General features: G+C 68.3%; 41 protein-coding genes (1 of these 41 running past the window's edge). 14 read left to right on the top strand and 27 right to left on the bottom strand.

Annotation, left to right across the window (positions count from 1 at the left end):
* Positions 1-491 precede the first annotated feature (491 nt).
* The 8 genes from CFP71_RS27440 to CFP71_RS27405 form a co-directional block, all read right to left on the bottom strand.
* Entirely contained in the window at positions 492-1,409 is a 918-nt protein-coding gene (locus CFP71_RS27440) for a helix-turn-helix domain-containing protein (RefSeq protein ID WP_093936827.1), read from the bottom strand.
* Between the two features lie 218 nt (positions 1,410-1,627).
* On the bottom strand, positions 1,628-3,397 hold the full coding sequence (locus tag CFP71_RS27435; protein ID WP_093936826.1) for an alpha/beta hydrolase: 1,770 nt from the start codon (positions 3,395-3,397) through the stop codon (positions 1,628-1,630).
* 159 nt (positions 3,398-3,556) lie between these two features.
* Positions 3,557-4,321, bottom strand: a complete 765-nt coding sequence (locus CFP71_RS27430; RefSeq protein WP_279629240.1) for a siderophore-interacting protein — start codon at positions 4,319-4,321, stop codon at positions 3,557-3,559.
* A 150-nt stretch (positions 4,322-4,471) separates the two neighbouring features.
* Entirely contained in the window at positions 4,472-5,494 is a 1,023-nt protein-coding gene (gene ppk2, locus CFP71_RS27425) for a polyphosphate kinase 2 (RefSeq protein WP_093936824.1), read from the bottom strand.
* Positions 5,495-5,536: 42 nt separating this feature from the next.
* On the bottom strand, positions 5,537-6,148 hold the full coding sequence (locus CFP71_RS27420) for a LysE family translocator (RefSeq protein WP_093936823.1): 612 nt from the start codon (positions 6,146-6,148) through the stop codon (positions 5,537-5,539).
* Positions 6,149-6,177: 29 nt separating this feature from the next.
* Positions 6,178-6,633: a flavodoxin family protein gene (locus CFP71_RS27415; RefSeq protein ID WP_093936822.1), complete on the bottom strand. Its 456-nt coding sequence runs from the start codon at positions 6,631-6,633 to the stop codon at positions 6,178-6,180.
* Positions 6,634-6,714: 81 nt separating this feature from the next.
* The gene (locus CFP71_RS27410) at positions 6,715-7,614 is read right to left on the bottom strand and encodes a serine hydrolase (RefSeq protein ID WP_093936821.1); all 900 of its coding nucleotides are present in this window, start codon (positions 7,612-7,614) and stop codon (positions 6,715-6,717) included.
* Entirely contained in the window at positions 7,611-8,492 is an 882-nt protein-coding gene (locus CFP71_RS27405; RefSeq protein ID WP_093936820.1) for a LysR family transcriptional regulator, read from the bottom strand. Before CFP71_RS27405 ends, CFP71_RS27410 begins: the two co-directional genes overlap by 4 nt.
* Before the next feature lie 101 nt (positions 8,493-8,593).
* Here CFP71_RS27405 and bla point away from each other — a divergent pair, with 101 nt between their 5' ends.
* Positions 8,594-9,496 carry a class A beta-lactamase gene (gene bla / locus CFP71_RS27400; protein ID WP_093936819.1) on the top strand — a complete coding sequence of 301 codons (903 nt, stop codon included), beginning with the start codon at positions 8,594-8,596 and terminating at the stop codon, positions 9,494-9,496.
* A 48-nt stretch (positions 9,497-9,544) separates the two neighbouring features.
* Here the strand turns inward: bla and CFP71_RS27395 are convergent, their stop codons facing one another.
* Together CFP71_RS27395 and CFP71_RS27390 are read right to left on the bottom strand one after the other, a co-directional pair.
* Positions 9,545-11,419: a Calx-beta domain-containing protein gene (locus CFP71_RS27395; protein WP_167406295.1), complete on the bottom strand. Its 1,875-nt coding sequence runs from the start codon at positions 11,417-11,419 to the stop codon at positions 9,545-9,547.
* 946 nt (positions 11,420-12,365) lie between these two features.
* Positions 12,366-12,851 (bottom strand): MarR family winged helix-turn-helix transcriptional regulator, encoded by a 486-nt coding sequence (locus CFP71_RS27390; RefSeq protein WP_093936818.1) that lies wholly within the window; start codon positions 12,849-12,851, stop codon positions 12,366-12,368.
* A 64-nt stretch (positions 12,852-12,915) separates the two neighbouring features.
* On the opposite strand from CFP71_RS27390, the gene CFP71_RS27385 reads away from it, so the two are divergent.
* Both CFP71_RS27385 and CFP71_RS27380 read left to right on the top strand, forming a co-directional pair.
* On the top strand, positions 12,916-13,377 hold the full coding sequence (locus CFP71_RS27385) for a Rid family hydrolase (protein ID WP_093936837.1): 462 nt from the start codon (positions 12,916-12,918) through the stop codon (positions 13,375-13,377).
* 76 nt (positions 13,378-13,453) lie between these two features.
* Positions 13,454-13,849: an ATP-binding protein gene (locus CFP71_RS27380; protein ID WP_093936817.1), complete on the top strand. Its 396-nt coding sequence runs from the start codon at positions 13,454-13,456 to the stop codon at positions 13,847-13,849.
* A 142-nt stretch (positions 13,850-13,991) separates the two neighbouring features.
* On the opposite strand, the gene CFP71_RS27375 is transcribed toward CFP71_RS27380, so the two are convergent.
* The 3 genes from CFP71_RS27375 to CFP71_RS27365 form a co-directional block, all read right to left on the bottom strand.
* The gene (locus tag CFP71_RS27375; protein WP_093936816.1) at positions 13,992-14,918 is read right to left on the bottom strand and encodes an alpha/beta hydrolase family protein; all 927 of its coding nucleotides are present in this window, start codon (positions 14,916-14,918) and stop codon (positions 13,992-13,994) included.
* 80 nt (positions 14,919-14,998) lie between these two features.
* Positions 14,999-15,748: an aminoglycoside adenylyltransferase domain-containing protein gene (locus CFP71_RS27370; protein WP_093936815.1), complete on the bottom strand. Its 750-nt coding sequence runs from the start codon at positions 15,746-15,748 to the stop codon at positions 14,999-15,001.
* A 17-nt stretch (positions 15,749-15,765) separates the two neighbouring features.
* Complete coding sequence (locus CFP71_RS27365) at positions 15,766-16,668, bottom strand: NmrA family NAD(P)-binding protein (RefSeq protein ID WP_093936814.1); 903 nt, start codon at positions 16,666-16,668, stop codon at positions 15,766-15,768.
* Between the two features lie 97 nt (positions 16,669-16,765).
* On the opposite strand from CFP71_RS27365, the gene CFP71_RS27360 reads away from it, so the two are divergent.
* Complete coding sequence (locus CFP71_RS27360) at positions 16,766-17,335, top strand: TetR/AcrR family transcriptional regulator (RefSeq protein WP_093936813.1); 570 nt, start codon at positions 16,766-16,768, stop codon at positions 17,333-17,335.
* Positions 17,336-17,387: 52 nt separating this feature from the next.
* On the opposite strand, the gene CFP71_RS27355 is transcribed toward CFP71_RS27360, so the two are convergent.
* Positions 17,388-20,831, bottom strand: coding sequence for a CARDB domain-containing protein (locus tag CFP71_RS27355; protein ID WP_244199848.1), 3,444 nt, complete (start codon positions 20,829-20,831; stop codon positions 17,388-17,390).
* Positions 20,832-21,028: 197 nt separating this feature from the next.
* Between CFP71_RS27355 and CFP71_RS27350 the strand changes: the two genes are divergently transcribed.
* The 4 genes from CFP71_RS27350 to CFP71_RS45405 all read left to right on the top strand — a co-directional run bounded on the left by CFP71_RS27350 (position 21,029) and on the right by CFP71_RS45405 (position 23,607).
* Positions 21,029-21,388 carry a hypothetical protein gene (locus CFP71_RS27350; RefSeq protein ID WP_093936811.1) on the top strand — a complete coding sequence of 120 codons (360 nt, stop codon included), beginning with the start codon at positions 21,029-21,031 and terminating at the stop codon, positions 21,386-21,388.
* A gap of 258 nt (positions 21,389-21,646) precedes the next feature.
* The gene (locus CFP71_RS27345) at positions 21,647-22,300 is read left to right on the top strand and encodes a S1 family peptidase (RefSeq protein WP_093936810.1); all 654 of its coding nucleotides are present in this window, start codon (positions 21,647-21,649) and stop codon (positions 22,298-22,300) included.
* Between the two features lie 12 nt (positions 22,301-22,312).
* Positions 22,313-23,302 (top strand): helix-turn-helix transcriptional regulator, encoded by a 990-nt coding sequence (locus CFP71_RS27340; protein ID WP_093936836.1) that lies wholly within the window; start codon positions 22,313-22,315, stop codon positions 23,300-23,302.
* A 173-nt stretch (positions 23,303-23,475) separates the two neighbouring features.
* Positions 23,476-23,607 (top strand): hypothetical protein, encoded by a 132-nt coding sequence (locus tag CFP71_RS45405; protein ID WP_279629239.1) that lies wholly within the window; start codon positions 23,476-23,478, stop codon positions 23,605-23,607.
* On the opposite strand, the gene CFP71_RS44295 is transcribed toward CFP71_RS45405, so the two are convergent.
* The 3 genes from CFP71_RS44295 to CFP71_RS27330 form a co-directional block, all read right to left on the bottom strand.
* Entirely contained in the window at positions 23,597-23,827 is a 231-nt protein-coding gene (locus CFP71_RS44295) for a hypothetical protein (protein WP_167406294.1), read from the bottom strand. The genes CFP71_RS45405 and CFP71_RS44295 overlap by 11 nt on opposite strands.
* 56 nt (positions 23,828-23,883) lie before the next feature.
* Positions 23,884-24,636: a S1 family peptidase gene (locus CFP71_RS27335; RefSeq protein WP_093936809.1), complete on the bottom strand. Its 753-nt coding sequence runs from the start codon at positions 24,634-24,636 to the stop codon at positions 23,884-23,886.
* Between the two features lie 73 nt (positions 24,637-24,709).
* A complete protein-coding gene (locus CFP71_RS27330; protein ID WP_093936835.1) occupies positions 24,710-25,678 on the bottom strand; it encodes a LysR family transcriptional regulator in 969 nt (322 codons plus the stop codon).
* 102 nt (positions 25,679-25,780) lie between these two features.
* Between CFP71_RS27330 and CFP71_RS27325 the strand changes: the two genes are divergently transcribed.
* Positions 25,781-26,743 (top strand): M64 family metallopeptidase, encoded by a 963-nt coding sequence (locus CFP71_RS27325; protein ID WP_093936808.1) that lies wholly within the window; start codon positions 25,781-25,783, stop codon positions 26,741-26,743.
* A gap of 7 nt (positions 26,744-26,750) precedes the next feature.
* Here CFP71_RS27325 and CFP71_RS27320 read toward each other — a convergent pair whose 3' ends face one another.
* From CFP71_RS27320 to CFP71_RS27305, 4 genes are read right to left on the bottom strand one after another with little or no spacing between them, the layout of a single operon-like run.
* A complete protein-coding gene (locus CFP71_RS27320) occupies positions 26,751-27,215 on the bottom strand; it encodes an SRPBCC family protein (protein WP_093936807.1) in 465 nt (154 codons plus the stop codon).
* Between the two features lie 58 nt (positions 27,216-27,273).
* A complete protein-coding gene (locus tag CFP71_RS27315; RefSeq protein ID WP_093936806.1) occupies positions 27,274-28,164 on the bottom strand; it encodes an AraC family transcriptional regulator in 891 nt (296 codons plus the stop codon).
* A gap of 9 nt (positions 28,165-28,173) precedes the next feature.
* A complete protein-coding gene (locus tag CFP71_RS27310; protein ID WP_093936805.1) occupies positions 28,174-29,232 on the bottom strand; it encodes an LLM class flavin-dependent oxidoreductase in 1,059 nt (352 codons plus the stop codon).
* A gap of 60 nt (positions 29,233-29,292) precedes the next feature.
* Positions 29,293-29,883 carry a SecDF P1 head subdomain-containing protein gene (locus CFP71_RS27305; RefSeq protein ID WP_244199847.1) on the bottom strand — a complete coding sequence of 197 codons (591 nt, stop codon included), beginning with the start codon at positions 29,881-29,883 and terminating at the stop codon, positions 29,293-29,295.
* 225 nt (positions 29,884-30,108) lie between these two features.
* Here CFP71_RS27305 and CFP71_RS27300 point away from each other — a divergent pair, with 225 nt between their 5' ends.
* On the top strand, positions 30,109-32,790 hold the full coding sequence (locus CFP71_RS27300; RefSeq protein ID WP_244199846.1) for a glycoside hydrolase family 84 protein: 2,682 nt from the start codon (positions 30,109-30,111) through the stop codon (positions 32,788-32,790).
* Here CFP71_RS27300 and CFP71_RS27295 read toward each other — a convergent pair.
* Together CFP71_RS27295 and CFP71_RS27290 are read right to left on the bottom strand one after the other, a co-directional pair.
* Entirely contained in the window at positions 32,771-33,652 is an 882-nt protein-coding gene (locus CFP71_RS27295) for a hypothetical protein (protein ID WP_093936802.1), read from the bottom strand. The genes CFP71_RS27300 and CFP71_RS27295 overlap by 20 nt on opposite strands.
* 12 nt (positions 33,653-33,664) lie before the next feature.
* The gene (locus CFP71_RS27290) at positions 33,665-34,960 is read right to left on the bottom strand and encodes a choice-of-anchor B family protein (RefSeq protein ID WP_093936801.1); all 1,296 of its coding nucleotides are present in this window, start codon (positions 34,958-34,960) and stop codon (positions 33,665-33,667) included.
* A gap of 369 nt (positions 34,961-35,329) precedes the next feature.
* On the opposite strand from CFP71_RS27290, the gene CFP71_RS27285 reads away from it, so the two are divergent.
* Positions 35,330-35,845: a pyridoxal-phosphate dependent enzyme gene (locus CFP71_RS27285; RefSeq protein ID WP_208636049.1), complete on the top strand. Its 516-nt coding sequence runs from the start codon at positions 35,330-35,332 to the stop codon at positions 35,843-35,845.
* On the opposite strand, the gene CFP71_RS43740 is transcribed toward CFP71_RS27285, so the two are convergent.
* Positions 35,808-36,362 (bottom strand): hypothetical protein, encoded by a 555-nt coding sequence (locus CFP71_RS43740; RefSeq protein ID WP_143267172.1) that lies wholly within the window; start codon positions 36,360-36,362, stop codon positions 35,808-35,810. The two genes, CFP71_RS27285 and CFP71_RS43740, sit on opposite strands and share 38 nt — an antisense overlap.
* Before the next feature lie 163 nt (positions 36,363-36,525).
* Positions 36,526-37,779: a DUF222 domain-containing protein gene (locus CFP71_RS27280; protein ID WP_093936834.1), complete on the bottom strand. Its 1,254-nt coding sequence runs from the start codon at positions 37,777-37,779 to the stop codon at positions 36,526-36,528.
* A gap of 310 nt (positions 37,780-38,089) precedes the next feature.
* Between CFP71_RS27280 and CFP71_RS27275 the strand changes: the two genes are divergently transcribed.
* The gene (locus tag CFP71_RS27275; RefSeq protein WP_093936800.1) at positions 38,090-38,695 is read left to right on the top strand and encodes a hypothetical protein; all 606 of its coding nucleotides are present in this window, start codon (positions 38,090-38,092) and stop codon (positions 38,693-38,695) included.
* 15 nt (positions 38,696-38,710) lie between these two features.
* Here the strand turns inward: CFP71_RS27275 and CFP71_RS27270 are convergent, their stop codons facing one another.
* Together CFP71_RS27270 and CFP71_RS27265 are read right to left on the bottom strand one after the other, a co-directional pair.
* Positions 38,711-39,457, bottom strand: a complete 747-nt coding sequence (locus tag CFP71_RS27270) for a hypothetical protein (RefSeq protein ID WP_143267171.1) — start codon at positions 39,455-39,457, stop codon at positions 38,711-38,713.
* A gap of 161 nt (positions 39,458-39,618) precedes the next feature.
* The gene (locus CFP71_RS27265; protein WP_093936833.1) at positions 39,619-40,242 is read right to left on the bottom strand and encodes a TetR/AcrR family transcriptional regulator; all 624 of its coding nucleotides are present in this window, start codon (positions 40,240-40,242) and stop codon (positions 39,619-39,621) included.
* A gap of 164 nt (positions 40,243-40,406) precedes the next feature.
* Here CFP71_RS27265 and CFP71_RS27260 point away from each other — a divergent pair, with 164 nt between their 5' ends.
* Positions 40,407-41,210 (top strand): SDR family NAD(P)-dependent oxidoreductase, encoded by an 804-nt coding sequence (locus tag CFP71_RS27260; protein ID WP_093936798.1) that lies wholly within the window; start codon positions 40,407-40,409, stop codon positions 41,208-41,210.
* A gap of 26 nt (positions 41,211-41,236) precedes the next feature.
* Positions 41,237-41,503, top strand: the beginning of a protein-coding gene (locus CFP71_RS27255) for a DUF5938 domain-containing protein (RefSeq protein ID WP_093936832.1). Its footprint extends 861 nt past the window's final position; 267 of the gene's 1,128 nt are visible here — the first part of the coding sequence; it begins with the start codon at positions 41,237-41,239; the stop codon falls past the right edge of the window.

The raw sequence follows: 41,503 nt of genomic DNA, 5'->3' as shown, positions 1-41,503 counted from the left end.
GTGGCAAAGAGGGTTCTAACCCTCTTTGCCACTCACGACCCCCTCGCGGAAAGCCTCATATGGCCATAAATCGGACGCTTGGTTGTCACCAACCGTCTCATGTGGACACTCGGGGCGCGCCTGGTCGCCGCCCAGTCCGGAACCATGTCCTCGGGCAGCGAAGAGGGCCTGCGCGGCAGGACCGACCATGCCATATTCGACTTATCGCCCAATAGAACCCGAATCGCCACCCACGAGACCTGGAGTGAGGCCTCGCCGCGGCGTGATCAGGTGGACGACACACGTGATCAGATGGACGACACGCGTGACTGGACAGACGACACTCTCGTGACCGGGTTATCGCCGCGAGTCGTCCGCCTGGACACACGTGTCGTCCATCCAGTCACGTGTGTCGTCCTTCCAAGCACACGAAACCGCCCGCCGGTAGGTACTCAAGACACCCTTGCCCCTGAACCGAATCGCCACTCACGACCACCCAGTAGTCTCACCGATCAGAGCCAGCCCTGACGCGACGCCTGCGCGCCCAGCTGGAACCGGGTCTGCGCGCCCAGCAGTTGCTGCAACCGGCTGATCCGCCGGAGCACCGTGCGTTCGCTGATGCCCAGCTCGCGCGCGATCGCCTCGTCGGTCAGGCCTCCGCTCAACAGCGCGAGCAGACGGCGCGTGGCGACTGTCGGTTCCTGGGCCGCTTCCGCGTCGTCCGGACCGCCCGCCCGCACCGGCACCGCCATCCGCCAGAAGGATTCGAACAGCTCGATCAGCGCGCTCAGCAGCATCGACGGATGGATCAGCAGCGCCAGCACGTCACCGGCGTCGGAGTTCGGGACGGCGATCAGCGCGCGCTTGCTGTCGGCGATCACCAGTTTCAACGGGAGCCTGGGGAACACCCTGGCCTGCTCGCCGAGCGCGATACTCGACTGCACCTGGACGAATCCGTCGTCGTCCTGCAGCACGGACGAGTCGTAGACGACGCGGTAGGCGATGCCACGCGCCATCGACCCCGGCTGCATCGTGCTCACCTCGGCCTTCGGGCTCATGTACGACCCGGGGTCCAGCGCGACGATGTCCACCCCCGCCTGTGTCTGCATGGCCTCGAAAGTCGCGATCACCTCGTCGCGGCTGCGCAGGACCTCGACGAAGTCCGCGTCCCGGCCGGTCCGCAGGGAGTAGGCGGCGCCGAGTACTTCGGCCGCTTCCCGCGCTCGGACAGCCGCGGCCTCGTGCTGCGCGGCGAACGCCGACAGCGCCGCGCGCGGCGGGCAGACCTCGGGTCCGGACGCGCCGGGCCGGACCAGACCGAACCGCTCAAGCTCGGCCAGCTCCGCACCGGGCGTGGTCGGGCGCCCGTCCAGTAAGGCCCGGTACAGCTGCTCGGCCTCCACCGACAGGCCTCGCGACTCGGCGAGCATGACGTTTCTCCTCCCCCGCCCCAGGACTCCGCGACCTGACATCGATGTCAGGCGCCGCGGTATCGCTGCTTTCACTCACTGGTCTTGAGGGCGAAAGCGGCGGGCTCGTGCGCCTGAACCGATAACGAAAGCGTCACAGATCCCGGCGGAGGCACGCCGAAGAGGCTCCCGCGAACCGGATGGGCTCGCGGGAGCCTCCGTTCCCACGCTGTCAGGGACTACGCGTTGGCGGGCATGCCCTTCTCGTCGGCCTGCGGCGTAGCGGTGCCTTCGAGCAGCTCACGGACGATCTCGTTCGCCTTGCGGACCTGGGGCGTGATCATCTTGATCTTGATCTTCCCGTCGTGCCCGAGGTTCCCGCCGACCTCGACCGTCTTGTCCTCACCGGGCAGGGGCAGGCCCTGGCAGCCGGTGAACTTCTTCTTCGGCGTGAGACCGGTCTGGAAGTAGGCGACGATCGGGTCGTCGACGCAGTCGGTGTTGTACGGGAAGATCCCGTGGCTGCCTTCGTTGTCGACGCTGATCATCTTGGCGCCCGGCAGTCCGTTCGCGGTGGCGAGCGCGCCCTCGTACGGCGTGGCCGCGTCGAGCTCGGTCTGCGCGATCAGCAGCTTCGGGAACGTCTTCCCGTCCGGCGCCGGCTTGGCGTTGGTGGTCGGCCAGAACGCGCACAGCGGCGCGCCCGACTGGGCCATGATCGGCGCGATGAACGGCGCGTTCACGGTCAGGTCGGCCTGCCAGTAGGTCCAGTAGTGCAGGTTCTGGTTCCACTGGCCGTCCTGGCAGCGGATCGCCTCGAACGCCGCGTCCCAGGTCTCGACCTCGGCGCCGCCCTGGTAGGAGGCTTTGCGCTCGACCGAGTCCTTCTTGGCGATGGCCTCCAGCGCGTTGCCCTTGGCCTTGGTCAGGAACGCCTTGTTCGCGTCGGTCAGGCCGGGGGTGGTCAGCGCCTTGGCGACGACCTGTTCGAGCTTCTCCGCGTCGGTCCCGGTGGGTGCCGGGCCCTTCGCCAGCGCGGCCACCATCGAAGCCGCCGACGGGTACTGCGTGGTGTCGTACATCGCCGGGATGATGAACCAGGCGGCGTAGAGCATGCCCGCGAACTCGCGGGTGCCGCCGGCCTTCTCCCAGTTTCGGCGGATCTCGAGCGGGTCGGTGCCCGCCTTGTACTTGGCGTCGTTGCGCGCGACGTAGGGCAGCAAGGCGTCCTGGAACTGGCGGTCACGGCTGCGCGGCTGGAGGTCCCAGGTCTTCTCCAGTGTCGAGCGGCTCGCGTCGGTCGACGAGTCGAGCAGGAACCGGTGCGCCTTGCCCGGGAAAGTGGTGGCGTACCAGGTGCCGAGCCACGTGCCGTACGAGTAGCCGATGTAGCTGGTCTTCTTTTCGCCGAGCAGCACCCGGATGAAGTCCATGTCGTAGGCGGTCTGCTCGGTGGTGATGAACTTCGTCAGCGGGTTCTTCAGGCAGCCCTCGACCTTCGCCCGGCTGATCACGTTCTGATCAGTGCTGTCCGGGACGGTGTAGCTACAGGTCAGCGGCGTGCTCTGACCGACGCCGCGGGGATCGAACCCGACGAAGTCGTACTGCGAGGCCAGCACGGGGCTGCGCATCGCCATCGCGGCGCCCCACGGCAGGCCTTCGCCGCCGGGTCCGCCCGGGTTGACCAGTGCGATGCCCTGCCTGCCGGTGCCGGGATAGGCGGTCGCGGTCTTGGAGACGCGGACGCCGATGGTGTTGCCGTCCTGCGGGTTGTGCCAGTCACGCGGCACCTGGACGGTGGCGCAGGCGAGGCCCTTGACCTTCTTCAGTTCGGCTTCCGTCGCCGGGGCGACCGAAGGGAACGAGCACTCGCCCCAGGCGACGGCCTGCTTGGTCAGCGCGCCCGCGAGCGCGGCGGTGTCCGGGTCGGCCTTGACCGCGGGAGCCGCACCCGCGGCGGGAGCCAGCACCAGGCCCGAGGCCAGGAAGGCACCGGCGACCACGGCCACCGTGCCTCTCCGCGTCTTTCTCGTACTACTGATCACCATGTTCCCTTTCGACAGGAGCCCCCGACGTCCGTACGAAAAGTAAAGACAGGTGATCAGCTTTCCTACACGGCCCGGGGCTGGCGGATACCCGACATGGCAGGATCTCGACACCTCATGGGGTCAGCCGGGACTGGACCAGCCGTGTCGCCAGTATCCGGCGAAAGAGATGTCCGCCTTCGCCGCGCCCCGTTCGGACACCAGATGCCGTCGCACCGTCGTCGCCAGCCGGGATTCCCCGGCGACCCAGGTGTAGAACCGGCCCGGCGGCAGCTCCGCCTGCCGGACGGCATCGAGGGCGGCAGTTCCGGGACGCCGTCCAGGATCGTCCCGGCTCAGCCAGTGAACGTGGACGCCTTCGGTGGTCTCGTAACGGCGGATGTCGGCGACCGTCGGCACTTCCAGGAAGACTTCCGCGACCAGCGATTCCGGGGCGTCGTCGAGAATCGCCAACGCCGCGGGCAAAGCGCTCTCGTCGGCGACGATGAGCTGACCGCCGACGTCGTCCGGTGGCCGGTAGGTCGTGCCCATGTCGAAGATCCCGACGGAATCTCCCGGTTCCGTCCGCCGCACCCAGTTGCTCATGGGTGAATTCCCGTGGAGGGCGAACTCGATGTCGACCTCGTCGTCGGCGGGCCTGGCCCGGCGGATGGTGAGGGTGCGCACCCACGGGCGGACCGATTTGGGCAGCACCATCAGTTCGGCCATCCACGTCTCGTTCGAGAAGGTGGGCATCCGCAGCCGCTGCTGTCCTTCGCGGGGGAAGAACAGCCGCACCGTCTGGTCGGCACCGGTGACGACCAGATCCCGCAAGGCCGTACCGCCGAGAGTGACCGACGCGAAGCTCGGGCTCAGCATGACGCGCTCCCGCACTTCCGCCGTGATCATCTTGCGCGAGGTCGGGGTACGAAGGCGCGGGATCACCTTCCGCGTCCAATGTTTTCGCAGCTCATGGCACTATTATGAGCATTTCCTCAGTTCTTGGGTACTCGCTTTCACCGGCGCATGAGAGGCTCCCGGACCTGGGCGAAGTTCAACTCAGGGGCCCGACTGCTCACGTTTGGCCACCCGGCGGTCGTCCGGGTCCGGATGCAGCCCGGGCCCGTGCTCGGGGTCGTCCGGCCGGGCGATCGGGGTCGGGCTGAGCGACGCCTCGTCTTCGCCTTCCTCCAGCAGGGTCGCCGCGGCACCGACCACTTTCAGATCCGGCTCACCGACGGTGGCCGCGTCCTTGTCCGCGTAATCCACGCGGGCGAGCACGCTGCGCATGGCTTCGACGCGCGCTCGCTTCTTGTCGTTGCTCTTGACCACCGTCCACGGCGCGATCTCCGTGTCGGTGGAACGGAACATCGCGACCTTCGCCTCGGTGTAGGCGTCCCAGCGATCGAGCGACTCGACGTCGTTGAGGCTCAGTTTCCACTGGCGCACCGGATCGACCTGCCGGATGAGGAACCGGGTGCGCTGTTCGGATTTCGACACCGAGAACCACAGCTTGACGAGGATGATCCCGTCGTCGACGAGCATCCGCTCGAAAGTCGGGGCCTGGCGCATGAACCGCTCGTACTGTTCGTCCGTGCAGTACCCCATCACCCGTTCGACACCGGCGCGGTTGTACCAGGACCGGTCGAACAGCACGATCTCGCCCTCGGTGGGCAGATGGTTCACATAGCGCTGGAAATACCACTCGCCCTGCTCACGCTCGGTGGGCTTGCCCAGCGCCACCACCCTCGCACCACGAGGATTCAGGTGTTCGGTGAACCGTTTGATGGTGCCGCCCTTGCCCGCCGCGTCCCGTCCTTCGAACAGGATCACCATGCGGCCGCCGGTGTCCTTGATCCAGTACTGCAGTTTCAGCAGTTCGATCTGCAGTGACCTCTTCACCACGCCGTACTCGTCGCGCGTCATGCGATCCGGGTACGGGTAGTTCTCCCGCCAGGTGTCGATCGGCGAGCCGTCGGGACGGAGCAGGACAGGGTCGTCGGCGTCGTCGTAGTCGACGACGAGGCGCTGGTCCCGAAGTTCCGGGAAATGTTCGGCGAGCGCAGGCGTTTGGTCGAGCACACGTCGCGGATACCCGAGGTGGTCTACGGGCAAACACGACAATCAGGACGTTGCCACCAGAGCGCCGCCCAGCCCGACGAGCGCGGTCCCGGTGACGCGGTCGAGCACCTTGCGCGGTCCGCTTTCGCGCATGAGGCCCGACAGCCGGGCGGTGAGCAGCACGAACAGGCCCCACCACAGGACACCGAGGCCGATGTCCAGCAGGCCCAGCGTCAGCACCTGCGGAGCCGCCGCGTCCGCGGGATCGACGAACTGCGGCAGGACGCTCACGAAGAACAGGGCCGCCTTCGGATTGAGCACATTGGACAGAAACGCCTGGCGGAACATCCGCTTCGGCAACGGTTTCTCCGGCATCCGGGAATCACCGCCGTGCCAAGACCTCCACAGTGCGTGCGCGCCCAGGTAGACCAGGTAGGCCGCACCGACGATCTTGAGCATGGTGAAGGCGACAGAACTGTGCAGCAGCACGGTCGAGACGCCGAACGCGGCAGCGGCCAGGTGCACGACGAGGCCGCATTGCACACCGGCGGCCGCGACCAATCCCGCCCGGCGGCTCCGCGCCGAGTGACGGAGGATCACCACCCAGTCCGGGCCGGGGATCACGTAGGCGACCATGACGACACCGGCGAACAACGCCAGGGTTCCCGCACTCATTCTCCCCGGGTGCCCCGTGCCCGAGTCGATCAATCACCGAGGGCTTCGGCGAACCGTCTCGCGGCCTCGAAATCCGCCGTCCTCGGACGATCCTTGCGAATCCCGCCGACGAGTTTGAAGGGCGCCCAGGTGTCGAAGCCCCGGCACGCGAACGTACCCACGACGTCGAACCCCTTCCGGCCGAGCAACCACGCCAGACGACGGGAGTAGCGCCGGAACGGCGGCTCGGGCAGGCCGCTCGTGGTGAACACGAACGCCTTCCGCCGTTGCTTCTCCGGCAACTCCTCGACGAACCGGCGCAAGCGCGGATGGAAGTCCAGGTTGAAGATCCCCGAGCCGAAGCCCACGAGATCACAGGTGTCGAGCTCGGCCGGATCGACCTCCTCAGGACTCACGACTCGCGCTTCGAGCACCTCCGCCATGGTTTCGGCGATCCGCGCCGTGTTGCCGTGGGACACCGAGACGCACACGATGACGACCTTCATGCCGATCCTCCCTTTCCGCCGGTCCTTTCCCTGAGAACCGGCCAGGGAGCGAGTTCGTGACAACGGGCGAAGTGGCCCCGGTCACGCCCGCAGGTGATCGCGGAGCGCCCGCGCCACGCGGGCCATCAGCACTTCGGCCTCCGGCTGGATCGCCGCGGGCACCCGCGACGCGGTCAGCGCGGCGATCGCGAAGACCCCGCCGTCGGCGTGTTCGACCACCCCGACCTCGTGCCGCATGTTCAGCACGGTGCCCGTCTTCGACGACCAGGTCGTGGCGTCGGAGACGAAATCGGGGCTCAGCCGCTGACGCAAAAGGTTGAGGCCCATGAGCTCGCGCACCCTCGCGGCCACCTCGTCGTCCACTTTGGACGGCTTCCACAGCGCTTCGAGCAGGTTCACGAACGCGCGGGCCGAACCGGAACTCGCGCGCGTGACGTCGAGCTGGGGAACGGGATGGCCTTGCCCGGCGGTGCCCGCGTTGATCGCGAGCGCGTGCGCGAGGTGGACGTCCGCGGGGCCGAAGCGTTCCGCGGGGGTGTCGCTGAGATCCGCGGCCGGATGCCGTGCGGTGATCCCGGAAACGCCCCACTCGCGCGTCATCCTGGTGACCTGGGCGGGCGGTGTCAGCTCGAAGAGCGTGTCCGCCGCGGTCTCGTCGCTGATGGCCATGGTGAGGTACAGCAGGTCGTCGATGGCCACCGTGGCCGGATGCCGGAACCGGGTCAGCCCGGTCGGCCCCGGCGCGGTGGCCCGGCCCGGCCGGACCTCGATCGGTGCCGAGCCGTCCAGCTCTCCCCGGCGGATCCGTTCCAGTGTCGCCGTGGCGAGCGGGATCTTCACCAGCGACGCGCTCGGGAACTCCAGGTCGGGATCGATGCCGATCTCGTATCCGGTCCGCAGATCCCGCACCAGGAACGAGCCCCGCAGGCCGCCGTCGTCCAGTTCGGCGCGCAAGCGCGGGAGCAGCGTTTCCGTGTTCATGTCGTCTCCTCCGCGCCGAGACACCGGGCGATGTCGGACCACAAGCGTGCCCGGATCCGCTGCGCGTCCTCACCCAGGCCCGCCGTGATTTCGTAACCGCGCGCGAGCCGGATCTCGCCGATGGGCCGCCACGCCAGGCCGAGTTCGGCGGCCTGGGCCGTCGAACACAGCAGTAGATCGTCCGAGCCGAACACGGCCGCCGCGGCGGCGGTGAGCGATTCGGCGACGGAGACCTGCGCGGGCCGCAGTCCCACCGAATCGCGGAGACGGAACAGGCGATCGCGGATATGCGGCACGTCGTCCTCGGGCTGGATCCAGACCCGGCGAGGCGCGCCGCCGGACCGGCCGGCCCGCAACGTTTCCAGATGAAGGGCCCCCGCTCGCGGCCCGCCCCCGCCGGCCAGGCCGAGGGGAACCTTCCACGTGCCCTCTTCGGCGGGGACGACCGTCAGCGCGGCGCGGACCTCTTGGACGCGCACGAGTTCCGCTCGTTCCCGCGGTGCGGCCTGCCGGAATTCCAGGAAGACGTCCAGCGCTCGTGCCGCCGCGTCGAGTTCGGCGAGCTCGCGGGTGGCGCAGATGTCCGGCATCGCGAGCCGCAGCGGACGCAGTTTGGCGCGCCGCGCGTCGTGCTCCATCGCGTCGGCCAAGGCGACCAGCCGTTTCGCCGACGGCAGCATGTCGCGGCCGAACGGCGTGAGCCGGGCACGACGGGTGGAGCGGTCGAACAGCCGCTCGCCGAAATGCCCCTCCAGCGCGGCGATCCGGCGGCTCGCCACCGGCTGGGGGATGCGGGCGATCGCGGCTCCGGCGGTGAAGGTCCCCGCCTCACTCACGCTCACGAACGCCCGGCAGCTGCCGATCAGGTCCACGACCACATACTATGCACGATTCGCATGAAAGAGGTCATTCGTGTCTTGGACAGCATGATCGGCGCTGGCCAGACTGCGGACATCGAACGATCTTGAAAGGAATCACCGTGTCCGTCACTTCTCGCCGGTGGGCGGCCCTGCTGGCGCTCTCGGCCGTGTCACTCGCCGCGTGTTCCACCCCCGCTCCCGCGCGGCCGCCTGCCGCCACTCCCCCCGCAACCGCTGTCGCGGCCTCCGCTCAAGCCGACTTCGAGCAGCTCGAACGCGCCTTCGGTGCCCGGCTCGGGGTGTACGCGGTGGACACCGCCACCGGCCGCGAAGTCGCCTTCCGCGCCGACGAGCGGTTCGCCTACGCCTCGACGCACAAGGTGTTCACCGCCGGCGGCGTCCTGCAGCGGACGCCGGTCGCCGACCTGGACCGGACGGTGACCTACAGCCAGAAGGACCTGGTCTCCAACTCGCCGGTCACCGAGAAGCACGTCGCGACCGGGATGCCGCTGCGCGCCGTCATGGACGCGACCCTCCGGTACAGCGACAACACCGGCGGCAACCTGCTCTTCCGCGAACTCGGCGGCCCCGAGGGCCTCAACGCGGTGCTGCGCGGGATCGGCGACACCACCAGCCACGCCGACCGGATCGAACCCGAACTCAACGACACCTTCCCAGGTGACAAGCGGGACACCAGCACGCCGCGCGCCCTCGCGGTGAGCCTGCGCGCCTTCGCCCTCGGCGACGCCCTGCCCGAGGACAAGCGCAAGATCCTGGTCGACATCATGCGCGCCAACACCACCGGCGACGAGAACATCCGCGCCGGGGTCCCCGGCTGGCCGGTCGCCGACAAGACCGGAACGGCGGGATACGGGACACGCAACGACATCGGGGTCGTGTGGCCGCCCAACCGCGCCCCGATCGTCATCGCGGTGCTGACCGACCGGGCCGACAAGGACGCGAAGATCGACAACAAGCTGCTCGCGCAAGCGACCGCGGCTGCCGTCAAGGTCCTTCCCTGACCCACCGGGCGGACGGGACTCCCCGTCCGCCCGGCGATTCTCACCGGATCAGCGCCGGCAGGGGTTGCCCGCCGGGTGCGCGGCGGTGCCGTGCACGTCGGCCTGGGATTCCGCGAGCACGATCTTCGCGAGCGCGGTGTCCAGCGCGACGGCCTGTTGCTTCACGACGCCGTTCGCCACGGTCTGGCCGTTGAGCTTCAGCGAACCGATGACCAGCGGAATGGTCAGCGGCGCCGAACCCACCGTGATCGACTCGCCGTTGATCTTCAGCGAGGCGATGTTCGAAGCGCCCGCCAGGACCGGGGCGAGCCCGCCCGGAGACGGCTGACAGGTCGCCGTGGCCTGCGACTGGATCACGCCGAGCTCGATCTTCAGCCCGAGCGTGCTGATCACCGTCTTGTCGATCTTGGCCGACGCCAGCGCGCGATCGCCCGCGGCGGGCGCCGCCGACTGGTCGTCCGGCGTGAGATCGGTCGACGCGGTCAGCACCTGGGTCTCCACCTTGATCAGACCCGCGTTGAGCGTCGCGGCGGCGACGGTGCTGGTGTCGTCGACACACGGCAGGTTCGCCGGGTTCGCCTGCGCCGCGGTCACGCCGAGGACGTTCGCCGCGGTACCCGTGCAGGAGAAGACGCCGTCACGGTCGTCGTCGATGATCGTGCCGACCCCGGTCGGATCGACCAGTCCGGCGCCCGACGGGGCCGAGAGGTTCACCGTGAACGTCTCGTTCGGCTCGTCGACGGTGTCCGGGTTGACCAGCACGGTCACCGGTTTGGCCGTCTGGCCCGGGGCGAACGTGACGGTGCCGCCGGCCGTCGCGTAGTCGGCGGGCGCGGTCGCGGTGCCGTTGGCGGTCGAGTACTGGACAGTCACCGGATTCGGGCTGGGACCGCCGAGCAGCGACACCGTGAAGGTCGCCGGTACCTGCGCACCGCCGGAGCCCTCGTCGACCGACACGTCGTTGATGCTCAACCCGAGCACGCGCACGGTCGTGTTCTCGATGTACCCCCGCGAAACTCCGTCGACCTGATAGTCGACGACGCAGTGGTAGGTGCCGGGAGCGGCATCGGCCGACGCCTTGATCGTCTCGGTGAACGTGGCGACGTCGCCGCTGGTCACCTTGACGCTGCCGGGGTCGTTGGTGACCGTGAGCTGAGGATCGCAGCTGGTCACCTTCGGGGTCACCGTGACCTCGATGGACTTGATGCCGTCGAGGATCGCCTGGGAGACCTGCCCGGCGGGGACGTTGTTCAGCAGCACGCCGCCCGTGGCCGAGGTGATCGCGGAGGCCTGCCCGCCGGAATCGAGCGCCCCGACGTTGACGGCGACCACGCGGATCTTCGCCGCCTGCAATGCCGCGATGGTCTGGGCCAGGGTGTGCCCGCCGCTCGGATCGTGCGACGGCGCGTCGCCGAACCACGCGATGATGCGGGTGCCGTCCGCCCGGAAGTCGACGGCCCCGGTGGCCAGCTGATAGAGAGCGTTCAGGTTCGCTTCCGGCGTGTCCCCGCCGCCAGAAGCCAGCCACTGATTGATTCCCGCCTGGACCGCGCCGGTGTCGCCGGTGATCCCCTGGTTCACCTTGAACGGCACCGAATCGGTGAAGTCCTTGTATTCGGCGACGCCGAATCGCGCGGTCGGCTGCGCGGCCAGCACGTCACCGGTGATGGCGTTGGCGTTCGACCGCACGTTGCCGATCGGCCCGCCCATGCTGCCCGTGGTGTCCGCGAGCAGGACGAGATCGGGGTTCGGCGGCACCGCCGAGGTCGTCACGTTCTTGGTCACGGTCGTGCTCTGACCGGCGTTGAGCGTGAGGTCGACCGTGGCCGGGTCCACCCCTGGCGGAGCCGCGGCGGCGACCGCGGTGGACGCGAGCATCGCCGTGACGGCGGTCATGACGACGAGCAGTGGTCTTCGTGACATGGACTTCCCTTTCGAGACGCGGCCCAGGCCGGAATCCTGTGGGCTTCCTGAGAAAGACGGAAGATTCCGTATTTCGTTAGCGCATGGCGCGAACGTCACCCGGAGCGCCCCATGTCAAGCTGCTCAACGGGCTGTTACCGCGAATCCGGTCTACCAGGACCATGTCCGCGTTAGGCCGGTGAGTGGAAAGATCTCGGACGCCGCTCACTCACGAGTGTGAGAAAGAGCGGGGATTACCGCGATTTCCGTGATCGGCTCGCGGTGGGAAATTCGACCTCGAGCGGGTCTTCGCGGGCGAAAACGCACCGAATGTCGCAACGCCGCGGCCTGCCGAGACCGCGGCGAGACCTGGTCGTGAGTGGTGATTCGGGTTGTCGAGAAGCGGATCAGGGGTGGCGTGGTGGTCGCGCTCCACCCGGAGAGAGGGGTGTGTGGAAATAGGGACGTTCAATGTCCCTATTTCCACACAGCCGGCGACTGCCGTGACCACTGGTGCGCCTGGGGCGAACGTGGCGATCACCGGAGTCCGTGAAGGCCTCCTTCACTCCTTCAGGGTCAGGGTCGCGGCAAAGTCGCCTCTGCGCTGGTCAGGGAGGTTGCGAAAGTGGCTTTCGCAACGGTGAAGGTTGCGAAAGTGGCTTTCGCGACACGGCGCGCCGAGTCCCCTGAATGCCCCTGGCCGTCGGACCGGCGCGATCCTGAAACCACCCACGCACAGAGCGGCCCAGGTGGTCGTGAGCGGCATTTCGGGTTAGAGCGGACCGGTATTTACCTACCCATGCACGACAGGGCGCGACGATGAAGGAATTGGGACATTGAACGTCCCAATTCCTTCATCGTCGCCAGGATGCCCGGTCTCGGACCTTGATCAACGGAGGATCCGGGACACCACTCACGACACCCGCTCACGCGACTTTGCCGAGACCCGGACACGACCACCCGACGCTCAGGCGAGGTCAGCCGGCCGTGTCCGCAGTTTCGCGGCGATCCGGGCCAGCGCCTCCTGATCCTCAGCGGTCAAAGGGTCGAGCACGAGTTCCCGCACCGAACGGACGTGCGTGGGCGCCGCCGCGACGACGACCTCGTAGCCGTCGTCCGTGAGCATCGCGAGGGTGTACCGGCCGTCCGCGGGATCGGGTGTCCGCTCCACCCATCCTCGCTGTTCGAAGCGTTTGACCACATTGGACAGACGGGAGAGCGAACCGTTGGCGAGGTAGGCCAGTTCGCTCATCCGCAGCCGTCGTTCCGGGGCCTCCGAGATATGACTGAGAGTCAGGTACTCGAACAGTGTCAGCCCGGCATCGTGCTGCAAGGGCGACTCCAGCCGTCCCGGCAGCAGGAGGACCAGGGAGACGAGCCCGGTCCAGGCTTCCTTTTCGGCAGGGTTCAGCCACAGCGCTTCGTCCGGGTCCGGGGTCGCGGGGGTGACCATGGCGGAACCTTACCGAGAACCGGGCGACTTCACACGTGAAGTCAAATCGTGCTACGTTGACTTCATGCATGAAGTCAACGAGAACATCACCACGCCCCAGCCGCGGTTCTTCGTCACTCCCGGCCACGGCGAACGGCTCCTGCCCGAGATGCGTTACAGCCAAGCGGTGCGCGTCGGCGATCGCGTCGAGATCTCGGGACAGGGAGGCTGGGCCGACGACCTGCCCTTCCCCACCTTTCCCGAGGACCTGGAAGCCGAGATCGTCCAGGCCTTCGAGAACGTCGAACGGGCGCTCGCCGCCGCGGGTGCCACCTGGCGCGACGTCATCGCCGTGGACTCGTACCACGTCCCGGAAACCCCTGGGTTCATCGGCGAAACCCACAACCGCGTCATGGTCGAACAGTTCCGTGAGCATATGGGCGACCGCGCGCCGATCTGGACCGAGATCGGCGTCGCGGCCCTCGGCGCCCCGAAAATGCGGGTGGAGATCAAGGTCACCGCGATCACCGGATCCTCCCGCGTGTGAACGCCGTGTCCCGTGGGTATTACCCGAGTGCGCCCATGCTCTTGGCCCGGCTGGGAAACCCGCTAAGGAGACACGCGTGGGTATTACGGGAACACGGCAAGCGTACGAATTCCCCGCCGGTGGCGCCCCGCCGCTGGGAGAGGTCCGGGCCTGGCTCCGGCAGCAGCTGAGCGACGTCGGACGCGGCACGATGGCGGACACCGAACTGCTGACCACGGAACTGGTCACCAACGCGCACGAACACGCGGACGGCGTCGCCGAACTCAGAGTGTCCGTCGCTTCGGATCGGGACGTGGTCCGGGTCGAGGTCGACGACCGCCGTCCGCACCTGCGACCCCGCCGGGTGACCAAACAGGACCCGACGACTCCACACGGGCGCGGGCTGGCCTTGGTGGAGGCCATCAGCACCGAATGGGGCGTCGCCACCGGCACGGAATACAAAACGGTGTGGGCGGAGATCCCGGTGCTCTGACACGATCATCGGATGACAGCTTTGCGAAGCACCCTCGTGGCGCCGATGCCGCGACCGGGTGATCGCGTCCGACTGGTGTCCCGCCAGCTTTCCGAGCCGCGAGCTTCTCGCCGAGACCGCCGCGGCGCTGGTGGGCTGAGACCTACTTCGCCTCGACCCGGCCGAGCCCGGGGACGAGTTCGTCGCACGCCGCCCGCCAGGCCGCGTCCCCGGGGTAGAGCTCGGAACGAAGGTAGGCCCAGGTGAGGCGCCCCACCGACGCCACGCGCTCCGGGTTCTCGTCCGTCGTCTCCGCGACGTCGTAGCCGGAGATCCCGCCGAGCCCGTGCTCCGCGCCGAACAGGGTGAGCAGCGTCTTGCGTCCCGGCGAAAGGAAATACGGGTCGGTGTGCCATTCCGGACCACGAACCGTCAGATGTGCCGAGGCGTCCTTGTCCCCCGCGACGACGAGCGCGGGCGTCGTCATCGCGGAGAAGTCCGTGCTGAGAAAGAAGGAATAGTTCTCGGCCACGAATCCGGTGACGGCGTCGCCACCGCGGCCGGGCGCGGCGAGCAGCACACCGGCGGAGATCCGGGGCTCGGCGAGGTTCACTTCCGCACCGCTACGGGGATCGCGGTAGCGAGCGCCGAGCAGAAGGCTCGCGGTGTGCCCGCCCATCGAATGGCCGGCCACGGCGACCCTGCTCCGGTCCAGCCTCCCGCGCAGCTGCGGGACGGCGTCCTCGATCTCGTCGAGCCGGTCCAGGATCCGGCTCATGTCCTCGGCCCGGGATCGTTGGTACAGCGGCGCTTCCGGATCGCCCGGCGCCAGGTTCAGCGTCCGCGAACTCAGGTGGGTGGGCTGGATGACGACGAACCCGTGCGCCGCCCAGTGGTTCACGAGCGGGGCGTAACCATTGAGTGACGAGAGATGGTTCGAGGGGCCCTGGCCGTGCGACAGCAGGATGACCGGCAGCCCGCTTCCGGTCGTGGGCGCGGAAACGCGCAGTTGCAGGTCCACGGACCGATCCGGCGTCGGCAGCACCACCGGGGCGACCGAGAGGACCGGCGTGAGGGTGTTGGCGCTCATGGTGACTCTTTCCCTTGCGTGACGGCACCGCGCTAAGCGGAACACTGTTCCATAAACATACGGAGCAGTGTTCCGCTTTGTCAAACTCCCCCGGCCATGCCCGCGAGGACGCGCGCGAGCGAGGCCACCTCGGCCGAGAGACCGGTCCAGTCATCGGAAGCCGTGCCGAGGTAGCCCGCCCGCGCGCGCTCCAACAGCACGCGGTCGGCGCCGTCGAGTGCCGGCGCGACGGTGGCCGCCGCGACGTCCTTCGAGACGATCCCGCCGGTTTCGACGGTCACGACGACGCGCGCGAGGGTGAGCAGGACATTGCGTTCGTCGCCTTCGACCTCCGACACGAGGTCCGGGACGACACCGAGGGCCGCGCTTCGGAGCAGGTCCGGCGGCACCGGATCGACGACGTCGGCGAGCGCGGGGCCCCGCAGGACCCGGTGCGCCGAATGAGCCGTGGCCGCGAGGATCACGACGTCGGGATCATCCGCGGGCTCCGGAAGCCGCCCCTGGGCGAAGTCCTCCCGAAGCCATTCCCCGTACTGGAAATCCCGCCGATGCCTCTCGTCCCCGGCCACGAGCCCGGTGAGCTCGATCGGACGACGGCCCACCGCATCGGGGAAACGTCCGACGTGGCCACGCCAGCCGGAAAGCCGCGACAACAGGGAGACCAGCGCGGCACGTTCCGGTTCGCCGAGCGACCGCCGGGTGACCAGCAGCAGATCGACGTCGCTGTCCGGTTTCAGCCCGCCCGCGGCAGCGGACCCGTAGAGGTACAGCCCGAGGACGTCACCGGGATTCTCACGGTCGAGATGGTCCAGCAGAGGCTCGATGCGCATGCCTAGACGATCACGCACTACGCAAGGTATTTCCGCGCCCAGGTCGCGAAACCCGTGAGCGGGATGCCGAGTTCGCGCGCGAACCGCGGCCGTCCGGGCTGACCGATCACGTTCAGCCACTCGTGCGAAGCGCCCATCGGCGGCATCCCGGCGGCGACAGCCTGCTCCACGGTCATGTCCGGCGCCGTCAGCCGGGTACCCAGCGCTCCCGAAAGGACCTCGGCGATCTCCGTCATGGTCAGGAAGTCGCTCGCCAGCTCGAGTTCGATCCCGCTGAACCGGTCCGGATCGGCGATGGCCGCCGCGGCCGCGGCACCGATGTCGTCCACGGCCGCCAGGGAAAGGCTCGTCGACGGCTTGATGACGCTCACCAGGCCGCCGTCGACGCCGCGCGGGAACAGGAACCTCATGTCGGGCAGGAAGTTCTCCATGAAGAAGCCCGGCTTGAGCAGCGTCCACCGCGGGAAGCCCGCCTCGCGGAGACGGTCCTGGATCGCGGCCTTGGCCCCCAGGGTGGGTTCCATCGAAGCCCACCGGCCTTCGGCCCAGCCGGGCGCGTCGACGTGCTGACCGGCTCCGGACACGGAGGTGTGCACGAACTGCGGCACTCCGGCCGCCTTCGCGCCCTCGATGAGGTTGACGCCTTGAGTCACCTCCCCGGCGAAGTCGAACCCTTCCGCGCCGACACCGGGCATCTGCACCGAGAAGACGGCGCGGGCACCCTTGGCGGCCCGGGTCACGGAATCGACGTCGTGGAGATCGCCGACGACGAGTTCGGCGCCGAGCGCTTCGAGGGCTTTCGCCTTGGCCGGGTCGCGCACCAGCGCACGGACGGGAACGCCCGCCGCGAGCAGGGCACGGGCGGTCGCGCCGCCCTGCCTGCCGGTGGCGCCGGTGACCAAAACGGGTGCTGAAGACATGGTCGCTCCTTCGGACAACTAAACGGCGGGGCCAGCCACTTATCGTCCGCTACAATATGGCGGGGCCCGCCATTTACGCAAACACCGAGGTGAAGACATGTCCGACGGCCGGCGCGCCGACGCGCGGCGCAACTACGCGCACATCCTCGCGGTGGCCGAAGAGGAGGTCGCGACCCATGGCTCCGGCGCCTCACTGGAGCAGATCGCCCGCACCGCCAACGTCGGCTCGGCGACGGTGCGCCGCCACTTCCCCACCCGGCGCGCCTTGCTGGAGGCCGTCTCCGCGAAACGGATCGCGGCGCTGTGCGCTCGCGCCGTCGAACTGACCGGCGAGGACGACAGCCGGAAGGCGCTCCTGACCTGGCTCGACGAGGTCGTCTCCTACTCCGTGTCGGCCCGCGGGCTGGCCGCCGCGCTCGCCTACGACGGTCCCACGCACGAGAATTCCTGTTCCGCCGCCATCGAGGAAGCCGGGGACCCGCTCTTGCGACGGGCCGCGCGGGACGGTGTGGTGGCGCCGGAAACCACCGTCGCGGACCTGATCACGCTGATCGTCGGCATCGTCCTGGCCACCGAGCACTACCCGGATCCCGCCGCGCGGGCCGACCGGCTGTTCCGGCTCGCCGTGGCGGGCCTGAGCCCCCGGGACGATCACCGAAGTCCGTGAAGGCCTCCTTGAGGGACTCTGAGTCCCTCAAGGAGGCCTTCACGGACTGGGCCTACCGGATGCCGCGGCGGCCCGACGAGACCACCGCCGGAACCGGTCCGCCGTTGATCACGAACTGCGACCCCGGCTGACGGACGACGTCGCCGTCCGCCGAATTCGTGATCGTCACGTTCGTCAAGGTCGCGCTGCCGCGGGCGCCGCTCATCGCGAGGATGCCGGCGCCGTTGTTCGACTTGTCGATCTTGACGCCGTTCACCGCAGCGGTCACCACTCCGCCACCGGTCTTGAACTGGATGCCGTCGTAGGTCGAGTCGTGGATCTCCGTGTCCCGCAGGACGACCCCGGGAATGTCCTTGCCCTGCGCGAAGAACGTGATCGCCCCGAATTCCTGTTGCTCGCCCCAGAACACGCCGCCGCAGCGGTACAGGGCGTTGTTCGCGATGAGCGTCTCCCCGGAGAACGGCAGCGGATCGTGATCCGTCGCCAGCATGATGCCCGGATAGTTCATCGTGTCGTGGACGATGTTGTTCTCGATCTTGTTGCCGTACCCGCCGTAGATCGCGATCCCGTTGGCCCGCCACGGAAGCTGGATCGTGTTGTTGGCGAACACGTTGTCGTGCGCGATGTCCTGTGAAGTGTCCTTCACGTACTGATTCGCCCACACCGCGAGCGAGTCGTCACCGGTGGTGCGGAACGACGAATTGAACACCTTCGAGTTCCTGGTGCCGTTGGTGAAGTTGATGCCGTCGGCGTAGGTGTTCCGGATCCGCATGCCGCTGAACTCCAAGCCGTCGGCCGGACCCCAGAGCGCCGGGAGATTGCTGTAGTCCCGGCCGACCCACACGCCGACGTTGGCGTGCTCGATCCACACGTTCGAGATCTTCGTCCCCGCGCCGAACCGGCCGTTGAGGCCGACGCCGCCTTCCGCGCCGCCGTCCCCGCCCCGGATCCGGCCGGACCCGAAGATGGCGATGTCGGAGATCTGGGTGTTCTTGTCGATGTCGAACCCGAAGTTGCCCTCGTGCGGATGGTTGATGCCGCCCGCGTTCTGCGGCTCGATCTCCGAGTAAAGCTGCGAATGCCACATCCCGGCGCCGCGGATCGTCACGTTCGAGATGCCGATCTGGTTGTACTGGCCACCGCCGTTGGGCACGTTCGGGTCGTCGGTCAGGATCTTCTTCTCCTGCCGCCACTGCCCCGCCGGGATCCAGACGCAGCCGATCACGCCGTTCTGGTCGTCGGTCACCGCGCGCTGGATCGCGGTCGAGTCGTCGTTCCCGTCGTTCGGCACCGCGCCGTATTCCGTGATGGACACGCAGTTCGACGGCTTCTCCGTGGCGGGCGCGACCTGTTCCAGATCGACGAGGTCGACGATGTAGAACGCGGCGTTGTCACCGCTGTCGCGTTGCAGCTTGAACTTCGTTCCCGGCGGGTAAGACCGCGACAGCAGCGCGTGCGACTCGTCGAACAGCCGTCGCGCGTTGGCCTGCGGGGTGTTCGTCAGGCCTTCGGGATCGTCGGTGCTGCCGTAGAGCCAGCTGTGCTTGGACGACAGCGTCAGCTTCTGCGCGAAAGTCCCGTTGACGTACAAGCTGAGTGTCGCGTCCTGCCCGCCACCGCCGGGGGCGTCGGGGATGGAGTTGCGCACGACGATGGAGTTCGCCTGGTTCGACGACGTGAACTCGACGTACTGGCCCTGGTTCGCCAGCAGCACGGATTTGCGGCCGGAGGACTCGGTCGCGAAGTTCGTGTGGCCGAAGGTGCGCAGCGGGTCGGCCTCCAGCAGTTGTCCTTGGTACTGCGCGGCTTCCGCCTCGTACTCGACGTACGGGACCGCCGCGCCGCGGCCGACGACGATCGCCCGCGAGAGGCTGTTGTTGGACTCGTTGGTCTCCGTGACCTTGCCGGTCGCGTCGGCCGTCGCGGTCAGGGTCGCGCCCCCGTTGGCGGCGGTCCACGTGCCCGAAATCGCGACGTTCGCGGTGGCACCCGCCTCGATCGGGCCGGTGGCACCGGTCAGCGTGGTGCCTCCGACGGCCAGCCGGGTCACCGAGGGGCCGGCGGGGCTGGTGCCGCGGTTGCGCACCGCGACGGTGAACGACACGGCCGAACCGGCGGCCGGGTTGGGCGGGCTCGAGGTGATACCGGTGACCTCGAGGTCGGGTCCCGGCGACTGACCGATGACCAGCGACGTCGGGGAGGTGAAGGTGTTGTTGGTTTCGTTCTGCTCCGCCACCCTGCCGTCCGGGTCGACGGAGGCCGCGACACTGTAGGTCCCTTGCGGACGCGTACCCGCGTTCACCGTCACCGTGGTGGACGCGCCCGCGGCGAGGGCGGGGACGTCCGCCTCACCGGCGACGGTGCCGCCGAGACTGACCCTCACGGTCGTCGCGCCCGCGTTCGCGGTGCCGGTGTTCTTCACCGTGGCCGAAACGGCGAGCGGGCTCGTCTCCGTCGGGTTCGACGGCGTCCAGGTCGCGCCCGTGACCACGAGATCCGGGTTCGGCGCCGGAGTGCCCATCACCTGGAACTCGGCGACCTGACCGCCGGGAGCGCCGGAGTTGGCGAAGAACTGGAGGCGTACGTCCGACGCGCGTCCGTTCACCGGGATGACCACGGAGTTCTGGCTCACGGCCGGGTCGAAGCGGTGATCCGCCCGCGCGGACAGGGAGGTGAACGCGGTGGCGCCCTGAGCACGGCCGAGGACCTCGAAGTTCTGCGTCCGCGCGGCCCAGACCGCGCCCGGATCGAGCTTCACCACGACCGACTCGACCTCCGCGTCGGCCCCGAGTTTCACCGTCAGCGAGTTCGGGTAGCCGGCGGCCGATTCCCAGTACGTGGCGGTGTTGCCGTCGTTGGCGTTGGCGGCGACGAAGGAGTGGACCGTCGAGGTGGCTTCGATCGGCTTGCCCGACGCGAGATTCGCGGGCGTGCCCGGTTCCTGCGGGTCGCCGGTGCCGGGCCCGTAGAGCTCGAATTCCGAAAGCTGCGCGGCGGGCCATCGCGTGTTCGCCGTGATCTGCAAGCGCACGTAGCGGGCCGACGCGGTCATCGGGATCGAGACCGTGTCGGCGCCGGGGGTGAACGTGTAGCCGGTCGGCGCGGCGAGGTCGGTGAACGCCGTGCCGTCGGTGCTTCCGCGCACGCCGATCGTCTGGGTGCGGGACTCCCAGCCCGACGGCAGTTTCAGCACGATCCGCGAGAGGGTCTTGGCCGCCCCGAGGTCGGCTTGGATCCACTGCGGGAACGCGTTGCCCGCGGATTCCCAATAGCTTTCCCGGTTTCCGTCGACGGCGTTCGCGACGGGATAGCCGGGCAGCGCGCTGCCCGCCGACACCGTGCGGGTCAACGGCACCTCGGCGAGGGCGGCGGGTCCGGGTGGGGCGGCGGTACCCGGGGGTGGGCCGCTCGCGGCTGAAGCGAAGGAGAGTCCGGCGACGGAAAGCCCTGCGACCAGGAGACCGGCGACGATCCGGGACAGGCGCATACGTGTCATGGCGTCTTCTCTTCCTTGAGACAGCGGGGAGGGAGCCAGAGCTTTACGAGCATGCAACAACCCGGTGACGAAATGCAAGAAGTTGACATGTTTCAGAAATTTTGCGACTTGCCCTGGACTGACATGACGCCTATTCCGCAGTTCGGTGTACAGCCGTACACTCAAATGCAGCCGAGCCGCGCGGAGGTCGATTCCTGATGGACGTGACGAAAACCTTGAAGTCCGCACTCATCGGGACGACGACCGAGTCGAGGTCCGCGGTCCGGGAGTTGCGCCGGGAGACCGAAGACCTGGTGGCCCGGCGGGCGGGCAGGACGGCGAACCGGCTGACCGAACTGGGTGAACGCCTCGCCGATCTGGTCGTGGTCTCCGGGAGCAGGCTCGCGGGTCTGGCCGATCGGCACAGCGAACCCGTGGGCGAGGGCGTGCGCCGGGAAGCGGGCCGGATCGGCGATTCGGTGGAACGGCTGTCCGTCACGCTGTCGGATCGGGCGATCCTCCTCGCCGAAGAACTGCTCGACCCGAAGCCGTCCAGGAAGCGAAAGACCCGCGTTTAGGCGTCTGTTCGTGCTCGGCACCGGTCCGTCCGTGACACATCGGTGCCAACGGCACTACCGTGCCGATACTCCGGGTGCCCTGCCGCCCCGCGCCGCCTTCTCCCGTCTTTAGTCGCTATCAACCGCCGTATCCGCTTGCCTAGCATGGGAAAACCGCACCGGATCCGGCCAGGTGACCCCTGGCGATCCCGCCGTGGTCAAAGGCGCGCCGTCGTTTTCCTCTTTCTCCTCTGTGTTTCCCCTGCATTGGAAGGCACCATGCGCATCCGAGGTCTCTTCACCGCACTGCTGTGCGCGGCCGGGCTCGTGACGGTCACCCCCGCCGCCGGCGCGGCCCCCATCATCGACGGCGGATACGCCCAGTCCGGTCCGTGGGCCGCCATGATCGAGCAGAACGGTGAGCAGTGGTGCTCCGGTTCGATCATCGGCGCCCGCTGGGTACTCACGGCCCAGCACTGCATCGACGAACCCGGCGCCAAGTATTCGGTCCGTGTCGGAGACGTCGACCACCAGGCCGGGACCTACGCCGTGGCGTCCGCCATCTACACCCCCTCCAGCGGCGCCGACATCGCTTTGCTACGGCTCGACCGTTCGGTCAGCACGACCTACGCGTCACTGGGCACTTCCGTCTCGGCCGGCGACACCGAATACGTCTATGGCTGGGGCTACAACGAAGACGGTGACCTCCAGCGGTACCTGAAGGTCACCCAGATGAAGGTGAGCAGTGTCGGGAGTGGACTGATCAAGGCGCGCCGGGGCGACGGCCTGACCAACGGCGGTGACTCGGGCGGACCGGTCTTCGTCGGCGGCAAGCAGGTCGGCGTGCACATCGCGGGCAACAAGGTGGACAGCTCGACGCACACCGCCATCTCGGCGAACCGCACCTGGATCCGCGACACGTCGGGCGTCTAGGTCGTGACACCGGTGAGTCTCCCCGACGAGCTCGGCGCGCAACTGCTCAGGCTGGGCCTCGGGGAGACCGCCGCCCGGATCTACCGCCGGATGCTCGAAAACGCGCCTGTGACGGCCGGGGAACTGGCCTGGCGGGAGGACGACGCGGAGACCGTCCATCTGGCATTGAAGGAACTGGCGGACGCGGGGCTGGCGGTGTCGTCCGGAGTGGACGGAGCCGAGTTCGTCCCCGCGAACCCCGGTGAGGCGCTCGCCGCGCTGACCACGAGACGGCAGGCCGAACTGCACGACGCGCGGCTCGCGGTCCAGACCGCGTACCGCGCGTTCCGGCGGGCGCATTCGGGAATGCCGCACGCGCAGGACCTGCTCGAAGTGGTCACCGGCGACGCGATCCTCCCCCGGCTTCAGCACCTCGCGACCCTGGTGCGAAGACAGGTGCGCCGCCTCGATTCCCCGCCTTACTTCACCGGCGGCCGCCGCAACCTCCTGGAGGAGGAGCAGTTGCGGCGCGGGATCACCTATCGCTGTGTCTACAGTGGAGCTTCACTGGGCGATCCCGGCTACCTCACCGCGAACATCCTGCCGTGCCTGCGCGCGGGCGAGCAGGCACGGCTGCTGCCCGAGCTCCCGGTGAAACTGACGCTTTTCGACGACCGGGCGGCCACCATCGCGCTGACCATCCGCGAGGCCGACCGCAACCAGTCCATCGTGATCGTGCGGCCGTGCAGTCTCTTCTCCGCGCTGGAGGGCCTGTTCGAAACCACCTGGGCGGCGGCGCTTCCGCTCGACCAGCGGGGACGGACGGCCGAGCAGCCGATCCGGCCGATCGAACGTGAGCTGCTGATCCTGCTCGCCGCCGGGCGCAAGGACGACGAAATCGCCGCCGAACTCGGCGTCAGCAGGCGCACCCTGTTCCGCTATCTCGAAACCCTGATGGACCGCGCGGGTGTCTCCAGCCGGTTCCAGCTGGGGGTCTTCGCCGCCCACCACGGCTGGCTCTGACCGGCCGAGCCACGCGTTTCGTCCTCTGGATGCGGTCGTCCGCGATACGAACCACCGCATCCAGAGGACGAAATGCGGGCTGCCCTCACCCGGATGGGGTCACCCTGACAGACCATCCCCGCTGCGCCGAACGCGCGGAGAGCGGAAGGTGATCTTGAAAGGAGGGCGGCATCATGGGGAATCACCGACAGCACCACGAGACGGCGTCGCTCCGGATCGCCACCGCCGGCCTGCGGGTTTTCGCGGTCGTCGTCGCGATCGCGGCCTGCGCCTGGTTCGCGCTCTGGCTCGCGTTCACCCTCTGAGCCCGGCCGGCCCAGGCTGGCCTTCCGGCGGGCTTTCGGGTTCCGGCAACGGGCGATCCGGTCCCGGATCGGGGACCCGCTCGGGTACCCCGGGGTCCGGCACCGGCTCGGGCCTGCCCGGATCCGGCACCGGCTCGGGGATCCCGGGCTCGGGCACCCCGGGATCCGGCGGCATGGGGTCCGGCGGCGCCGGAGGCGCGGTCATTCGAACACTCGTCATCGCTGTACCTCCTTGCCCACGCCACTACCCGCCCCGTGACCGGCCGAAACGGAGCACTACCCCGTTTGGGTGACGATCCAGTCCGCGATGACGTCCGCGCGGGACGTCGTCTCGACCCCGGCGTGCGGGCAGTCCGGTCCGGTGGCCTCCAGGGACACCAGCGCGCCGCTCTTGCCGCCGGGGACGAAGTACGGCGCGCCCGAGTCGTACGTGCAGGCGCTGGTCGTGATCGACGGCGCCGCGCCGCGGACGCCCACCGTCGTCGGGGCCACCGTCGCCACCTGCACGGTTCCTTGCTGCATCCGTGTCGCCGGAGCGGGATTCGTGGCGGTCAGGCTTCCCCAGCCCGCCAAGGTCAGGTGCAGGCCGATCTGCGGGACCGCCCGGTTCACCGTCAGCGGGGAAACCGTGGTCACCGGGGTGTCGAGTCTGATCAGGGCGACGTCGTTTTCCTTCGCCTGCCGTACTTCGGTCGCCTTACGGGCCACGCCTGATTCGGTCGCCTCGTCGACCAGCCCCAACGTCACCGTCGTCGGATACGGCACCTTGCCCGAGACCCGCTTGCGGTGCGCGTCGTGGAAGCAGTGTCCGGTGGTGATGATCCAGCTCGGCGCGATCAGCGCTCCCGTGCAGAAACTGCCGTAGGTCGAACCGTCCGGGCGGGGGATCTTCGTCATCGCGATCTTCGCGACGAACCCGAATTGCCCTGGTGGCACGTCGGTGCCGTGGGCGACGTCCGGCGCGGCGAGCGCGGCCGGAGCGGTGGTGATGGTCAGGACAGCAGCGGCCAGCAGGGCGCGCAGACGCAATTTCTTACCCTTCGTCGGTGGGGTTCCGAGGCTAGGACCACCGCCCCGACAAGGGGAATTCCCCGACCAGGTGTCACCCGATGGCACGCCGGGCGGGTTCCTCCCGGCGCGCGAGCCAGCGGCGGTAGGCGTGACTGCTGTCGGTGTCGGACCGGTAGGCCGCCTCGGCCGCGGCGATCAGAGCGTCGCTGTGCCCGCCGAAGGCTCCTTCGGTGCTCCAGGCGATCAGGTACCGCATCCACAACGGATCCCCGGCGAGGGAACGGATCGTGATCCCGGGTGAAGCGGGAAAGGTGACCTGGCAAGGGGAAATCGCCCGGCCCGCGGCGATCAGGCGTTGCAGCGGCCGGAGTTCCGTGCTCCGGTGCGCGACCTGTGGCCGGAATCCCGCCCGCGCGCAAGCTTCCTCGAAACACTCCGGCCAGCCGGCCCCGTCGGACGGCCCGAGCACCCACCGTTCCCCGGCGAGATCGGCCAGCTCGATCTCGGCGCGGGCGGCGGCCGGATGATCCGCGGCGATCGCCACGAACACCGGTTGCGTGGCCAGCGGCCGCGACATCACCCCCGGGGCCGACGGCAGGGCGTGACCGGGGTAGTCGGCGACGACGGCGGCGTCGAGTTGCCCGCCCACGACGAGATCCAGCAGCCGCAACGGCGAGAACTCGGTGGTCACCGAAACCGCTTGCCCCCGCCCGGAATCACCGAGCCGGTCGGCCAGCTCGACGACCATCGAACCGCCGATCCCACCCAGCGCGACAGGACGTTCCTCCCCGTCCGCCAGCCAGCGGGCCGCGTCCCGGTGCATCGTGTCCGCCGCGGCGAGGACGGCCCGCGCGCGGACGAGCACGCATTCACCGAACGCCGTCGGAAAGACCCCGTCCCGGCCGCGCACGAACAAGGCCCCGCCGAACGCGCGCTCGATCCGTTGCACGGCGGCGGTCAGCGCGGGCTGGGAGCTGCCGATCCCGATCGCCGCGCGCGTGATGCTGCCCGCGTCGGCCACGGCGCACACCACTCGCAGGTGACGTAACTCGACGTCCATCACGCGGACCTTATGGCTGTTTGGGATGTGCCGGAAGCCGTCGAAAGTCGGGATCGTTTTTCGTACTCCTCCCCTTTCTCCCCATCCCCGCAAGGAGTACACATGCGACGTGCCTGTCTCATGGTCGCGCTGACAGCCATCCTCGTCGCCGGGTTCACCCCCGCGACGGCGTCGGCGGCCCCCCGGTTCACGACGTCGATGGAGGCCTTCGAACCCGGAGGGACCATCACCCGGGTGGACGTCACCCGGCCCTCCTCGGACCGCACCGCCGCCCCACAGTCGATCGCGAACGCCGCCGCGGTGACCCCGATCGAGACCAACGGCCCCAGCGAGACCACCTTCGACCTGGTCTTCGTCGGTGACGGCTACACCTCCTCGCAGCTGGGCACGTACTCGCAGCACGTCCGCTCCAGCATCGCGGCGCTGTTCGCCATCGAGCCGTACAAGAGCTACCGCAAGCAGTTCAACCTCTGGCAGGTCGACGTCGTCTCCCCGCAGTCCGGCATCACCAACGATCCGACCCAGGGGGTGCGGCGCAACACCGCGCTGGGCTCGTACTTCTGGTGCGGCGGGATCGAGCGGCTGTTGTGCGTCAACGAAACCAAGGCGAATCAGTACGCCGCCGCCGCGCCGGACGTCGATCAGGTCATCATGCTCGCCAACACCACCAAATACGGCGGGGCGGGCGGCGGTGTCGCGACCTCTTCGGGAGGCAACATCCAGGCCAGCCAGATCGTCGCCCACGAACTCGGGCACTCCATCGGCGGGCTGGCCGACGAGTACGACTACGGCACGTGCGAAACCCGGGAACCGCGTGAGCCCAACGCGTCCGCGCTCACGGCCCAGCAGATGAAGGATCGCCGCGCCAAGTGGTACAGCTGGCTCGGCAAGCCGTCGCCCGACGGCGGCACGGTCGGCGCCTTCGAAGGGTCCCGCTACTGCAAGACCGGGATGTACCGCCCCAGCGTGAACTCGCTCATGCGCACGCTCGGGCAGCCCTTCAACCCGCCGAGTACCGAGGCGATGATCGCGGGCTTCCACCGGGAAGCCGCCGCTCGGCACTGATCCGGCGTCATGGTCTCCGGGCCGGGCCGCCGGCGTGCTCGGCGAGCCCGGTCGCCATGGCCCGCATGAACCGGCCGAGGTACCACCGGAAGAACAACGCCTTGCCCCGGCCGACGCGATACGTTCCGTGCCAACGGATCCGGGTCCCGCCGCCGGGTGTCTCGCGCAGCTCGACGGCGGCCTGGTAATCGACCATCACCGGGACGTCCACGCCCTCGTAGGAGAACCGGCGTTCGGGGTCGAGCGCGGTGATCCGCTCCTTGGTGACCGTCTTGCCGGTACGGAAGGCACGGATCGCGCCGACACCGTCGCGTCCGTCGGCGGAAAGTCCCTGTGAAGCACCGACTTCCAGGGAGCCGACGCCCGACCAGGACGGCCAGCTCCGGGCGTCGAGCAACAGTGCCCACACCGCGGCGGGCGGTGCCGTCGATTGGGCGGTGACGTCGTACGACTGCGTTCCAGAACTACTCACGAGATCACCCTAGGAACAGGCGGCCCCGGCGACCATGCGCCGGATTGCGGTGCGGTGGTCAGGGATTGCGGTACCCGGATGGACGCGTTCCGGTGTGCCGCAGGAAGGCGGCCGACAAGGCGCCGGGGGTGGCGAACCCGCATCTGCTCGCGATCCGGGCGATGGGGAGATCGGTGTGACGCAGCAGTCTCTGCGCCTCTTCGATCCTGAGCCTGGCGAGGAACCGGTGCGGTGTCTCGCCGGTCTTCTCCTTGAAGACCCGGATGAAGTGATACACGCTCAGGTGCACTTCCCCGGCGATTTCGGCCAGGCCGAGCGGATCCGCCAGCCGATCGCGCATCAGGGCCACGGCCGCGCGGACCCGGTTGTCCTCTTTCCCCGCGTCCGGCGGAGGCGGCTTCCGCGCGTGCCGGGTGAGCAGATGCACGGTGAGGAAGGCGGCCGCGGATTCGGCGTACAGGTCGTCGTTCTCCCCCGCCTTCCCGACCGCCCGGACGAGCTCGCCGAGCAGCGGGTCTCCCCCGGCCACGGAAGCCGCCATCGCCTCGTGGTCCACCGCGCGGCCACCCAGGCGGGCGGCGACGGACTCCACGGTGGTGCCCGGGAGGTGCACCTGCAAGCTGCGCATCGACTCGTCGCCGCGGTACCGGCGCCGCACCGGCCTGCCGGGAACGGCGAGTTCGAGCCGCCCCGGCTCCCACTGATGACGGTTCCACCGGCCTTCGCCGCGGGTCTCCATCTCCGCCCTGCCTGACAGCGGCAGGACGAGATGAAGATCCGCGACGGCGGGCAACCGCATGTCCTCGGCGACGGGAACGTGGTCGAACCGCTGGACGAGCAGTGATTCCCAGCCGGAATCCTCCCAGCTGCAATAGGTCCGCCGGACATAGCGGGACATGTCGAAACCGGTGTACGGCTGAAGGTCGAATCGCTCGGAGTCGAACACCACGCTTCGAGGCTAGTCCTTCAGGAGCTCCTTGACCCGCGGCACGACCTGTTCGCCGTAGAGCCGGATCGAGTTCGCGCGCTGCTCGTGCCCGAGTGCGCCGACGCTGTACTTGAGCTGGAATCGCGACAGGCCGAGGGTCCGGATCGCCCAGGCGATCTTCCGCGCGACGGTCTCGGGAGAGCCGACGAACAGCGCGCCGCGCGGACCGGCCATGGCGTCGTAGTCGGCGCGGGACATCGGGCCCCAGCCCCGTTCGGCGCCGATCTTGGCGAAGGCGGCCTGGTGGTGCGGGAAGTGCTGGGCCATCGCGAGTTCGTCGGTCTCGGCGATGTGACCGGGGCTGTGCATGGAGATCGGCAGCTCCTGGTGTCCCGCCTCCTTCAGCGCGCGCCGGTACAGGTCGGCCAGCGGGGTGAAGCGCTCCGGCGATCCGCCGATCACCGCCATCACCAGCGGCAGGCCGTACGCGGCCGCGCGGACCACCGACTGCGGGGTGCCGCCGACACCGACCCAAGCGGGCAGGCTGCCCGATTCGGTGACCGGGAAGGCCTGCGCGCCCTCCAGCGCGGGACGGACGGTCCCCGACCAGTCGACCGGCTTCTCGCCCTGCAGGTGGGTGAACAGGTCGAGCTTCTCGGCGAAGAGCGCCTCGTAGTCGTCCAGCGAATAACCGAACAGCGGGAACGACTCGGTGAACGAGCCCCGGCCGAGCGTGACCTCGGCGCGCCCCCGGGAAACGGCGTCCAGCGTGGCGAACCGCTCGTAGACACGCACCGGGTCGTCCGAACTGAGCACGGTCACCGCCGTGCCCAGCCGGATCCGTTCGGTCTGGCCGGCGACAGCCGCCAGGACGACGTCCGGCGACGACACCGCCATCTCCGCGCGGTGGTGTTCGCCGACACCGAAGTAGTCGATGCCCACCTGGTCGGCGAGCACCCCCTCGGCCACGACCTGGCGGATGGCCTCGGCCTGGCTCACCGGCTGGCCGTCCGGGCCGTTCTCGACGTCGCCGAAGGTGTCCAGCCCGAAGGTCGGCTCGTGCCGGGTGCCCAGGATCTCGTAACCCATGTCCAACTCCCCTGAAGTAGTTGAACGCTCAAACGTCGGCGGCGGTGATCCTATTCCGGCTCAGGCGCCGGCGATGTCCCGCGCCAGTTGCCGCGCTTCGGGCAGGGTGAACTTGCCGGTGATCTGGGTTTCCCCGCCGGTGATCGCGGACTGGATCGACGGCGCGGTCAGCACCCGGCTCTTCAGCACCATCGCGACCTGCTTGCCGACGTTCGCCGCGGTCCACTCGGCCCACTTCCGCGAACCCGCGTCGGTGAAGCTGAGACCCACCATCGAACTGCCCGACTGATCCAGCCGCGCGTTCGCCTTGCCGAGGTCGGCTCCGGTGAGGAAGGCCGGCCCGAGCAGGTATTTCGTGCCCTGGACGCGGTCGCAGGCGACCAGCGGAAGCGCCGGATCGTCACCGCCGTCCAACGGGTCCGGCCCCGGCGAGCAGTCGAGCGCCGCCGCGGCGGCCTGCTGCTCGGCGGGGTCCGCGCTCTGCCGGTTCGTCGCGGCGCCCGTCGCCGGACCAGGTGGAAGCTCGGCCAGGACCGGCCGGAACCTCAACCGGGATCCGTCCTTGACCGCGAAACTGTCGCCTTCGGGCTCGGGTTGCCCGGAAACCCCGGATTGGCAGCCGGCGAGAGCGAGCAGGACGAGGGCGACCACACCACAGAGGATTCGCACGGGGTCATTCTGTCGTGTCCGACGTCCTCATGGGGGCGAAACGCCAGGCTTGCAGCACCGAGCCGGTCAGCGCTCACTGTCGGAAAATCACCCAGACCGACCTAGCCCGGGTCATCGCATCGGGTGTTTGCTTGCTCACAGAACGTCGTCGATCGACGATTTGGGGGCCAGCCGATGTCCTTCCGATGGGCTCTCCGCCTCATTCCGGTGACGCTTCTCGTGACCGCAGTGGCGGTGGCCGTCCCGGCACCGGTGAGCGCGGCACCCGCTCCCCCGTCGCTCGCGCAGGTCTGGCCGACGCCCCGACAGCTGACGCCGCGGCCGGGGCAAGTGACCATCCCGCGCACTGTCGTCGAGGTCGCCGGCGCGGACACCGACCCGTCCGCGCTCGCCGTCGTGGAGCAGGTCCTCCGCTCGGCGGGGGCGAGCACCTTCGTCAAGATCACCGGCGACGACCGGGCGGCCGTCGACCGGCAGCGCGGCGACGACTGGCTCGTCGTCTTCATCGGCGGCCCCACCGAAAGCAGGGCGACCGCGCTCGCGCTCGCCGCGCTCCGCGTCGAAGGTCCCGAAGGTCTGTCCCCCGGCGGATACGTTCTCGCCGCCGACCGGGGCGTGATCGCCCTGTCCGGTGTGGACACCGCGGGGACGTTCTACGCCGCGCAGTCGTTCCGGCAGCTCTTCTCTTCCGGCGAGAGCCGCGCGTTCGCCCTGCGCGACTGGCCGGCGGCGCCGATGCGCGGGGTGATCGAAGGCTTCTACGGAGCGCCGTGGTCGCACGCCGACCGGCTGGCGCAGCTGGACTTCTACGGCCGCACCAAGCAGAACATGTACGTCTACTCCCCCAAGGACGACCCGTACCTGCGCGCCCGCTGGCGCGACCAGTACCCGCCCGAACAGCTCGCGCCGCTCTCGCAACTGGTGAGCCGCGCCGCCGCGAACCACGTGGAGTTCACCTACGCCCTCTCCCCCGGCCTTTCGGTGTGTTACTCCTCGGACGCCGACGCGGCCGCGCTGGTCACGAAGTTCCGGTCGCTGTGGGACATCGGGGTGCGGTCGTTCGCGATCCCGCTCGACGACATCTCCTACACCCGCTGGAACTGCGACGCCGACGCCGCGAAGTTCGGCACCGGTGGCGCCGCCGCGGGCGCGGCGCAGTCGTTCCTGCTCAACCGGGTACAGCGGGATTTCATCGCCGCGCATCCCGGTGCCGAGCGGCTGCAAATGGTCCCGACCGAGTATTACGACCTCGCCGACTCCCCGTACAAGACCGCGCTGCGCACCCAGCTCGACAAGGCGGTGATCGTCGAGTGGACCGGCGTCGGCGTGATCGCCGGGCAGATCACCGAAAAGCAGGCCCGGCAGGCGAAAGAAGTCTTCGGGCACGACCTCCTGATCTGGGACAACTACCCGGTCAACGACTACATCACCGAACGCCTGCTGCTCGGCCCGTACATCGGCCGCGAACCCGGGGTCGCGAAGTTCCTGACCGGGATCACCGCGAACCCGATGGTGCAGGCCGAGGCATCCAAGATCGCCGAATTCACCTCGGGTGACTTCCTGTGGAACCCGGACGGGTACGACCCGGACAAGTCCTGGCTCGCCGCGATCGCCGATCTCGGCGGTCCCGCCGCACCGGCGCTGAAGGTGTTCGCGGAGAACAACTACTCCAGTCTGCTCGTTCGTCTCGAAACCGGGAAGCCGGATCTGGACTCGCCGGTGCTGCACCCCCTGCTCACCGCGTTCTGGACCGCGCTCGAGAAGAAAGATCCCTGGGACGCGGCGGCGAAACTGGACCGCTATCTCATCGCGATGGCCGCGAACCCCGAGGAACTGCGACGCGGGATGGCCACGAACCCGAAGTTCCTCACCGAGGTCGGTCCTTGGCTCGACCAGGTCGGCCTCTACGGTCAAGCGGGCAGGCACGCGGTGAAAATGCTGCTGGCTCACTTCGACGGCGACGGCGCGAAGGCGTGGGCCGAACGCGGCGAACTCGTCGCCGCGCTCAAGAAGGCGCAGGCGATCCGCGTCCCGACCGCGCGGGGGCCTCGCAACCCGGGCACCTGCACGGACGTCTGCGTGCCGTTCCTCGACAGCGCGCTCGCGACGGCCGATCGCTGGTTCGGCCTGCCCGGGATCCGGCCGCGGCCGACGACCTCGATGGGCACCTACACCGACAACGTCCCGGCCCGGATGGTCGACGGCGACCCGGAGACCTACTACTGGACCGACTGGGCACCCCGGGCCGGCGATACCGTCGGCGTCGACCTCGGCATCGCGCAGCAAGTGTCCCATGTAGACATCACCACCGGAAAACCGAGCAGCCCGAACGACTTCATCCACAACGGGGTCCTCGAATACTCCGCCGACGGCGAGCGGTGGACGACGGTGAAAACGGTCACGGAGCCGGTGATCTCGGCGGATCTCCCGGAAGGCGCCGAGGCCCGGTTCGTCCGCTTGCGCGTGACCGGCACTCAAACTTTCTGGGTCGTGGTCAGCGAGTTCACCGTGTCCACTCCGGACAGTCCTAAGTACACCGTTACCGGCACCCCGGCGGGGCCGAACCTCGCCGCCGCCGCTGACAACAACGCCGATTCGGTGTACACGGCGGCCTCGGCGCCACTGCCCGGCGACGCGCTCGTCATCACCGCCGCCGCGCCGAAGCCGCTGGACAAGGTCGTCGTCCTGGCGGCCGAAGCCGGTGCGGGCGCCGACGTCCAGATCGCGGACGCGGCGGGCGGCTGGCAAACGATCGGCAGGATGACCGGCGGCTACACGGAATTGCCTGCCCGGGACGTCGTGACCGACCGCGTCCGGCTGCTCTGGACGCCGGGCGGTGCGCCGCCGAAGATCGCCGAGGTCGTTCCCGTCAGTCCACCGCGACGGTGACGGCGGCCGTGTGCACCCGCCCGCCGTGCGAAAACTCCAGGAACAACCGGTACTCGCCCCGTTCCGAGAACAGGGAGTGGAAAGTCAGCTCGCCGTCGACCAGCGCCGCGCCGACCGGTTGGACCGGATGCAGATGCGTGGCCGATAGCAGCATGGTGTGGAACCCGGTCATATGCCCGTTGGCGCCCAGATGCGGATCGACGGCGGTGATGGGCGCGCCGTCCGGGCCGCGGAGAGCGAAGCGGAGAACCTGCGCCCGCATCACCGGGATCCGGCTCGTTCCCTCCGCCCGCTCCACCCGGTAGCCCGTACTCGTCACGGTGCCCCCGGCGGGAGCGGGCACCGGGACGAAGCTGGTGTCACCGGGCACGGTGAACGGGACGCCGAGCACGACCGGATGTTTCGGGTCCTTGGTGTCGAGCGGGACGAACTCGGCGAACATCCGGTAGGCACCGCCGTCGGTCAGCGCGAGACTCGTGCGCCAGACGTCCCCGTCCAGGACCGGATGCACGTGCTGGAAGACGTTCATGTCGTCGCGCACGGCGAAGAAGTGCAGCTGTTTGGTCTGGTTGTCCAGGAAGCGGGTGACCGGCCGTCCGTCGGGTCCGAGGATCCGGAACGCGACCGGAACCTCGGGGCCCCGGACGGCGGGTGTGGTGACCCGCTCGAACCGGTACCCGCTTTCCGCCTCCGACAGTCCGTCGCTGTGCGCGGCGGGCATCAGATCGGCCGTCACGACGGGTTGCTGGTGCGCCGAATGCGCGGAGCCCGGTGTCGGGCGGAGCGCGACGAGCACCGCCGCCGCACCGATCACCAAGGCCAGCGCGAGGAACAACCAATCCGTGATCCGGGGCTTACGCACGATCGGTCCCGGTCATTTCCCGGCGAGAGTGGGCTTCACCACGACCAGGCCCTGCTCGATGCCGTTGACGATGACGATGCCGCTGGCGAAGTACGGGTAGTTGCTCCACGCCCCGTTGAAGTTCGCCGCGTTGCCCGACGGATAGATGTCGAAGTAGCCGACCTCGGACAGCTTCGCCGACGCGACCCCGCTGACGTCGAGGATGCGCAGACCGGCCTGGTAATTCGCCTGGTAGGAGTACTGGCCCTTGATGTACTGGTTGTGGTCGATCGCGGTGGCGGGCGAACTGTAGACGCCGGTGTGCACGGGAGCGGACAGCTTGGCCAGATCCCAGACGTAGGTCTTGGTGCGCTTGTCGGTGCCGCGCGACTCGTCCAGTTCGTCGTCGAGCAGGAAGTAGCGCTGATCACCGGTCAGCCAGCCCTGGTGCGAGTACTGCGCGCCCGAGTAACCCTTACGGGAGATCTGGACCGGCCTGGCCTTGTCGGTGACGTCGACGATGGTCAGGGTGTCTTCATTGGCGTTGAAGCAGATCTCCTTGCCGCGGTAGGCCGCGTCCGGTCCGCGGTAGACGACGCACTGGGTGTCGTGGGTGTAGCCGTCCTGTGAGACACAGCCCGCCTTGGCCGGCGCCTTCGGGTTCCGGATGTCGACGATGTGCGGTCCGCCGCTGCACGTGTTGGAGCCGATCGCGTAGGCGAAACCGGTCTCCTCGTTGATCGCGATGTTGTGCGCGGGACCGAACTCCTTGTACAGGGCGTCGGCGGTGAAGGTCTGCGGTGTGGTGACCGCGCGCAGGCGGGTCAGGTCGAACACCTGCATGCCGTGCCCGGTGATGAAGTCGGCCACGATGAAGGCGTGGTTCTTGTACACCTTCATGTCCCGCCACGAGCTGCTGCCGCCGTTGGACGGGAGGTTGCCGAGGAACTTCGGCGAGGTCGGTGTACTCAGATCGACGAAGGCGGTGCCGTTGGTCCGCCCGACGATGGCGTACTCCTTGCCGGACGAGGGATCGGTCCAGCCCCAGATGTCGTTGCCGTTCCCACCGCCGAGACCCGACAGGGGCAGCACACTGAGCAGGTCGACGTTCTTGCACGGGTAGATGTCGGCCTTGCCGTTGACGCAGGGCACTCCCGCCGCGGTGCCGGTGACGGCGTGCCGCTCGGCCGGCACGTGATCGGCCATGAACGTCCTGGCCGCCGCCTGCCCCTCCGCCGTTTCGGGGTCGTGCGCGGACGCCGCCGTCATCGAGAACACCAACGCGGACGCCGTCAGCACGGCCAGTCCCATCATGCGCACGAGCTTCATCAGAGGGGCTCCTCACCGGTTTTCGGTCGGCCTCCGACGATAGGAGCGCACACCGCCGTCGTATCCCTCCGAAGGTCTGAGGCTTTTAACCGTTTTGATCAGACCGTCCGGAACGCGTGCCTTGTCTCGGACACCAGCAGGGTCCGGTGAAGGGGAACGGTTCCGTGCTGCCTCGGACATCCAGTCTCGCCCGCGCGGACGACCTGCTGTCGGGAATTCGCGTGGTCCTCGCGGACGAAACCCACTGCCCCTCCGGCAGTCACGACCGCGCGATGGCGACAGCCTGCGCGGCGGCCGGAAAGCACTGCACCGTCGTCCTACCCGCCGCCTGGGGCGACGGAGGGGGCCTTCGCCGTCTCGGAAGGGGCGATGGACGGGAACGTCGACGGGCCCTACAAGGACGTGATTCAGGGACACGGCCACGTCATCGACTCCCTGTACGCGGAGTCGGGCCCCGCGCCGGCGTCCTGGTGGATCCCGGTCGGCAACGGCACGACGATCATCGCGGCCCACCGGCGGCTTCGCGCGCTCGGCTGGCCCGCGGCCCTGCACGGCGTCGGCTCCCCCGGCAACAACCCGATCGTGACGAGCTGGCCGGGACCGTACCGGATGCTGCCTCGTGACGTCGTCGTCACGACGGAACACAACGAGCCGCTGGTGAACTGGCACGCCCTCCACGGCCCCGACGCGCTGGCCGCGATCGACGACTCCGGCGGCGCGGTACACGCCGTGGCCGACGACGAACTCCTTGCCGCCCAAGCTTTGCTGGCGCGCCACGACATGACTGTCGGCGCGGCGGGTTCGGCCGCGCTGGCCGGGCTGATGGCGTACGTTCGGACGGGTCCGGTCAGGGGGAATCAGATCGTTCTGTTGAGCGGTCGGTGAGGATGTTCGACGGTTCAGTGCCGAGAACCTCTCTGGTTGTCGCGGCAAACCTCCTGACCGAGGCAAGCAATGGCACTGTGTTCACCGGATGTCCGTCCATCACCTGGTCGAGATGTTTGGCGAAAACCCCGATCAGCTCGGTAGCCTGATCACGAACATCTGCGGGGCCGACTACACCTAGCGGCGCATAGAGGTCCCTAGCCGTCGCGGTGAGCTCAAGGAGCCGTTCCCGCCGCACTTGATCGAGGTCTCCTCCATCTCGGAGTAGGTCACTGACATACCTGAGCTCTATCCGTACATTCGAGATGGCGGCAAGAAAAGCCGTGTAAATCCGAACGCGTTGATCACGCCAGTATCGCTCGGTCTCGACTTCGCGCTCCTCTGTCCACCGTTGCCGTTCTCGAGTCCACCTGAGGTCTTCGCGGGCTTGTTCCCGACGCCAACGCCTGTCTTCCCGATAGGCGTTGACGAGCTGGCCGGCGACCACGCCGATGATTCCCAACAGAGCGACGGCCAAGGTCGTCCAGAGAGGTACCTGCCCACCTTGCATAGTCGCAGTCTAAGCGCGTCGCCCTGTCGAGAGTCAGGGCAAGATGGTGTGTCAAGGCGTGGCGTCTCCGGGCATGCCGAAGTGCCCGTCGCCGGTGTGGCCGACAGGCTCCTCGGGTCATGCAGGGAGTTCAGGCGCGGTGGAAGGTGTTGCGCCGGATCCGTTGTAGCGGGTCCAGATACTGGGGTGGAATGAACTCCGGTAACCCGTCAGCCGCCATGCGGACTTGCCAGTCGCCGTGGTGGATCAGGCGGTGATGAAAACCGCACAGCAGCACCAGGTTCCGGAGATCAGTCGGGCCGCCATCTGCCCAGTGATGAATATGGTGGGCGTGACAGTTCTTCGGTTTCCGATGACACCCCGGGAACGCACAGCCCCGGTCCCGGATGTTGAGGGCGCGTCTTTGGCCTGGCGTCACGAACCGTCTCAGTCGCCCCACGTCGAGGGGTTCACCAGCGGCGTTGAGCACCACGGGGAGCATCAGGCAGTCGCACGCGGCCATGCGTGCCTCGCGAGCGGTCATGGTCCCGACAAAATCGAGACAAGCTTTCCCGATCCCGGACTTGAGCTCTTCCAGACCGATGGTCACGTGCACCAACGTCCGGTACCCGCTGGTGCCAGGCTGGTCCGGGCACGCGATCGCCAAGTCGAGAAGTTCCGCCCACGCATCGCCCTGGCGTTCGCACTTCATGCGCAGATCAGCTTGCCCGAATTCGTCCACCGGGCGAGGCTTCGCATACGCCTCCAACGCGGCCGCCGTCCGAGCCCCCAGCTCGTCATCCAGCAGGCCGGTGAGTTTCCAGAACCCGTCTCGACGGCGCTCGATGGTGATTTCGCGGCGCGGCTGCTTCGGCTCGGGGTCTTTGGGTTCGTTCCCGTCGGGATCCAGCCAGCCGAGGATGTCCTCGGCGGCCTTCGTCACCTGCCGCGGACCAGCGCCACGAGCCAGGTTCCCGAGGATCTTCTCCGCACTTTCCCGATCCTCCACCGACGTATCGGACGGGATCTTGGCCAAGATCTCCAGTATCTGATCGATCCGTTCGTCCCCGATCATGCCCTCGGCGGCCGCCGCACCCACAGTCGGCGCAAAGGCGGGAACCTCCGTGCCATCCAAAGCACGAGTCGAGTTCAACGCGATCGCCCGCTTCACCACCGACTGCGCCTCACCCCGCGACAACCCCGCCACATCAGCAAACCACGCCGCCGTCGACCCATAGCCATACAAGTCCTTCGAACCCCGAGACTCCACCTCCGCCAAAAACTGCCCCAGAGCAGCGGAGGCGACCCGCATCAACTGCAGGAACTGCTGCACGCCATGAGCAAGCTCCAGCTTGCCGGCACGCCACAACTCCTGCGGGAGTTCGGGAAGGAAGGTCTCGGACACCCCTCCATAATACACCAAACCATCGAACACGTGTTCGTAATTTTAGGTCACCGTCAACTCGCACATTTACCACCAACGGGTGATCCAACGAATTCGCAATCAGTCGACTAATTGCGGATGCGACGAAGAGTAAGATTCCCCCGATCACTACAACGCCAGACTCAGCCCTCAACCCGAGTAAGCGCTTACCAGCAGCTCAAGGACCCTGCGATACCGATCACCGGAACTCAGGGAATCCCCCCGATGCGCCATCCCCGAAGAGGAGCGAGAGTGCAACCAAAGGTCCGCCCAAGAAGGAGAACAGTACGCAGTGACGTCACCGGCCGAACAGCTCGAATCCTCTCTCATCACGACCCTGGAGGAGAAAACCGCCCGAGGCTACACGGAGAACCTGCCTCCCACCCTGGGCTGGCATCCGGGCGCCAGAGTCGGAGCCACCGCCGATCGCGGAGCGCTGCTCGCCTACAACGACGACGGTGCCGACGGAATCTGCAATCTCGAGAGCGGCCTGGGCACGTGGCTGAATCCGAACCTCGGAGGACACGACCGGGATTTCACGCAACGCCCGTATTCGGTTTGGCGTTGGCGACCCGCGGCCAACGGCGATACCGCCTGGCTGCTGGGCGCCCTCGCCCCTGAAGCGGCCCGGCTGGAACTGGTCGGCGATGACGGAACGGTGGCCGAGGCCGACATCGTGGACGGCACCTACGCCGCGGAATTGGCCGTCGACATGGTGAGTCTGCGCGACGCGAACGGAAGGCTGAGCGTTCACGAGGCCGGGTCCGACGAAAGCCGCGCCGAGTTCGAAAGAGTGCTGGTGGACGCGCGAAGGGAAATGACCCGGCTCAAGGTCCGGGTCTACGACAGCGCCGGCACGGTCCTCTACGACGGCCCGGCGATCAACGCCACCGACTAGAGCTCACCAAAGCTCTCAATACCCGACGGCGTGCAATTTGGCATGAAGCGCGGCAAGCCGGGGAGACTGCTTCGCCGCCTTCGCTCCCACAGCCGCATCGACCATGCCCCGCGCACCGCGCAAGCACTCGGGTGATCCGGCGAAGCCCGTGTTCGTCGTGCCCAACGTGGTGACGACGCGGTCGTCGTCCTCGGCGGAACCCGGCGGGACGAGCATGATGTCGTCGGCGCGCACCGTTTCCCCGGACTGGAGCCGGAGCAGGAGATCGACGTGGAAGATCTGGACGAGGTCGCTCTCGACCATCCGCTCCGGCCCCACCGAGACGGCGAAGCGGTCCTTGCGTTTGCCTTCGACCTCGAACATCTTGTCCTGCCCGAAAACCTGGCCGGTCACCTTCCGGTCGGTCGGGATCAGGATGTCGAACTCGGCGGTGGCGCTGAGCGGACCGCCACCACAGGCTCGCAGCGCGTAGACGGCGCGAACCTCCACGTCGACCCGGGTGATCAAAGCCGACTGATCGTGCAGATTCTCCACGGCGACATCCACCGCGGCCGCGCTGATCGGGCCATCGGACGCCGGATCCTCCTCGCCTTCCGAAACCTTCATCGGGATCTTGTCGAGAGAAGTCGCCTCGTACGAGACGATCCGGAGTTTCGAGGTGAGCGAGACGTCGAGCGCGACGGAGTCCTGATCGATAGCCGCTGTCGCGACGAGCACCGAAGCCACGCCCGCGACCAGGCCGACGACGCTGATGATCGCCAAGAACAGCGGCGAGGCATACCATTTGGGCGGAGGCGCCGGCTTCGTCCTGCGCCTGTTCCTCCGTGACATCACCCGGTATCCCCTTCGTCAGCTGACGTCTCCGCACAGGAGTCGTCGCGACTTCTCAGGTGTTACAAGGGTTTCGTGATCACGGCACGAGGTCAGCCGCCGGCCACCAACCGGCCGAGCAGCGACTCGGCGTCCTTCGCGAGCCCGTCCCCCGCGCTTTCCTCGCCGGCGAGATGGTGCAGCAGCGCCTGCTGGAACAGACCGTCGAAAGCGGCGTAAGCCACGGGAGGCGTCACAACCGCTGACGCTCCGGCGAGTTCTGCGTAGCGCTCCACGACGCGCCAGATCATCGCCTGCCGTTGCGTGTCGATCTCGAGCACGTCGGCGCGGAACGCTTCCTCGAACAGGCTTTGGTTGCGCAGGTCGTACCACAGCCGGTGCATCACGGCGTCGGCTCGCAAAGTGCCCGCCATCGCGGCACCGAAACCCTGTTCGAGCTCCTCCGCCGACCGCGCCATCGCGACGGCTTCGTCATAGCGGGTCACGCACACTTCTTCGAATTTGCGGACCGCGTAGGTCAGCAATTCGACCTTGTCGGTGAAGTAGTAGTGCAGCACCCCGTGCGAGAAGTTCGACTTCTGGGCGATCTCCCGCAAGCTCGTCCTGGCGTACCCCAGCTCGGACAGCGCCTGCAGGGTGGACTCCGCCAGTTCCGCCCGGCGCTGGGCGAACTTGTCCACGCTCCGGCGTGCGATCCGCTCGCTCGTCTCGGTCACCACGAGTTCCTGTCGGTCCGGGAGCCCGCGCCTGTCGCGGGATCCCTCAGTCTAGCGTCGCGGAAATCTTGACGAGTGTCCAAGAAAATCTTGACGATTGTCCAAAACAAGCTCAAGATGTGACCCACACCGCAACCGCGGACCGTCTCAAGGAGGAGAAGTCCATGGGTTCGTACGACCTTTCGGGCCGAAAAGCCCTGGTCACGGGCGGAGCGCAGGGCCTGGGAGCCGGGATGGCCGAAGCGCTCGCCCTGGCGGGTGCCTCGGTGGTCATCGGCGACGTCCAGGAGGATCTCGGGCGCGCCACCGCCGATCAGATCAAGCAGAAAGGCGCTTCCGCGGGCTTCGTCCGGCTGGACGTCACCGACGAGCGGAGCTGGGAACAGGCGATCACCGCGGTCGTCGGCGAACTCGGCGGGCTGGACATCGTGGTGAACAACGCCGGCGTCGAGATCACCGGGCTCGTCGCCGACCTGGACCCCGCCGACGTGCGCAAGATGCTCGAGGTCAACGTGCTGGGCACCGCCCTCGGCGTGAAGCACGCCTTCCGTGCGATGCGGCCGGGCGGCCCGGCGGGCACCGGTGGTGCCGTCGTGAACATCGCCTCGGTCGCCGCGACCATCGCCTTCCCCGGTATCGCCGGCTACTCGGCGACGAAGTCCGCGGTCGACAGGCTCACCAGGGTGGCCGCGATGGAGGCCGGGAAGCTCGGCTACGGCGTGCGCGTCAACTGCGTCTACCCCGGCCTCGTGCCCACCCAGATGGGCAACCAGCTCGCCCAGGACGTCGTCGAGGTCGGCCTGTTCCCCAGCGTCGAGGACGCCATCGGCGCGGTCGTCGGGCAGACCCCCGCCGGACGGCTCGGGGAGGTCTCGGACATGGCCGACGCCGTCGTGTTCCTCGCCTCCGACGCGGCGCGCTTCATCACCGGGGCCGGACTCCCGGTCGACGGCGGCATGGGCATGTGACCAGCACGAACCCGAAAGGAAACACCATGAGCAGCCCCAAACCCGTCGTGGTCTACGGCGCCTCCGGCTACACCGGACGGCTGATCTGCGAGTACCTGCGCGAGTACAACGTCCCGTTCGTCGCCGCCGGCCGCGACAAGGCCCGCCTCCAGGAGGCGATCGATCAGGTCCCCGGCCTCGACACCATCGACCACGAGGTCGTCGAGGTCTCGCACGACGTCGAAGCGCTCACCGAACTCTTCCGCGACGCCAAGGTCGTGTGCAACACCGTCGGCCCGTTCAGCGAGTACGGC

The sequence above is a fragment of the Amycolatopsis thailandensis genome (assembly GCF_002234405.1).
In the GTDB taxonomy this organism is placed as follows: domain Bacteria; phylum Actinomycetota; class Actinomycetes; order Mycobacteriales; family Pseudonocardiaceae; genus Amycolatopsis; species Amycolatopsis thailandensis.
This window is presented reverse-complemented; position numbering and strand designations above follow the sequence as displayed.

What these genes read in the sequence shown, in the direction of transcription:
- CFP71_RS27440 (WP_093936827.1), bottom strand. Translation starts at nt 1,409, where the DNA reads ATGCTCGCCGAGTCGCGAGGCCTGTCGGTGGAGGCCGAGCAGCTGTAC.
- CFP71_RS27365 (WP_093936814.1), bottom strand. Translation starts at nt 16,668, where the DNA reads ATGTCTTCAGCACCCGTTTTGGTCACCGGCGCCACCGGCAGGCAGGGC.
- CFP71_RS27330 (WP_093936835.1), bottom strand. Translation starts at nt 25,678, where the DNA reads ATGGACGTCGAGTTACGTCACCTGCGAGTGGTGTGCGCCGTGGCCGAC.
- CFP71_RS27430 (WP_279629240.1), bottom strand. Translation starts at nt 4,321, where the DNA reads ATGATCACGGCGGAAGTGCGGGAGCGCGTCATGCTGAGCCCGAGCTTC.
- CFP71_RS27385 (WP_093936837.1), top strand. Translation starts at nt 12,916, where the DNA reads ATGCATGAAGTCAACGAGAACATCACCACGCCCCAGCCGCGGTTCTTC.
- CFP71_RS27290 (WP_093936801.1), bottom strand. Translation starts at nt 34,960, where the DNA reads ATGAAGCTCGTGCGCATGATGGGACTGGCCGTGCTGACGGCGTCCGCG.
- CFP71_RS45405 (WP_279629239.1), top strand. Translation starts at nt 23,476, where the DNA reads ATGGGGAATCACCGACAGCACCACGAGACGGCGTCGCTCCGGATCGCC.
- CFP71_RS27395 (WP_167406295.1), bottom strand. Translation starts at nt 11,419, where the DNA reads ATGTCACGAAGACCACTGCTCGTCGTCATGACCGCCGTCACGGCGATG.
- CFP71_RS27370 (WP_093936815.1), bottom strand. Translation starts at nt 15,748, where the DNA reads ATGCGCATCGAGCCTCTGCTGGACCATCTCGACCGTGAGAATCCCGGT.
- CFP71_RS27355 (WP_244199848.1), bottom strand. Translation starts at nt 20,831, where the DNA reads ATGACACGTATGCGCCTGTCCCGGATCGTCGCCGGTCTCCTGGTCGCA.
- CFP71_RS44295 (WP_167406294.1), bottom strand. Translation starts at nt 23,827, where the DNA reads ATGACGAGTGTTCGAATGACCGCGCCTCCGGCGCCGCCGGACCCCATG.
- CFP71_RS27390 (WP_093936818.1), bottom strand. Translation starts at nt 12,851, where the DNA reads ATGGTCACCCCCGCGACCCCGGACCCGGACGAAGCGCTGTGGCTGAAC.
- CFP71_RS27420 (WP_093936823.1), bottom strand. Translation starts at nt 6,148, where the DNA reads ATGAGTGCGGGAACCCTGGCGTTGTTCGCCGGTGTCGTCATGGTCGCC.
- CFP71_RS27360 (WP_093936813.1), top strand. Translation starts at nt 16,766, where the DNA reads ATGTCCGACGGCCGGCGCGCCGACGCGCGGCGCAACTACGCGCACATC.
- CFP71_RS27310 (WP_093936805.1), bottom strand. Translation starts at nt 29,232, where the DNA reads ATGGGTTACGAGATCCTGGGCACCCGGCACGAGCCGACCTTCGGGCTG.
- CFP71_RS27260 (WP_093936798.1), top strand. Translation starts at nt 40,407, where the DNA reads ATGGGTTCGTACGACCTTTCGGGCCGAAAAGCCCTGGTCACGGGCGGA.
- CFP71_RS27325 (WP_093936808.1), top strand. Translation starts at nt 25,781, where the DNA reads ATGCGACGTGCCTGTCTCATGGTCGCGCTGACAGCCATCCTCGTCGCC.
- CFP71_RS27410 (WP_093936821.1), bottom strand. Translation starts at nt 7,614, where the DNA reads ATGAACACGGAAACGCTGCTCCCGCGCTTGCGCGCCGAACTGGACGAC.
- CFP71_RS27350 (WP_093936811.1), top strand. Translation starts at nt 21,029, where the DNA reads ATGGACGTGACGAAAACCTTGAAGTCCGCACTCATCGGGACGACGACC.
- CFP71_RS27345 (WP_093936810.1), top strand. Translation starts at nt 21,647, where the DNA reads ATGCGCATCCGAGGTCTCTTCACCGCACTGCTGTGCGCGGCCGGGCTC.
- CFP71_RS27285 (WP_208636049.1), top strand. Translation starts at nt 35,330, where the DNA reads ATGGACGGGAACGTCGACGGGCCCTACAAGGACGTGATTCAGGGACAC.
- CFP71_RS27375 (WP_093936816.1), bottom strand. Translation starts at nt 14,918, where the DNA reads ATGAGCGCCAACACCCTCACGCCGGTCCTCTCGGTCGCCCCGGTGGTG.
- CFP71_RS27415 (WP_093936822.1), bottom strand. Translation starts at nt 6,633, where the DNA reads ATGAAGGTCGTCATCGTGTGCGTCTCGGTGTCCCACGGCAACACGGCG.